Source organism: Bacillus cereus group sp. MYBK95-2 (assembly GCF_051915225.1).
In the GTDB taxonomy this organism is placed as follows: domain Bacteria; phylum Bacillota; class Bacilli; order Bacillales; family Bacillaceae_G; genus Bacillus_A; species Bacillus_A cereus.
Window position 1 is genome coordinate 1 of the sequence record NZ_JBQAEH010000017.1, and the last position, 56,349, is coordinate 56,349.

The window sequence follows — 56,349 nt, forward strand, 5'->3', positions numbered from 1 at the left end:
TTAATAATGGTTGTATCACACCTGTTGCAAATCCTACGCATAATCCAAAGATCACAAGACATACTACAATAATTAAAATCGCTCCTTTTTGTTCACCCACTTCTTTTCACCCCCCTTTAAAAATCGAATAAAAAAACATCCATAACGGATGCAAAAATACTAACAATTGGTGTATTACTTATTAGTCCTACACCTCTTTCAATCAACGATTAAATATCTTGCACAAATGTTTATTATCAATCACTAGATAAAAAATCATTAATTCAAAAAAGAATAAAACAAATGGTTTATTAAATTACTAAGATAGAGAGGATAAAAACCAAACCTAGTAAAACCATTAAAAGTAATAGTCCAAATCCCCCATATAAGTAGTCGCAAACTAGTGCGATCCAGAACCCAAGTGTCCTCTCTTATGGTTACACTTTTCGAAACATCTTTTACCTATACACGGTTCGTCATTGATAAGGGAGGTAGACGCTTCTCCACACACGTTTTGTTTCTGGTAATATCGTACCGCCAATCACGATTCCCTCCCTGTCAAGAATCTATCAAGATACTTTCACGAAACTTGCATAAAACTCCCATAAATATTTGCTTTCAAAAAAAGGCATAAAAAAAGACTAGGATTTATCATCCTAGTCTTTTTGAATAATTATTTTCTAAATAGATCTCTTAGTCTTCTTAAACCGCTTTGCAATGATCTTCTAAATGTTGGACTAACTCCAGCCGCAGCACCAACACCTACAGCTCCAGCTCCAGCAACTCCACCAGCTACTGCAATTGGTGATAATCCGCCTTGTTCCTCTTTAACTTCAGAATTTTTGTCTTTCTGCTTAGAGGCTTTATCTTTATCTTCTTTTTTATCTTCTTTTTTCTCTTCTGGTTTATTTTCTTCTTTTTTCTCTTCTGGTTTTACTTCTTCTGGTTTATTTTCTTCATTTTGCTTTACTTCTTCCGGTTTAACTTGTTCTTCGGAAGTATTTAATTTTTCTTTATCGCCTTTTTTATCTGCAATATCTTTAAGGGTAGTATTCACAGATAAAGCAACATCATCTTCTTTATTCTTCATTGGAACAACTACACCATTTTTCTCTACAAATTTAATTTCGCCTTTTGTAATACCGTTACTTTCCACTTCTTGCTTATTCTCTTCCTTTGGAAGCTCTACTTGTTGTTGATTTTCTTTTTTGCTTTCGACTACTACAAATTTTGCTTCTGGCATATCTTCATTTTTAGGAATAAAGAAGTTCGGCTTCGGTTCTGGCTTCGGCTCTGGTTTTGGTTCTGGCTTCGGCTCTGGCTTCGGTTCTGGCTTCGGCTCTGGCTTCGGTTCTGGCTTCGGCTCTGGCTTCGGCTCTGGCTTCGGTTCTGGCTTCGGCTCTGGCTTCGACTCTGGCTTCGGTTCTGGCTTCGGCTCTGGCTTCGGCTCTGGCTTCGGTTCTGGCTTCGGCTCTGGCTTCGGTTCTGGCTTCGGCTCTGGCTTCGGCTCTGGCTTCGGCTCTGGTTTTGGTTCTGGTTTTGGTTCTGGCTTCGGCTCTGGCTTCGGCTCTGGCTTCGGTTCTGGCTTCGGCTCTGGCTTCGGCTCTGGTTTTGGTTCTGGTTTTGGTTCTGGCTTCGGCTCTGGCTTCGGTTCTGGCTTCGGCTCTGGCTTCGGCTCTGGTTTTGGTTCTGGTTTTGGTTCTGGCTTCGGCTCTGGTTTTTCAGATTTAACCACTTTAATCTTCAATTTATAGTTACCTTTGAATGGATCAACAATTTCAATTTCTTGTCCATTAAATACTTCACCAGTAAAAGGTCCAACTAAAGTTACTTTGCCATCTGGAGCAACGTAGCCTTTAACATAGTAATTTAAATCTCCCTTTGGACGAGCAGGGTTTTGAAGTGAATTATTTGAAGAAATTACAATTTCATCATAACCTGGGCTATCTGGCGTATACCATGCCAATGCCTTTGTTGGGCTATAAATCATTGTTGTAGATAATGCAATACCAATTGTCATGATACCAGCAGCGGTTTTTTTAGCAGCAGTCTTTTTAAACATGTGTGTGTAATCTATTACTAAATACTCAAATTGTTGAGTTATCCTAATTTAGTAATAGTTTCCTCCCTATATATAGCACTAGGATAGCGCTCGATATTTTATAATTATTATTTAACCATATTAAAATATAACATTTTATGTAGTAGTTGACTATTCGAAATTCAAATTTTTAGTCGGGATCAATCAACTCTTCTCTTGCTAATCCAAGTGCATATGCTAAAGTCATTAATGCTCGATTTCTTGTCCTATGAAATTGAGATTCTGAAATATGAAATTGACTACAAAGCTGCACTACACTTTTATCTTTCTTAATATAGTAATGAATAACCAATTGCCTTTGGGTTAACTCCAAACGACTGATTTTACGTAATAGAGAAGTAGTAAACTCACATGCTTCAACATTTTTAAGAGCTGTACTTTCTGTAGAAGAATGAAACGTGTTGTTTACTGTAGTTGATTCATTCAAAGTGTATGATGCTGTGATCTTTGGTTGTTGTTTCTCTTCCAATGACCAAACATACAAATGATACTTTTTGAATTCTTTAAGAACAAGTTTAATAATTTTCTTTTCCTGTTTTTTAGTCGGTTCAACCAGCAATGCCAACCAAATCACCCCCTACAATTTCACTTAAAGTAAAATTCTTATGTTTAACATGTTTTGAAATTTATATATAAAAATTATTAATTCAATATTGGCAATTTTAGAAATAAGAAAAACCTATAGTACTTTTTTATCTTTTAGTGCAATTTTGTTTATAATATAAGAAGAATTACCTAGAAAAAATATAAATGGTTTTATATTTTTCGATCATTATCCTCTGTTACAGCAGTGAAATACTTTGGAAGAAATAATTTTTCAATGGGAACTCCATAAAATTCTGAGATCCGTTCAGCTCTAGAGAGTGTTGTACTTTTACTTCCAATCTCAATCTCTCTTAGAACGCCTAATGATAAATCTAATTCCTTTGATACTTCTGCTAGAGATAGATTTTTGGATTTGCGGATGTTTCGCATGGTAATTCGAGTAGAAATGTTATCCATTTTCTCACCCCCTGAGAACATTGTATAACTCTAAAAGATTAAAGTCAACTCTAAAAGATTAAAAATTACACTTTAAGTGAAAAAAGAAAGGCGTTTGATTATATGAACCAAGAAGTTTTAGGGAAAAACATAAGAAAATTAAGAGCAATTAAGGGCGTTAATCAAACTGAATTTGCTAAAGCAATGTCGGTTTCCGTTAGTGCTGTCTCCAGCTGGGAAAAGGGAGAAAAGAAGCCAAGATTAAATAAAATCTCTCAAATTGCTTCCTACTTCAATGTAACGGAGGCTTATTTACTTACACATAATATCCGTGACGAGGATCTAAGGAATGAAACCGAGGAAGAGCCTATTGAACGTTTAGCTCGTCTACTATATGACCGATTTATGAGCGTTCCAGATAAATATAAACCCGAGGTAGAACGTGAGTTAATTCGTTATGCTGATCTTTTAAAATTAGAAGCTAATTTAAAAAATGAAAATAATACAGATGATTAAGGGTTGGATATGAAAGGTAATTACGAGTCACTTAAGTTATCTAGATTTTCATATTTTTCTATGACATCTAGTAATTCTATAACTGTTTCCAATGTATCGGAGTTTGTATATTCCTTGCATTCTTTTACAATTTCTACAAAAAAGTTTTGTTCCATGAGAGTTCCTACTTTCTAAATACTTTTTAAATGTATATTAAGATTTTTTAATATCGTTTTTAAAAAAACATTTTAATCATGTTAACCATATATAACAACATAAATATAACATATTCTACCACGGGATAGAACGTTTGTTCTGTTTTTAAGCCCAAACAGGTTTCAAACAATTACCATTTGCGCACCAAAGGTTTAGTTTGAGAACGTTCTATCCAAATATATTCCATCCTTATTATTACTTCAAGTATAATGTTCGAAGATTCGAAAGGGTGGTGTATATGGCGACAGTAGGAGAGCGTTTAATGTATTTTCGCAAAAAACGGGGATTAACACAATATGAAATCGCAGGTTACCTTAATGTCGCTCGTCCAACATACACAAATTGGGAAGCAAATAGGACTGAACCCGATCTCTCAACTTTAATAAAAATTTCAGATTATCTTGGTATATCACTTGATACATTAGTTGGGAGAAAATGTGATACAGATGTACAACTTGAAGAAATAAAAGACAAAATTAGTAATTTACCATTAGAAAAACAAAAAATCGTTCTTGACTCATTGCTTGATTATACGGATTTAGTAAAAAAACATTTCATAGAATAACATGAATTGTTTTCCAGTGACAACCTTTATATTCCAGCTTCGTTCTATTTTACATGGTAAGATTTTCTTATTCCACATTTAATATTTTCCATATGTGTGAATATAAGTGATTTTTTTGATTGTACATAATTTTTTTTTTGCAGCAAAAGGCTTGAGGAATTTCTCCCTCAAGCCTTTTGTTTTTTAATAATAATCTATTTTTAGCGTATAAAAGCCATAAATCAGTAGAACTAACGTTCCTTTTATAATATAATTATTTATACGAATTTATTATTATTCTCTGAAAGTATACAACATACACTTTAAGTATATTGAAATTGTTGGAGAAACGTTATAGAATAAAAAGTAATTACAGAAAAAAGATAAAAATAGATAAAAATAGATAAAAACAGATAAAGAAACACATTTGTTTCATAAAAAAAATACAAAAAAATAAAACTCCACCCACAGTTTTTAATTGATCTAGGTCGGCAAACTTTGAATCAATTAAAAACTTCCGTTAGCAGAGTTTTAATCACAAAATTATTTATGACTAAATTATATCATAAGTTATAAAGGTTTGTGAATACAAAACTCTCTAATTCTCTTTTATTTAGGTGGAAAATTTAGGGAGGTTTTTTCATGTTCACAAACGATGATTTTAACATCAATGAACTGACAAATATAAAATTAGATACAACAAGTAACATACCATCAAAATTCCTCATGCGTGGAGTAAAAATGTTTGATGAAACACGCCATTATCTACTTAAAAATAATGAGCTGGGCGAATATGCGCTTCCTTCATCAGCTCTAGCAACCTATATTTACTTACATTTTTATGTAAATGATGTAGGTTTACTACCTCGTGATTTTAAATTATCTATTATTTCCAATGCTTCTGGTATTGCATATACGACTGTACACACAGGATTTCAAGCATTATTAAAATCTGGAATGGTTCAAGAAGTTCTAATTGACGGGAGAATTCCTGTTTATGAAATTTGCAACTATGCTAGATTAAACCGTACATATAAAGAAACAACTAAACAAGACATTGGAAAACTCTCTTATTTCCGAATTCCTAGCCATTTACTAGATTCTAAGGTTTTAAAACAATTAGTTTCTCATCGTGACTCAAAAGGTATTTTATTACTTTTAGACTTATGTAATACATTTACTAGAAAAATAGGTCTAGAGAATAAAGATCAAATTGAAAAATTCATTACACAACGCACAATGAGTTACCTAAAAGAAAAACTAGGACGTAATGCTAAAAAAGTACGTGAATACTTAAATGTTATTAGACCTATTTTCCCTTTTACAGCTTCAAATACAGAAGTGCGTAAACCTAATATGGGTAGGCTTACTCGTATCAAGGAGTATGTTGAACAAATTTTCATCACTAAATTTAACGTTCATATTTCTGCTGAATGTGTTGTTGAATCACAAAATAAGATTCTAAGACAACAAGAAGCACGTATGAGAAAAGAAGCAAAGGATCGCTTGAAGTCATTAAAGTTAGCATTGTCTATGAAAGAGGACAAGGACCTTATTGTTGCATTTAAAAATGAAATCTCAACAATTGCTCAATTTCTAAAACATACAAAAGATATTAAAACATTTATGACATATACAATGACATATGCGTTAGATGAGCTAGAGAATTTTGTGAAATCTGGTAACAAAGTAAGCGTTCTTGGAGCGTTTATGCGAGCTAAATTCCGAGAATCTATTCTTTCTTGGAAGAATAAATATGTTCCAGATGATTCTTATAGCGATATGAGGCATGATCTAGTACGGGCTCTACTAACTAATAATATTCCAGTACCAGATGCTTTAAAGGCATAAAATAAAAAATTAAAAACTAGTTCATTTCAGCCTTGTTCTTTATTTTTTAAAATAAAGCATAACAGGGCTATTAGTCATGGAAAACTATAAAGGCAACAAAAAAGAACACAAGAAAAAGGTAGTTTTAAACATCAACTCTCTTATTCTTGTGTTCTTTTTCTATTTTCTCTATTACGATTCAAGACTTGTGTATATGTGATAATACGATATACTACCTGTTGGTTTGTTAATTATTGAATAGTTTCCTTGTTAATTGTTAATTATTGAATAGTCTTCTTGTTTAATTGTTTATTCTACATTTAAATATTTTTAATAACTCTTTTACCCTTAGAGCCTCAAGGCTTTTACGCTATCTCCTTTTCCTCTTTATATTTATTTGAATTAGTTATTCTTTATTGTTTTAACCTTTATTTCTAAAAATGATAGTTTTACATTTATTTGTAATATGTACATAAAAATAAACTAGAAAAAAATAATCTATTATTCAATTAACATTTAGAAATCTTTTCTTATTAATGATTAATAAATTTAGCGATTCTTGACTACTTTTAGGGAAAATTAGGGAGGACAAAGGGTTCGGCCTACTATGTATATAAAAGATATATATAACTAATTTAGTTTGTAGAAAAACGGAGGTGTAACGCTTGGAATATGGTTATTTTGCTCAAGAAGTAGCAAAGCAATTAGAAATAAACGCAAATACACTTCGCAGATGGTCCATTGAATTAGAGAAAATGGATTACACATTTGAACGCAATGATCGTAACCAGCGGATATATTATCAGAAAGATATAGAGATACTCAGACAAATGAAAATATATCTAAAACAAAATTGGAAACTAGATGAAGCTGCTGCTACTGTTAGTAATGAAGACACTTCAGTTGCTAATACATTTAAAGAGAATAATTCAAATAACCCTCAGGATGCACAGAATAAGCCATATGAAGAGATGAACGCAACGGAAACGGATAGCGTTCAAGGATATGCTAACGCTGATATAACGCTTTTAGAAGCTGAACGTTCACAAGAAGAAAGTTTTATGATGAAAGAGCGGTTTGTACACATGTTTGAGCAACAGGATAAAATAGTTCAGCAAAACCAAACCATTATAGATTTATTAATACAGGAGCGATCCATAACAGAAGAAAAGGACCAAGAAATTAAATTGTTACAAAATAAGTTAGATAAAGCTATAACACTATTACAAGAAGATAAGAAAGAGATTCCAGTTCCAAAGAAATCCATGATTCAAAGATTATTTAATTTGTAAGAAATTATATGCTGCATATACTGAATTGATTACATGGTTTAGTAGAAGTATAGCAATCTTTCAAATCTATACTTCTACTATTTTTATATTTACGACTTAACTCATAAAATTGCATATAATTGTAGATTTTAATCCCTAAAAATTTTTATATACCAACATAATCCCTCTAAATTTAACAAATAAAAAATAGTAAGGATTTCATTCCTTACTATTTTTTATTGACATACATCACAATATATATAATGTATTCAACTTAAAGTAGAAAAAGTTTATCTTTTACACTTTTACACTTGTGTAAAAGTGTAAAAGTGTTATAATGAGTATATAAGTAATTAAACAAAGTACTAATTTACATATACATAGGTTGGAGGGTTCAGTTATGACAAGTCCAGTTTTGGTATTAATAAATTTATGGTATACCAGCAACCTTTTGAAGTTGTAGCTTAAAAAATAAAATATAAGATGATTCTATTATAGGGTCGTTTTGCAATTAAAGGGGTGGTTCAGAATGCATAAGTATTATAAAAGATACTTTCGTTCATTTGTACTTATTGGTGGTGGGATGTTTGGAATCTATATTTTCTATTTTAATAAGATCTCTGTATACATAGGGGATTTATCACAACCAATGGATTCCATTTTAAAAGCTATTATAGTCGCAACCTCTATTTGTTTAATTGTTTTCGGTATAAAAATATTTAGTATAAAGGAATAAATAGGTAGAGACTATCTTCTATTATTAGTAAAGTGTAAAAAAATAAAAGTGTAAAAGTGTAAAGAAAGGCGTTCAAATATGATTAATGAAGTAAGTCTCAGTTTGAGTAAATTTGAAATAGCATATGAAATACATAAAAGTTTAAAAGTATCAAGCGGATCATGTTTTGTTTATGCATCATCAAGAGAAATCGCTAAAATAAAAGTAAAGAATGAAATTAAGCGTAGGTTTAAAGGAGCAAAAAAAATAGTTATTTTCTAATATCAAATAGTGTAAAAGTGTAAAAGTAACAAAGTGTAAAATTATTTTAGGAGTGAGAACCAAGTGGTTGAAACAGAAAGACTACATCTTATAGAGTGGATTTTGTTAATTGATGAAATCCATTTGAATGCCCTCATGCAATTATCAGATGAAGAACTTGAAAAAAGATATACCTTATCAATGACGAAGGTTAGTGGCGAAATTAAAGATGATTATTAAATGTTTTTACACTTTTTTACTTGTGTAAAAGTGTAAAATTAAGTAGAATAACACAAAAGGAGAAATGAAAAATGACAGTAATTACAATTTCTAATTTCAAAGGTGGAGTTGGTAAAACAACTTTTGCAACTATTTTTGCATACTTATTACAAGAGCAAGGAAAAAAGGTGGGATTAATTGACTTCGATCCACAAGCCAATGCTACTGAAATTATGTTTAATACATTTAGTATGGATTCAAATGTAAAGACAAGCCTCTTTGAAGCAATTCAACAAGAGGATTTGCTAAAATGTGTTGTTAACGCAAATTCAGAGTTAGATATTTTCCCAAGTGATTTAGATTTAGTAGGATTCCCAGCACATTTATATGACTTAACTAATGATAAAGCAAAGAGATTTTATCTATTAAAATATCTAATTGATCAAATCAAAGAAAATTACGATTACATTATTATTGATGTTCCACCAACAATCAGTGAATTTACTAATAATGCGATTGTAGCTAGTGATTATGTGGCTCTTATTATGCAAACACATCAACAGTCCTTTGCATCATCTGTAAAATTTATTGAGTATTTAAAAGACCTTCTTGACTATAATGAGAATATTAAATTGGCTGGAGTTATTCCTTATTTGGTTACAAAAAAGGGAAAAGTCGATAATGAAGTGCTTGAAGACTCTAAGAAGATATTTAATGATCACTTATTTAATTCACAAATAATGAAACGTGAACGTATAAAATTGTTTAGTAAAAATGGAATTACTAATGAAGATATGCACGATAAAGCAGTATTAGAAATGTATCAAGATGTAGTTAACGAGTTATTAGAAAGGATTGAAAAAGAATGAGTTTTAAAGATATTGATACTAATGAGTTTAAATCTGGAAAATCAAACCCTTTAACAAAAGGTGAACAACAGTCAAAAGCAATATATGCTACACATACAACTAAGGTTTTAGAAGAAGATCATGCTCGTCTTAAAACATATGCTTTTAAAGACGATAAGAAGATGTTTGAAGTGGCACATGATGCACTTAAAATGTATGAAATGTTCCATAATGAGGGTAAAAAGTTAGGTCTTTCAACTAATGAAGCTGCTGCTAAGGCAATTGAATTGTTAAATAACAGTAAGTAATCTATGAGGTTTTTCTTTTTCGTAAAAAAACAACCCTACTTTGGCGGGTTGTTTTTTTACTTTATTATAAATTAAGCTCCTTTTTTAATTTATAGTAAGTACGATTTGCATATCTATCTATTTTTAATAATAGTATAGTCGCATTATCTTCTAGTAGATATCCTTTTGCTGTACCATTTTCTTCAAACGGAGCTTCGTTTGAAGAAAAAGAAAAACCTTGTGTAAAATGCTTAAGTTCTAAGTATTTATTTATAAAATGGCCGGAGAACTTTTCTTTGTCCTTAGTAATTTCTATGTAATTATTTACTGCTCGTATTTCATAGGTGTTTTTATCGTCTAGTTTCCATTTTCCCTGAAGAATATGAGCGATTGACTCTGTTTTTTCTAATTTTCTAGTCAATGCATTTTGATAAAATTGTTGAATTTTTTCACCTTCGGCTAATGCTTTATTTTTTAATTCCTCCTCTGCTTTTCTTTTTTTGTCTAGTGCTGTTGAAGCTTCATGCACATTTGGATGTATATTCTTTTTAGTATAAGCATCCTGAAGCAACATTTCTGCTTCTTCTACTAATCCTGCTCCCATATGTATATACGCTAAATTTGCTGAGGCTAATGTATTATTGAGCGCAATAGCTTTTTTATAACTTTCTGCTCCTTTTGATGTTAAGCCTAAAGCATTATATATGACTCCCAAATTATTTAGAGCAGGAGCGTTTTTATTATCCAATTCAAGTAGTCTTTCGTAATATATAGTGGAGACATCATTTAACCCTAGTTCGCCAAAAGCATACGCAATCGAAAATAAGGTATCCTTATGGTTGGGTTTAATTTCTAGCGCCTTTTCCAGCATATATGTGTATAAATACACATCGTTATCTTTTTTATAAAAATCAGCTAACATCTCATAGTAATTGAATTGATTTTCTGGATTTTTATCTTCTTTGAGAGCAGACATAAGAATATCGTATGCTTGGGTCTGTTTCTTTGTTATGAAGAAACAATCAGCAATTTGTTTTGTAAAAGAGCATATATGATATTCATCGGACCATTCTTTTGCTTTTAGTAGCCCTTTTTGATAATAGCTTGCGGATATTTCATAACTCTTAGTGTCTCTATAACAATTTCCTATGGCACTCATTATCTCTAAATATACTTTTTTATCAATTGTTTTTTCTTCTAGCTCTTTGAATTTTTGAGAAGTATCTTGACCTAAACGATAGAGGAGACAATGATATAATGCGTCTAGTTTTAATTTTTCATTAATATCTTTGGCCTCATAGAGTATTTCTTCTTGGGCTTTTTTCATTTCAGGAATATTTTTCTCTCGATAGGCTGTGAGTAATTTAGTTATTAAATTATCACTTTTCGATTCAACACCTTCATCTATTGCACTGCTAATTTCCTCGGCCGCATCTTGTTGTATTGGTTCTGTTTGGATGGGTTTTTCTTCTGTTGCTGAGTTTTTTGAATCGGTGTCACTATCAACTTTTCTTTCAATTTCAAATTCCTTATACTTTAATCTTAATAAGTTTAAAAAGAACGGGTTTAGTTGTTTTTTAAATAAAATTATAATTACCAGTATAATTATGAAGGCTACAAAAACAACTCCACCTAATGCTGCAATTATTTGTAATAATATTTCCAATATCTTCACCTAACCTTAACTTTATATTCTTCTATAAGAATACCAAAAATTTGATGTGTATACGTTATAATCCAAATAAAATTTATTAGTAGCGTTTGTCGGTCTTATAAAGTAATAAAAAATAACACAGCATTATTGTGTTATTTTTTATTGTTTAAAATAATTTTATTTTGCTTTCTTTTCTTTCCTGGTAAATTATATTTTTTTCTCGCTTCAATACCTATCTTTGCGATTTTTTTAGCTTCTTCTTTTGATAATCGCATAAAGATCCTCTCCCCTTCCGTATTCATTTCCATGTTTAACAGATTAGTAAAAATTTATACATATCCCTCTTCCCTATCACATATACATAAAATAAATCTAGGACACTAGGACACTGGTTAAAACTTAAAGTATGAAAGTGGAGGGCAAAATGAAAACAGAAGAAAAAAAGAGGAAGACAAGGTCAGATAAAAAAAAGGACATTAAGCCAACGGTTTCTATTAATCTTAAAGAAACAATTTCACGTATTTCCTATATAACTACTACTCCAGTAAAAGATGTGTCGGAGCATATTTGTTCAATTGGTTTATATTCTAAACAAGTAATGGATCTTTTATCAGAATACTTTAGAAGGGATTTAGTATTTGGAAATACATGCTATGTTGGGAACTTAGAAAGAACATCTTTACAACGCCAAAAGATAGACGGCCAGACAGATCGTATTACAATTCGTTTTACACAGGAAATGGCTGAAAAGATTAATAGTTTGGCTTATGCATTAGATGTAACACCTTCTAAGGCTACAGCAATATTGTTGGAAGTGAGTTTAAAAAACTCAACTATTACAAACAAGTATTTAAAAATGTATTTACAAGAACAGTTAGATCCTGGAAGGCTAAGGGAGCTAAAAAGGATTATAAAGTTTATTAATCAAAATAATCCATATGAAGAAGAGTTTTCTTGGACAGAATTTATGTCTTATATTTTTGAAGAGGTAAAAAGTAATACAAAGAATATCCCTGGAGCTATAAATGAATGGATAGATAAATATAAATAGATTTTTACACTTTTACACTTGTGTAAAAGTGTAAAAGTGATATAATGAATATATCATAATCTTAATAATTTGTTGGGAGAGTTATTATGGCAACGCAATATCATTTAGATAAAAAAATATATACAGATCAAGCAGAATGGAAAAAGGCTATTGCAAATGATTGGTTTAAAAAATACAACCAATACATGATTAAAGAATTTTTCTATCTTGGCCGGAAATTTGAATTTGAAGGGCATGTACATGAGGTATTAGACAATAATGCTGAAGTAAGTAAAATGAAGGGCTGGTTAAAATTAAAAGTTTCTGGGAATAAACCTTATGAAGTGTATATTCACCCTAAAAAAATATTACGAGATAAACCCGAATTGAAAAATGAGCTTGATAATAGCTTGGAAGGAAAGACTATCATTTCTAACATAAGTGAAAATCATGAACAAATGAAATTCTTCTTGTGAGTTTGATACATAGATACTTTTTACACTTTTACACTAGTTTTAAAGTGTAAAAGTGTAAAAATATCGTATATTTAAATTTTTTAAAAAATATTAATGGAGCTCCGCATTATATAATCCAAATGTTAATATGTTATGCTTGTTTATACTAAATAAAATGAGGTGAACTGAAATGGAAAAAAAACGTGGACAGCATTATGTCTGGAGATATTACCTAACCGCATGGACTGATAAATTAGAGCAATTAGTTTGTTTAAGAAATGTTAATTTATTTTCAACTAATCCAAAGAAAATTGCTAAGGAACGAGATTTTTATAGACTAAGAAATCTTAGCCAAGAAGAAATAGTCATTATTATAAATGGCTTTATTCATGGTAAGGGGACTGAAGTAAGTCAAATAAAGGATTTATTATGGCTTAATGATTGCATATCCCCATTTATAAAAAAAGAGGAATTAGAGCGTAAAGGGGCATGGAATAATGAAAAAGAAGAAGCATTTGATGTCCTTATAAATAACATGGCAGAGGATTTTCATAGTGATATAGAAGATGAAGCTCTGCCTTATTTAAATTATCTAAAAAATAGTAATATGGATTTTCTCAATAGTAAAGAAGATAAACTTAAATTTTTGTTTTTCATATGTTTACAGTATATGAGAACCAATATGTTGAAGAATAATATACAAAAATCTTTTAAGGCAGGTCAACAGCAAAAGAAAAATCAAAAACCTATTGATCCCAAATTAATTGATAATATATGGAGTGTACTTTATGTTATATTTGCTAGAAGATGTGCTGAGGGTATTAGCTCTAGGGATTTACACCGCTTCTTGATTTTGAAAAATAATAGTACTACCCCTTTTATCACTGGTGATCAGCCAGTAATAAATACACGTACAGACTACTCTGAATATACAGAAGCAAAAGAATTGGAATTATACTATCCACTCACTCCATCATTAGCTTTACTAATAACGCCATTCAGAAATGGTAACGAAGATCAGTCTATATTCGAAATTCAAGAAGATAAAGTGAAATTATATAACGATTTAATTTTTAAGGCATCTCATGAATTAGTATTTGCAAATGATGAGTCGGTTTTGCGAAGTTTTAAGAATAGCACTGTGCCCCCTTCAGAATAAGATTAATAGGAGAATTTTAATTTATTGATTTTGTTTTAGAATAAAGTAATAAAAAAAGTGGGGTATTGTAACACCCCACTTTTTTTACCATTCATCGCTGTTCGCCTTATAGGCAAATTGAACTCTTGTAGGTTTATCGTTACTTGTAAGCGATAATTCGTAAATACCAGATCTAACCCCTTGTTTAAAATTAGGATCATCATTGCTAATCCAGTCTGTTCTCTCTCCTGGATCAAGTACTAACTTTTTAATGTAATATTTACCACTAGAATGTTTAAGGTGAACAGTAACCTTAGATTCTCCTTTATTAACAAGCATCATTTTTACATGGCCATATCCAGGTGAAACATTAAACTGGTGAGTTACCTCGCTACTATCACCATTCATAAGAAGAATTGCTGGTTCTTGTTTATCTTTTACAGCCGCACTAACATCTGTTATAGGATACGTTAATGTAGTTGCCCCGATCCCAAATGCTACCCCTAGAGAAAGTAATGTTGAAAATATTTTTTTCTTCTTCATATCTAATTCCTCCTATTTGTAATTATTTGGTACAAACTAATTTTAAAACATATAAACATAATATGTATATATTAGGTAGTTATTTATCAACAATATACAGAATATTCAATCTTGGATATAGCGGAAACAGCTACAAATTTTACTTAAAGTAAAAAAAATCATCAAAAGCTATAACACTTTTACACTTTTACACTTGTGTAAAAGTGTAAAAGTGTTATAATAGAATTATAAGTTGATAAGGAGAGATTCATTATGATAAATATTGTTCCAGAAAAAGATATTGATATGTTAAAGGCATTAGCACATCCAGTTAGATTAGAAATAGTAGATGTACTTTTATCAAAAGGTGGTTGCAATGTTTCACAACTAGTTGAGGAAATTAATATTCCACAGTCAACAGTATCACAGCACTTAACAAAACTAAGAACAACAGGTATTGTAAGGTTCGATAAATTAGGACAGGAATCTTATTACCGAGTGGAAAACCCAAAAGCCAAAGCAATAGTTGAAGTTTTGTTAAAACATTAATAGAGAGGGGACTTATAAGTGAAAAAAATTAAATATGAAAAGCCTCACTGTCAATGTGGGGCTGACCTTAGATTTATAGGTGATTTATCAGTTATTGCATCAATTAATAGTAATGGTACTCCAAGTCGAGTCGGTTTATTTATCGGAAAGGATCATAGGGTTTTTCGCTTATGGTGTCCTTTATGCAATTGTGAATATCAAGGATCGGTAGATGAAACAGGTAGAATTATTATGGGAAAAGAATTAAAGTCAGAAATTAATTATAAGGTGATTTAAATATGAATAAATTGAAAATAAAAGCGAAAGATAAAAAAATAATTAAATTCTTGCTTAGAGTTCTAATGATAATCGCAATTGGTTTAGCGATAATGACGTTTGCTGATTGGGGAGCCAATTCACTTAAAGAAAGTAATAAAGAGTATGCTATAACGATAGAACAGAGTAGAGAAAACGTGAAGATGGCAGAAAAAATGGTTGAAAAAGAACTGAATACTAGTAGTAAGTATTTTCAAATGATAAATAGATCAGGTAACTATTTCTTGTTTGGGACATACCTAAATTCAAATACAGAGCCGTATTGGATAGATAAAGATTTAGAAGCTGAAGTACAACTGAATGGTGAGTGTTATATGGTATCTTTTGAAACCAAAAGAGTAGAATCAAAAAATGAAGAAATAGAAATGTATGAGCCAGTAAAAATCATTAAGCTTATTAAACAGTAACCTTAATATATAAACTGATAACGTTGATCAAAATAAAAGTGTAAAAAGAGAAAAGAATAAAAGTGTAAAAAAGTTAGGAGGAAAAAAGATGGTCTATATGTTAGAAAGATCTTATTCATGTATAAAAGTACTATTAGTAAGCATCATGTTAATAAAGTTTTCATTTGTTTTTCCTCAATTTAGTTTTAATATTTTTAAATTTATATTTTGCATAATTTGTTTATACTTTTTTCTAAATGCAATTTGGAAACTTATAAAGTGGGTTATTGCCCCTATTATTATTTGTTTCGGAATTATAGCGATAATGAATGGTAAAACAGGTGTTTTTCTGAGTGGTATTCTAGAATTTATGAAAAGCATGTTTATGTTTTAAGTGGAGGAAGAAATAATGTTTGCCTCAGTATTATGGATCTTAAGTATTTCTTGCATGTGCTTCTTTATTCTATATATATTTTTCAGTTTACTATATATAGTGCTGGCACTACCAGCTGCCTTAGAAAAGGTAATAGGAATTGTATTACCAGCAATTTTTACATGCATGATAATGTTGAGCATAGTAGAAAGAACTTTATAGAAGGAAATGACAGAACCAAGAATCCCCTATGGCTTGGTTTCTTTTTTTTATGTTATAATACGGTACACGATTTTGACTGAAAAGAGGTATATAAAATGACTTTTGACCAACTAACCGCAGAATACCGGTTATATATGAGGAGCATTGGACGTAAGGATTCTTCCATTACCCGTTACCTTTATGATATTAATTCATTTTTAAATTGGCTTCAAACTCAACAGAATGTCTCAAAATCACTTTTAAAAGAATTAGATAGTAATGATATTGAACAGTATTTATCCTCTCTTAAATCGTTAGAACGGTACAAGACTTCGACTTTGAAACAAAAATATATACACATTAAAAGCTGCTTAGACTATTTCAATGCCAAAATTGAAGTAAACAAAAATCCTTCATCTAATTTAAAAGAAAGTAACTTTGCTACTGATGAAGAAATACATAAGCTCTTATACATTATAAAAAGCTACGATGGGCTTTCAGAAAACCAAGCAACAGGGAGACCTTATATTATAAATAGAAATACGCTATTAGTACATTTCATGCTTTATTACGGACTTTCTGTTAATGATTTGGTAACTTTGACAATGAAGAATGTAAATTTAGGTACAGGTGTGATTACACCTGGTAAAGATTCATTGCTTCCTAGACAAATACAACTTTCAAAGGACGATCAAAAGCTGTTATTCGCTTATTACAAAGAGATTCCAGATATATTAAGACCTCAACAACATTCTGATCACTCCCTGTTTATTGCCTTTGATTTCGCACGTAAAGCATTTCGATGGGATTATGGTCTAGATGCACCAAAACCATTTACAAAGGTTGCTATACAGCGGATGCTTCAAAAAGAGAATAAAAGAGCTAATATACATGTTACCCCAACCACTTTAAGAAACCGTTTTGTATTAAATGCTCTTCGTGATGGAATAGATCCGCTTCAAATCAAATTAATGTTAGGTTTAAAAAGTCCCAAATCTCTATACCCTTACATCAATTTTTTTAATGAATTAGTAAGTAAAAATAAAATTTAAAACACGAAAAATATTTCTTGGCCAAAATTCCTGAATGGCCTAAATTACGAACTTTATCTAGTACAAATATCCAGGTAAAAATCTGCTAAATCCGAATAATAATATTGAATACTAGTATTCAATATTTAATTTCAGAAAGCGAAAAACTATAATATTTTTGAATACTAGTATTCAAAAATAAAAGGAGATTCTACTTATGATTACAATTGATAAAATTAATGCTGAATTATATAAAGCTTATAATATCTTTAATCATCATTTCTTTGAAGGAACATTACCTTCTGCAGCAATTACAATTCAAAGCTCTTATCATCATAAATTGGCAATGGGATGGTGCACTACAAAGGAAATATGGGGCGATAAAGAGGGCAATAATAAGTTATACGAGATTAATATTAGCGCAGAATACATAGATTATGAGTTCTATGAAACTATGGATACACTTCTCCATGAAATGGTTCACTTGTACAACAAAGTACATGATATTCAAGATACTTCAAGAAATAATACATATCATAATAAAAATTTTAAGGAAAGGGCTATTAAGAGTGGATTTATGTATGAAACTGATAAACCAGATCCAGTTTACGGTTGGTCCTTTGCAAAACTCAGTGATGAAACAAAAAAAATCATTTCAAAAATGTAGATTGATCAATCTATTTTTACTATTTCTCGAAAGGGGCGTGAACAATTTCAACGCATTCAAGAAATAAGTGACACTATTAACTCAATAGAAGCTGCATTAATTGATTCAAATAAAAATGATTCGATTGCTACATCACCAGCGACCCAGGAAAAAAAGAAAAGAAAATCCTATTACAGATGGATTTGTCCTAATTGTGATCTCATTGTTAGAACTACTAAATTAGGTGTAAATATTAAATGTGGTGATTGTAATGAAACACTTGAAGTAGATGAATAGTAGGATTTATTTTAAAAGTATAGTTTTATAGGATGATTCAAGTCGGAGAAGAGCACCTTAGGGGTGTCTTTTCTTTATTTAGAACTTTTGTTATAATTTATTTAATGATATTTTAACGATTTTTGTACGTACATATTATAAATGAAGAGATGATAGAAAATCTCTTTTACCTATCGCTACCGCAAGGTGCATGGTCACAATTAAATACTAATTTCTAATTTTAGAAGACCACCCATGTTTTGCGATACGGGTGGTTTTTTTATGTCTCTTTGTACTACAACAAATGAATGGTCGTATATCATAGTAACGTGATAGAAAGGAATGGGAGAAAAATGAGTAAAGATTGGATTAAAAGGGCCAAGAAAAATTTATTGAAAAAAAGTGTAGAAAAAGAGGATTTTCCAAAAGCGCGTAAGGAATGGCAATACAAAGGCTTAGAGGATAATGAATATTGTGAAGCCGAATGTGAATTATGCAATCATGAGGAAATACGCTATGAATATATAATAAGGAATAAATTGAATAATAATATAATGATTGTAGGTTCCAAGTGCATCCAGAAGTTCACAGATGATTTTAAAACAGATTTTTACGATACAGAGGGCAATCTTGTTAATGAGCAACGCTTAACAAAAGATAAAAAAGCATATTTGAAAGAAGTTTTACATAAAGCATTGGATAAACGATTAGCAACTTCAAACAGTGAGTTTTACAAGAACATTGCTAAAACAATTAAAAAAGATGGCAAATTAACACCTAATCAATTAAAATGCTTACACAATTTCTATCCAACACTTGATGATATGGGACAACGAGCTTTTAAAAGTATCGTTAAAGTACGTTTACGAAAAGAAAAGGAGCAAGAACAGCTAAAAAATCTTAGTTTAATTGATTTAGAATTTGTTGCGCAATTTATGACAAGTTCACAAAGAAAAACTCATGGTATTTCTAATTTCAAATAATACCTATAATGAGCAACCAGTTCCTTAAATTTATTGTTTTATTATAGGCCCAAAAAGAAATGAATAGTTGCCGTACCACTATTAAAGTATTGAAGGTTAATAATTTTGTAAGAAATAATGAAATAAGGTTTATTAAATAGGATTATTAAATTTACCATTTTTCATGGTATGCTAAAATCACTATATCGGAAGCTGATTGGGTTGCTAACCTTTCTTTGATAATTTACGAGAAAGGAGGGATACACATGGGAATGAAAGACTTGTTTGATTACTCATTGAGTCTATTGCACGATCCTATTCAGGAAGGCTTGAAGGTATACTTCATAGCACTTGCATATAGTTTGGTAGATAAAACAAATAAAAGAATCGTCCAAAATGCCTGCCAGCCTACGGACGATTCTAAACAGAAATAATATTTTAGTAACCAATCGAGCTTACGATAACAGTTACCAAGGGGGATGCGCCAACATCCCTCTTTTTATTATATACCAATGAGTAATACTACAGTACTACTACAGTAAATATAACAAACATGCACTTAAAAGTACAAATGGAATGTTATGGAGATGAAAGACCATGATTTTTCAAATAAAAGTGGTCAATTTGGATGTACATGACATGAAAAAATTGTGGGTTAGGGAATATAAATGCTGGGTAGAAAGTGAAGAGTATACTGTTCCTCTTTGAATATATTTTCTTACATATAATTTTTCCTTAAAACTTTTAAATAAAAAATAGTATTTTTATAATGACGTGTATAATTTAATAAAAGGGGGCTTAAAAATGGTAGATGATAAAAATTCTTTTCAACCTGGAATATACGCCATCATTAATAAAAAAATGAAAATGGTATATGTAGGCGAAACTGAAGAGGCTTTTCTTATCCGATGGATTGAGCATATTTCTAGAATACCTAGCTTTTTTGAAAATGCAGATAGAACAATTTTATATTTAGATCAAGATACAAAATATATTATTCTTAAGGAACTAAATAAAGATAAATTTACAACAAAAGATTTTTATAGATTCGAGCATGAAGCTATGGAATTTTATAAAAGTAAAGGCTGGAATGTCACTTCTAAAAGTCATTTCAAAGAAAGTATGAAGGATAATAATTACTTAAAAAAAGTTAATGAATACACAAGATATAAAAGGGTCATAAAACATATGATTAAATCATTAGGATTAATAAATACGAAAAATAATAATGTTGGCCTTCTTTATAGCAAGCTATATGAAAAAATAAATAAACATTTTGAAACCGATGTTTATAAAAGAAATAAAGGTGGCGTTTTAAACAATCTCACAAAAGAAGAACTTCAATTTATGATTTTAGATTTATACCCAAGATTTAGGGAAAAAATGTTAGCCCTATACCGAGTTGAATATGCAAAACAAGAAATTCAATTAAATTTATTTTAAATGTTAAATTTTAATTCTAATCAGTTGTAATTAAGAAACACATTTTAAAAAGTTCTTTCCATATTCGTTTGTAACAGTTCTTTTATAGTTATCTAATGTAATTATATTCAAACGTATTAAACGCTTATAAATGAGAGTGTAGTCCCCTTACAATTCACCCTTATCAAAAATAGTAAAAAACCACCCATTATCGCTAGAATCTCAGATAAATTAATTAACAATTTGTTTAATACTTGTTATAATAATTATTAGCAGCTAGTATATTTTTAAACAGTGTGTATAAACTAATAAAGACAGGATGCGTCAACATCCTGTCTAAGTAACTGCTACCGCAAGGTGGTCGGTTGCTAAATTAAATTATCTTTTTTTAGAACCGCCCTTTCGCTTGCAGGCATTTTTAGGGGCGGTTCTTTTACGTTTACTGCCGATCTTTTTGACAAGCTTATTTGCATAAGCTGTCACAAATACTGTAAAAAAGATTTTTACAGCATCTTGCAATAAATTGAGTAAAAAATCCATGTAAAGTCACCTCCTTTCTCCCTTGAATAAGAGAAAGGATAGCAACTCGACCGCCCTCACAATATACAATTACTTATTTAAGTTTACCATTTTCTCCCCTCCATCTTCTACTAAATTCTCTAATTTAATAAAGAAATAAAGAAACTCACCCTTAGAAATCCTCATATTAACTGATACTATAATAGACATCTTTTTTCAGTTATATCCATTAAAAAGAGACAGTATAGAATTAAAATAATTCTTACCATCTCTACTTAATTGTTATTATTTATTTACATACCAAGATTCAACTGGTGAGCTGTACCAAGAAGGATTAGTATATGACTTTTGTTTTTCATCCCATTGCAACTTAACATCTACCCAATGTCCTTTAGGATATACCGATAAAATACCTGGTTCATATTTTTCTACCCATCTAATTTTATTTATCAATTGATTTTGTTTCATTAAATGCGTATAAAAAACATCTTGGAACATTGCATGATAGATAGAAGTCGCAATATGTTCTATATCGTTTGTGATCGCTTCTACACTAGTCATGACAATTGTCGCAAGTATGCCTTCTTGTAGATCATCCTCTCTACCCACGTGCATTTCTACATCACAATGATATACTTTTACTTCGTTATCTTCATTAGGGACTAAATGATTCTTTAAATAAGGTATTTTAAACTTATAAATTCCTGAATGAAATCTAATTTCTTCTTCCGTGTTTGATCGATTTAACCAATTCATAAAATTGCTCCTTCCTATAATTCACAAAAATACTCATCTATATAATACTACTATAATATAACGATTTTTAATAATAATATAAATAATGTCCGTTAATACTTGTTTCATCCTTCTGTTTCATGGCTAAACAAGCCCCAATTCAATTACTTAGAGTATATAATTCAAATCTCATTTTTACACTTTTACACTTGTGTAAAAGTGTAAAAAAGTGTATTATCTTATTAAAGCTTCTTATACCTAATTTGAAAGGTGGTATTTTATGAATCATAAAGAAAAACAACAATCTACTAAAATAGGGGAATACAGTAGGGAAGAACTAGTAAAACTAAATGAAGACGTATTGTGTTATGCAAAAGCAATAAATGGCTTACCAACTGATCACAATGATTCTCTAAAGAAAAGAGGTTGGTTATTACCTTTTTTATTTGGATATGATAGTCTACTTTGGAAAAGATGGGATTATTGGTTTGATATTATTCACGCTGGAACAATAGAGCATTCTGGACCAATTCCACAAATTGAATGGATAACCTCTAATAATAAAGGCTTTGAAACAACTGTAAAGATGCTTCAAAATTGTTTAGATTACCATGAAGCGGGGATGAATACATTTATTCAGTGGTTACATTGGGGATTAGCGTTAACAACAAACTCACCAAAAATAACAGAAAAATTAAATCAGCACTATTATAAACACTTTAATATTTTCTTAATGCAAAAATACCCAAGTGATTATATGTCGATTATCTTATGTGAGCAAACAGGGAGAGGATATAAAGATGGTTTAGGATACTTTCCAACTCCTTTTCAGCTAAGTATTATGATGACCTATGTAGTATATAAAGACATTAATAACCCTTTAAAAAGAGAAGAATATAAACAAAAGACTGTAAATGATCCATGCGTTGGTTGTGGTTCAACCTTTCTTCCTGCTTCAAATTTTTCTCTAAAAGGATCTGCTCAAGATGTGAGTAAATCAGCTTTAGATTTACTTAAAATACAGTGTATGTTATATGCCCCCTGGTTTGCTTTTCATCCAGAACATATACAAGGCTTTGAGAATAAATCTTCAATAATAACGAAAAGCAACTAAAAATTATTTTTTAAATTTTAATTTTACACTTTTACATAAGTGTAAAAGTGTAAAATTGTTATGATGTATTTAACAAGACAATAACTATTGAAAAGAGGAATGAAAGATGGAAAACCAAGAGAAATTAGTTATTTTAAATGTAGATCAAAAGGCAGTTGCTTTAAAAGGATTAAAAGACTTGTTCTTTGCAGTACAACAAATGCATGAGTGGTTATCAAAAGATATTTTAACTGAAGAAATGAAAGGGACATTAATTTCTTTATCAGAGTGCCATATTTCAGATATAGCAAAAGCCACAAATTATGAATCTAATCTTGCTAAGGAAAGAGCAGAGCGTCACATAGATATTCGTAATGCCAATAAACGTATTCGAGAATTGGAACAACAGATGGCTAATATGAAGCCAATTGATGGATTAAAAGAGCAATTAGTAGGTTTAACTCGCAAGATTGATGATTGGTGGGATGAACTTGGATTCAATTACATTTCAGAAATGAGTTTTAGCAAATGGGGCGGATTAGATATAAAGTTTGGTTTTCAATTAGGTAGAGTTTCAATGTTATTAAGTAGTACACCTGTATCGGATAAAGAAGAAAATGCGGATAAAATACAACAACTTCGTGATAAAGGATTTGTTTTCATAGAGGAAGATAGAGAAGCACATTTGGCTGACAATGATATAAACAAGCAATTACTGGTACAACTTTTAGAAGAGAGATTTCCAAGAATACAAATTACAGGAATGGAAACCTGGAGCCGGAGAAGAAACAGAGAAGCGCACATTCGATATGTCACAGCCTATCTTGACGAATTACATGAAATTTAAACAAAATAGTTATTTAAAAGAGTTCAACCCCTAACGGTGCGTGCAAAGGGGCTGTGATTAACAAACTCTTACTAAAAACACACGAGATTGATGAAGAAAAATAACAATTTATCTATTGTATTATAACACTAAAATAATTTAAATTTCAACTTGATAAATTTTCGTATTTATTCACTTTATCAAAATACGTCTTGTCTGTTCAAAAGCCACTAAAACTTTAAAATACTAGAAACATATTTATAGAACTATATTTGATTGTTCATGTAAAATAAGAACGTACAGAATACCCTATTTTGTATGTGATCCTGCAAGGTAACTTGTGGGATTTTTTATTTTCTTATAATCGCATTATCCATAGTTAGAATTACCACATAAAACCCTTCTGTGAAAATATTACATTTAATGACACTCAAACCAACTGGTAACTTTTTATTTTGCTTCTGATGGAATCATAAATTTATTGGAATTTGATGTACGTCTCGGAAAAAATTTCTAATAATAACCTTTTGATAATAATCATTAAATATAGGGTAACCTTAACTTTTTTATATAGCAAATAGATATAGGTTACCAAAAAACACGAATAGCCCAGTATCAATTTAGGGCAACTGAACCAGGCAATTTTCACATATGTATTGTTTATAAAACAAATAACAATAATATCCCTATTGTGACATTTTTTCAAACACTTGATGTATATAGGCGCACCAGGCTATGTATGTGTTGATTATTCGTGACGATCTCCTGTTCCTTCTCGACTGAATACACTATGATCAGTAGTTTAACCAATCGAAATTTATGCATAAAAAAAGTTTCATTTAACCGCCTTATAATCATTCTCAATTTTCTATCTTTTTATACATCTAATTATAGATGCGGTAAGTTATGTGTAATTTGATAACACAAATACGTATTATTGTTTACAAATTCGCTTCTACCAATTCTTTTATAACTTGCAACTCTGCCTCTTGCTGGAATTCTTCTAACTTTGCAAAAATAGTTTCTTCCGTGAATTTTATTTCAGTGCCTTTCATTTCTTTCATCCACATTTGAAACACATTAATAGAACGATTCCGTGATTCTTCAAAAATATAATTTTTATTCTCTTCTAACAAATCATCAAACTCTCTTTCCCATTGCTCATCTAAAGATTTTTGAACCTTTCCAGGAGTTAGACCCAAATGTTTCAATAATCCAACAGCCTTATCTCCTAAAATTAAACGCTCTATTCCATTAACTATTTCTTTTATTTCAGGATCTTTATCCATTTGCTTATATTTAATATTGATAACATCATTATCTTTCACCAAAAAGAACGCCCCCTTCTTGATTAATAGTTCAACATACAAATGTAAATCTCCTATATTAGAATCCCTTTTCAAGATAAATTAAAAACGATCGACAAGAGAGTATTATATAATTTCTTCCTACAAATTCTGCACATTCATTACCAAAGGTACTCATTTCCAAAACATCCACCATGACTTCTTTTTCAAACTAGCTGCCGCTATTTCTTCCTGGGCTAATATAATAGTACGTTTTGCTTCTTGGATCTCTCTGACCATCTTCATAAGGTTATCGTCCCTTAGCTCTAACCTCCTTTCTATCCTTTCTTCACGTTCCTTCCGATCCTTCATATCTTCCATAATTAATTTATTTCTTTCTTTTATATCCTCTTCAATTAATTTGTTCTTTTGATCTATACGATTACCTAGTCTCTTTTCCATCTCTAATAAGTTTGCTTGTTGCACCTTATTAATCTCTTCTATCATAGCGCTATATTGTTGTTGGAATTGATATTGCATTTGATAAGGAACTGGATCTGCTCCCTGAGACTCCTCTTTCTTAATAGCGATTCCAAACTGCTTTGCAATCATTTTCGCAGCTTTTTCTAAAGTCATGCCATCTTGCTTACTCAATTCTACTAACTGTTCAATAAGTACAACATCAAACTCTGTATATTCTCTTCTCCCTCTACTATTCTTTCTTACATCATAACCTTCACGCTCAAGAACATCCGAATACTTTCTAAGTGTGCTGCCGCTTACCCCTAAACGACTATAAACCTCATTGCTGGTATATACTATTTCCGCTTCTGACATAGCGCTACGCCACCTCCTATAAGTGGAATTCCATATTGAAGGAATAATCCCTTTTAAAATCCATCGACGAAGCTCGCACGGTCTTTGCTGTATTTTGTCAGAATGGAAAGTAATAGATTATATTATATGTTACCTTTATAGGTAATATATAATAAGATTTATAAAAAGGACTCCTGATACACACAAGAGTCCTTTTTATAAAAAAAATTGAATAAAAGTAAATTATAAAATTACACATTTTTAATTTACTTTTGTTTGCTCTAGTCAAGGTAAATCATAGAATTTGTCACAGTGAATAAATTTTATATATTGTTCAATTATGCCTATTTGATTCAATTTATCTCTAAAATTTTCAATTTCATTCTCACCGTAATAATAAACATGCCATTCTGTATTTTGATTAACTCGCTTCTTAACTTTTCTAAAATATGGCAAATCCACTTCACCTAAAGAATGTCCAATTATAATTACTCTCTCAACAGCATCAAAATTCAATGAAGATAGTTGATTTATATAATTATTTACTTCTTTATATGTTTTAGAACAATAGTCAGTTAAAACCTTATATATTGGTGCCCTTTGTTCATCTAATTTATTTTGATAGTCATCATAATTTTCTTTAAAGTAATCTATTCTAGATGAATTTGAATGCCCTAACACTAATTCATCATCTGAATCTACTACACCGTGTATATGTAAAACACTCGATCTTGAAATATTGTAAATATCCTCCAAAGTAGTGGTGTAATTAAAGTTTATAAATATATCTTGATGGCTTTCATCGATTAAAGATGTCCTTCTATTTATATCGTCCAACTCTTGATCTACTACTTTAATCCATTCTTTTAAATAGCTAGTTAATTCTTCAATGTACTTAAATTTGTTTCCGAAGTAATAATTCAAAGTATCTTCTATACCAACATTTCCACTTTCTAGCCCCAAATCCGTACTTTGAAGCATTTGTTCAATCAATACATATTCATCAATATTAGCTAGATTAAATTCTAAATCATTCCATAGATAAGTTTGTAACCCTTTCCCCCCCAAATAATATTTATCTTCAAAATCCCTCAGGAAGTCTCCTTGATGTTCTTTTAAATAAGAACGAAAGTCCCAATACCTCGTATGTAAACCATGCCCTAAATCAAATCCATTCCCAATAATAAACAAATTCACTTATAACACCATCCCAATTAAAAATCTGTAATAAGATTACAATAAAACGTACAAATTACGCTTAAAAAAACCAACTAATTATACATCCGTCCCTAGCATTTTTTCAATGCTTGTTAACACTTCTTTTTTATCTACTACTAAAGGCAGCGAATACACAGCTGTATTTTCTAAATCTTCTCTTCTATATCGTATTAATGATTGTATCTTCATCTTTGGAATCCCTTGTTTCTCCAGGTAGCGATACACCGATACTTTATATCGAAACTTCAAATTAAGATCATCTATACCATCTAATAAATCTTTGAGACTATATAATTTCATAGGTAATTCGCTAACTGGAAACTCTTTAACAACTTTATTCATCAAATCTGTTTTCGAATATAGAAGACTTGTCTGCTGTAGCGCTATAGTTTCAAACATCTTTGTAGTAGTAGTTTTTTGTTCTTGTTTTTCGGCTAATCCCATCAATTTATCCCTGGATGCGATGCTTAACTCTTCAAAATAATACCGCTGCCGATCAACCAACAAAGCCGACTCTTTTAATAAAAATTGTTGAAACTTACTTCGTGAAAATAATTTACGTTTCGTAAACAGATCAACATATTTACTATCCTCACAATTTGTAAATAAAGCCTTATTTGCTACAGAGTTAATATATACATGATATATGTATGGCGCTATATTCTTTTGAACATAATCATAACTACACCTAAGATAATTAGCCATTTCATCAATTGTTATATTAAAATCATCTTCTATCAATTCTAAGTACGAAAATGCTATTTCTTCTAATGATAGCCCTTTACCTGGAATATTAATTAAAAACTCACTTTCCATTAATCCCCACTCCCCTAAATAGCCATATAATCTAGCATAGCATATCAAATTAATATTATGTTACGTATAAAGGTAACATATAAACACAATTTACAAATTCTTAAAAAGGGATACTGATTAAAGCACCGAAAATATATATTGAAAACCATGAAATTCTATTGAAAATGATCATGAAGATTCTTATAACAAAGGGGATAGAATAATGTATTTTGCAAATGAAGAACATGAACGGAATTACATTAGATTATTAGATACAAAAGGAATTGAGCCTGGTGATGATCCTGAATATGAAGCAGCTTTCTATATAACTGCACACCCTGAAATACACAAGTGTTTTGATTGGTCTTTATGCAGGATAGAATACTCTCCATTAGGTGAATTACTCTCTCCTGAAGAGGATATTAAAGGGGTAAATCCTGGCGCACTTACTGGAACAACCCTACCATTGGTTAAGGCTGGACAGTCATTATTTAATGGATATAAAGTAGATCTATCAGACTTACCTTTATATAATGAAGAATTTTTTCAAGTGTTTTTCCAGGCATGTAAAATAAGATGGCGTGTGAATTTATAAAATATAAAAACTCCATTTTTAGTTATTCTAAAATGGAGTTTTTATATTAATCGACCATATTTATATACAAAAAGTATATAAATTTATTGTAATGTAATATATTCTAGAACAAACCAAATTGCATCATTTTCATCATCATATCATGATCATACTGCGCCCGTTTTGAAGATACTAAATAATGATGCGCACTATTAATAACATCAGTAACTCGGAGAATTACCGCGGAATCTTGATCCTCCTTTAATAAACTATGAGGTAATAGTCTAGCTAAATCCTCTTCTTCAGAGAAAGTCCATTTATTTTCTTTCCAACAAACTAGCACAAAAATTGCATTCATTAATCTTAAAAGATATATTACTTCTACATTTTCATTCTCATATAAATCAGGTTCTTTCCCAAAAGGTTTACCAGCTAAAAAAATTTTCGGATTAGCTATTCCTGAAAAAGGCATACCCATCATAGCGCCTAATTTTACATACGAACCCAAGAACAAGCTATATTTACTTGTTGCTTCAGAATCTTCTCCTATAATATACTTCGCATTCTGCTTCAACCAATTAGAGCTTTTCCCCTGTCTCGTACCATTGTATAAGATTTTCATTATCCACTTACTTAACACAAGTTGATTATACTCAATACTTATTTCTTCTTTAGGCGAAATATCTTTAGAAAAATATTTAAGAATAAATGCATTTCCGTAATCATCTAATTTCGAAAGTGCCACGTTGTTACAACTCTCACATACATCTTTAACTACTTGTTTTTTTGGTGATAACGGTATTGCCTTTCCTCCTTCAAAAAAAACATGATCAAATTCGGGGAATTTAGAGATGAGACCATACGGATAAATATGTTCACCTGTTAATTTCCTAGAACTAGAATTACAATAAGCACAAACTTTCCCCATAGAATGCAACCCCTTTTTTTGTTGCAACCAATAATTAACATTGCAACTTCTCAATTAATTATAAACTTTTTTTTTATATTTAAAATCCCCCTTCATAAAAGAACGTAGGTTCGTGTATAATAAGAACAGACGTTCTTTTATGAAGGAGGAATCACAGTGTATGACTATTCAATCCTACCGAATAGAATCATCTTATGTGTGGATCTACGGAGTTTTTACGCTTCAGTTAGTTGCATCAAAATGGGATTAGATCCTATGCATACAAAATTGGCTGTAGTAGGTGATGTGAATAGAAATGGTTCAATCGTTCTGGCTGCAACCCCACCATTAAAAGCATTAGGTGTAAAGAAGATGGCAAGATTATACGAGATTCCTCGCAGAAAAGATATTCTTGTTGTAAATCCAATTATGAGTACTTATATTAAATGCTCCAATTACATAACAAAATTAGCTTTGCAATACGTTCCTATTGAGGATTTCCACCAATATTCCATTGATGAATTCTTCATGGATATTACGGACAGTATTCATTTATTTGCCCAAGATCCTTATAAATTCGCAATGAAATTCAAGCGTGAAATATACGATCATACACGAATTGAATGCACCATCGGAATTGCTCCTAACCCACTCATGAGTAAGGTTGCCCTAGACATTGAAGCTAAGAAGAACAAAGATGGAATTGCTTTTTGGCAGTACGAGGATATACCTACCAAACTATGGAGCATACGCCCCCTTAACAAATTTTGGGGCATATCATATAAAACAGAAGAAAAGTTAAATAGAAAGGGAATATACTCTATTGGAGATTTAGCCAATTATCCCCTTAAATACTTAAAACAGAGCTTTGGCAAGATTGGGGAAGAATTACACTTACATAGCCACGGAATCGACTTTAGTCGCATTTCAGAAAAATATGTTCCTGCCACAACTTCTGTTGGAAAAAGCCAAATTTTAATGCGTGACTACACAATAGAAGAATTTCCGATTATTCTATTGGAACATATAGAAGAAGTTTGTTATCGGCTTAGAAGACAAAATAAACTTGCCCAAACCGTTCATTTTTCTGTCGGTTATAGCAAGAGTTATACCGGTGGCATTAGAAAAACACATACTTTAAACCGCCCAACAAATTTAACAATGGATATATATAATATCTGTACATACTTTTTACATCAACAATATACTGGCGAACCCATTCGCAGTATAAACATATCCTTAACAAACCTAATTCAAGAAGGGGAAGAACAAATTTCTCTTTTTGATAATGTCACGAAACGAGAACAAGAAGTTAAGTTAACAAAAGTAATGGATGAAATACGAATAAAGTTTGGGAAGAACAGTATTTTACGAGGGATTTCCTACACGCATAGCGCTACAGCTAGACACCGAAATACACTAATAGGAGGACACAGATCATGAATAACGCTAATATGCCAAAAGGAAGAGGTATGGTGAAATGGTCTCCGTTCGCAGCAATGCCTGAACAGTTTGCTGGGATACGTGAAATCATCAAGGAGAAAAACAAAGTAACTCGGCCGATCTTAACAGATGAAGAAAAAGAACTAATTGAGAACATGTTATTATGTTCCTTATTATCTGAAGAAGAAATACTAATTACATATTATGAAGATGGTTATTTGCTCTCTAGCTATATGACTGTTATTGATATTGATCCACCAAATAGTGCTGTTATATGTACCGATGCTTTTTATAATAGGATGAAACTGCAATTTTATAATATAATAGATGCAAAATAGAATTTATTTACGTAAGCACATTCAAACTATTATAAAGGAGTGTACACAATGCAAGAGGCTCAAATAAGAAAGAGTGCAGCAGGAGCAATTATTCATAACGATATAAATGACTATCCCCATTTAAATATACCAATGATTATTAATGAAAAAGATGGAATGATTTATGAAGTTCTAGGTGCTGGTTTTCACACTAATGATGCTGTAGCAATAATAACAACGGATAATTTTGCTACAACCAGGGTAACTGCGCCGATTATAACAGTAAAAAACAATGATGGTAGTATTCAATTATATCGCTTACCTTTAGAACTAGAACATTGGGTACTTTCTTGTATGCGTGCTGCTTCAGTAGAAAAAAATCCGTTTCCGTGTAAAGTTGCTTTTGGGATCATTGACACTAAATTTTATGTAGAATTCAAATAATAAAAAAGGTAGAAAGACATTCCTTCTACCTTTTTTCACTCTTTACTTTACTAATAAATAAACAATCCTTCCAATTGATTAAGTAAACATAATTATCAACTATGCTCTTGTTCACATGAGACTTCTACCAAAAATGATTCAAGATCTTTCAATGAAATATTATTTTTTTCAACAATTGATTTAATCACATCAATCCCAATTTTCTTTGAAAATTTGGGATTATCTTCTTTGATAAAGCTATCAGATTCATTCTTATACAATTGTTTTAACCTAAGGATTAAGTAACCATATAAATACAATAACAAAAAAGTGGCTTTATCCATGCTATCCATTATTCTTAATTTTAATGAGGCATTACAACTTATTACAACAGTAGAATTTTCATTAACCATACAAGTAATATCTACATCTGTGTCTCTAACTCTAAGTGTTATCTTTTTTAGTTCTCCACCATTACTTATAAATGCTTTGGTCGCTATTAGTTCTGTTGTCTGATAAGATGCTCCTGTAAAAACATTGGCGTCATCAGTTACATTACCTACAAAACCACTAATATTTTCTAATTTCGTGTCATCATTTAAAATTCCATCACGTTCCGTATAAACATAAAATAACCAGTTAAACATATCAGGATCAAGAGAGTATTCAGTATTTGTGAGGGAAATATTGTGTTCACCAATCAGCGTTTTAAATCTACTAATGTTGTAATCATTTGACGTAATAATAAGTACATACACTTTATTTCCTTTTTCAAAAAACAATGACTCAACATCTAAATCATTTACTCTTTCAGCCTTTGGTAGGAAATCTCCAAAACTATCTTTTCGCTTTTTCTTTGAGTACTCTAAATTAGCGATTGCCTTCTGATAAAAAATAATTTCCTCTGTAGAATTATTTTCACCGTTAATTTTAGGTAATTTCATTTCTTCTAATTGGCCTATCTCTTTCCACGAATAAATGAAATTTTTTTCAGACTCACACATACGAGCAACCTGATCTACATCTTTTTTCACATGAGATAGTAACTCTCTATGTTGTCTTCTGAACACTTCATCCAAAGAAGATAAGCTATTAATATCATTTAGTAAAAAAATATTAGAATATATTTTTGCCATCTATTTACCTCCTTCACATTCAATATTCAACTCTTTCATATTAGAATCACATAATGCACTACTTATTTTACTTCCTACGACTGACGTGAGTTTAAAATCTATATGCGCAGTATCTCTTTTAACTCGCTTCGGAAGAATAACTATACTCTCGGTCATTATAAAAGGTTTCATAGAAAGTCCACCTAAACGGTAGTTTTCTAAAATACTAATACAAATTGCCTGTTTCTCATTGACTCTAGTACTCGCTTTTTCATTAAGCCATTCTTGGTCATTTACCAAAGTTACATCAATTATCTGCGGATTAAAGAAAATCTCTATCTGCAATCCTAACAGTTTTAATATAAACATTGAAATTTTACCAGCCGGGGAAATTTTTAGCTCAATATCAACTTGTTCTTCTACGTACTCTCCGCCTACTGGTTTAAATTTGATTAATTCTTTATTTCTATTATTGACTTTAAAGTTTATATCCACTGTCAAACGCTCAAAATATCTTTTAATACCCCATAATAAAGTTTTATAAAGCAAACCAAGTAATAATTGTATAACGCCAACAACAGCAGCAATTATAGCGCTCAATATAACCTTTTGTGTTGTAGGATCAGAATATCCATGTCGATTTAGAAAATCATATAAGATATTTGAATTATTTGAAGAAATAATAGCAGTAACAAATGTTATTACAAAAGTTACAATAATTTTTATACCTGATTTTATGAAATCATAGAAAGCTTTTTTCATGTGTCAATTACCTTTAGTCCAAAATTTAGAGTATCAATAAATTTTAGTAATTTGGAATACTCAGACTCCGTTAGCCCGTCGTCTATTCCAATTACTCCATTTTTCTGAAGAACTATTTTTCTTTTACTATCATTTGTAATAAATGTAATTTCTTTTATATTAAATCCGTATCTACAGACTACATCCTCAACGCTTTCCGAGGACAATTCATCATATTCCTCTAAATACAAACTATTATTGTCCTCAACAAATAAGCAGTCTGCCATTACCATATGAAAAAAATCAATATAGTTTAAAATAGCGAGGAACTTTTGATTTGTAACAAATAATTGTTGGATAGATCTGCTCTGGTACTCTCTGAATGTTACACTATTATTAAGCAACTGGTTAAATGAATCAGGATTATATTTTATTGCAAAAGAGTTTGGGTAATTCCCTTTTACATAATCATAATTTTGCATATCAAGTAAGTTGCAAAAAGATTCTTTCTTCATTTCCCTTTGTCTTAATATCTTGTAGAATTGCATACTATCCCTCCTCACCTTTTAATTTCCTATAATGATTATATACTGTAAACGTTTAGTGCATTTGGATTAAATGATCTAAAACCAAATTTTCCTTACTAATCTTAGTACCTTTAAATTTTTCACTTTTTTTGAGTTTATATACCCACTATATATCGTTCTTGATATAATTACCATTTTTTCTGTTTAAATAACCCAAAAACCCCTAAAAGCAGATCGTATTAAGCGCCTTTACATATTTAAACACATATACTTGTATATAATAATTCTATCATGAAATGATTCATAAAAATTGTAAATTTTCATTTTAGAATTTAAGAAAATAATGAAATCCTTTTCTAACCCTTTATTCATTTTATTATATTATAAGGAATTAATAATGTTATTAACATCCTGAGAAACAGCTAATATACGGATTCCTTTTTCGTCCCAAAAGGTACTCCTTTTGGAACGGTTGTTTTTTTGCAGGAAATCGATTTTCAAAAGGTAGGTAAAATAACTTTAGGGATGTACCATAAATAGAAGCACCTTTTGAAGCGCTTTTATTGTATAATGAGATTAGTATTTTAAAAATTGAATAATTATATTTTTTATTGCAGCTTCTAAAAACAAAATAGATTGGTTGGATTTAATATGAATATTAGAAAATTTGGTTATATAAGAATTAGTACAAAGGATCAAAACGAAGCACGTCAAATTGAATCAATAAAAAAATTCGTAACAGATGAACGTGATATATTTATAGATAAACAAAGCGGCAGAGATTTTAATCGGTATCAATATCAGCTTCTAAAAAGAATGTTAAGGGAAGAAGATATTTTGTACATACATTCTTTAGATCGTTTTGGAAGGAATAAGGAAGGGATTCTTCAAGAGTGGCAAGATATTACCCAAAACATTAAAGCACATATAGTCGTATTAGATATGCCGTTACTTGATACAACTAAATACAAAGATAGTTTAGGCACTCTTATTACTGATTTGGTATTACAAATTCTTTCCTGGCTTGCTGAAGAAGAACGAACACGAATTAAAATCCGTCAACGTGAAGGTATTGATATCGCTAAGAAGAAAGGAACGCATATGGGGAGACCCAGAATACAAATCACAGACGAATTTATCTCAGCGTATAAAGATTGGAAAAACGGAGAGATTACAGCGGTTGAAGCCATGAGAAGAACCAATATGAAAAGCACCACTTTTTACAGGATTGTGAAACGTTATGAAAACGGAGAACGTTAAATAGAAAGGAAAAAAATGAGTAATAATAACAATAAAAAAAACAAATACTTAAATTTTGAGGAGTTTGATCATTACTTACAACTAATTTCACATGAGAAATCATTATATAAGTTAGCATTCTTAATGATAACAAGTCTTTTTTCTACTTTTGCTTTATATATAGTAGACGCTAAAGTTAAACCTCTATTTGTAGATACAAATAAATATTTAATTGAAATCTTTGAAGGTGGACTCTTTTTATTAATCATTTTACTCCCCTTTATATACGTTTTTAGGAACGAACTGCACCTGATTTTTAAAAAGCCTAACTGGAAGCACTATAAGACATCATTTACATGGGCTTCTCTTGTTCTACTTGCTGTATTTGCTATATTATTAATCATATATTATTTTGTACCAATCAATTTAAAATCTAACAATGCTTTTAGTGGTGAAATATCAATTTTATTTATAAGGATTATTAGAATGATCCTGCAAATATTCGGTGAACATTTAATGTTTGTTTCTATGTTTATTGTTTTTTACAAACTTATCCGTATTTTTATTTTTAAGTCATCGACTCTAATTATTACAGCAATTATGTTAGCTAGTATCAGTTTTGGTTTATTACACCTACCAACTTACGGCTTTAATTTATTACACTGTGTTTTCTTAATTGGTATACCTGCAACAACCCATCTAATAATTTTTATAAAATATCAAAACATTTTAATGGGATATTTTATTCATTTAAATTATGATTTAATAATCCTAGCAATTTCAATACTTAGCATAATACAAAGGAATCCGGCATTATAATTATACACACTTTTCTCGAATAGTACTGTGCCATGAATTCCTAAGAAGATATATAGTAATATGGAAAATTAAATAAAAACATAAAAAAGACGATAGTGTTTCCACTATCGTCTTTCCTCATTATAACCATTAAAAATGACTACAATATACCCACTAATACTATACTATAATTTATTTAGATTTAGAACTAATCTAACAATGAAAAATCCATATTATCAATAATTTCTTCCAGAGTAATAGATGAACGTTCAGCAAACTGCTTTATGTTAGGCCACAACTCACATACAAATGAACTCGTTGCAATATCATCATTTACTTCTGGTTCCGTTATTAGCCCTTTCCTCCATAGAAGCTGTACATATCCCTTTACGTCATTTCTAGATAAACGCGTTATCATTGGAATCTCATCTAAGTATATCCACTCTTTTTCAGATTTCTCAAGCATTATTTTAAAAATGGCACGAGGTTCAGGTGATAAATTTCTGAGCTTATTAACTTCTTCTTTTAATTGATTTACACATTGCAAACGTTCTTCCTCATCCAACGACCACTCTAAAGTTTTTTCAAATCTTTTTAATGACCTACAATATGAATATGTTTGGTTCTTTGTTTTATCAGAGATAGAATTAAATAGCTTATTTTCTATATCTCCATATTTTTTTTCATGATCTTCCTTCATTTTCTTTAATCGTTCTACTGTGTATTCTTTTTCATCATTAGTTTCAATATGATGTTCATAACATAATAATAATAAATTACTTGCTTGCCTACGTTCTTCGTTTGTTTGACTAGAGTTAAATCTCTGGCCACCTGGCTTAGCCGCCTCAATATGACATATTTGTCCTACGACATTTCCTTTATCATTCAAAATTGTTTTCTCACAACCAGGAAATGCACATCTATTTCCTGACTTTAGGTATAATTCTCGTAGAGCATCTCTTGTGGTTTGTAACCTGTTTACTTTTTCCATTTAAATTCCCCTCCTTATATAATATAAATATTCTTATTTTCTATATTCTACAAATCAAATTATACCAAATATATGAAATTACGGGAGGTAACACAAATGATTAATACTAAGCACAAACAGAATTACATTAGAATCTATACATTGCGGGATAAAACAGAAAAATCTATCAAGGTCCAACCTTCACAAAGTTTTAAAGAGGAAATGCGTGTTCTTGGAATAACAGAATATGATATTTTCCAAGTTCAATTAGTAAAATCCTCAAATAATAATTAAATTTGATTCAAAACTTAACCCTTAACACTGCTTGTTATGCATCTCTTTTTTTACTTAAAGTAAAAAATAGAAGCGAAAGTTATCACTTTTACACTTTTACACTTGTGTAAAAGTGTAAAAGTGATATAATAAAGGTAGGCATAAGACTATATGCCAGCACAAATAAAAGGAGTGTAAAACCATGCAAACAATGTTAATTAGTACAGAGTTAGATCCGTTTTTCCAAAAATTCTTTAGTGAACATCCTGTAAAAAACGATGTAATTCTAATTAATTTCAACAAAAAAATTTTCGTTTTTGAAAGTGAAAACATCATATCAATGATGAAACAATTTGAACCTAAAGAACGTGAATATGCTAAACGTCTATTACAATTATATGCGGCTCAAAAACGTGATATTAATAGCTGTCTAGAGGAAATTGCATCCGATTATGTGAGACGATATTATGGAAACTAATTACCTTATAAATGATTTCCAAAACAAAAAAATAGAATGCGAGATCCTACCCTCACATTCTAGGTGTTGAAGTATATTGTAAAGGACAAGACTCCTCTTGTCCTTTAACCCATTGTATACAACTTATTATACTCTCAAAAAATAAAACTGTAAAATAGTCCAAAATATATTCTAAAATAAACAGTTAGGGAGGTCAGCTGTATGCTGCTCGATCTAAATAAAATGTTATTAGCTTCATTTATCCAAATAATCATTTTCTGTTTTATAATTAATATTTTATTATAAATAATACAGAAATAAATTTACTTTTGCCTACAATTTTAAAAACCAGATAACCAACATTAAAAAAAGTATCCAAATAACATCAACTACACCAAAATAGAAAGATCCCCATTCAAGGTAAATACAGTACCTTATATGGGGATCTTTCTTATTCTTAAAATCATTAAAATATATACCCCTCTTATATTCCATATACGAGGTTTTACGCCCTTTAAACCTTATGGTATTACAATCAACAATAAAAACCCTTAAAAATGATTTTGAAAGCTCATTTTTTCAATAATCCCTATAAAAACTTAAAAAAAGTGTTTACCCGCTACTAAAAACATTATCAGCCAAAAACATACTATCATTAGACATACAGTCCTACATTTTCCTAAAAAGAGACCAACCTTCGTTACTATATATTTCATGTTAGTTCGTTTCCTTATCCCTTAATTAGCAAATTCAACCCAACATTTTTCTTTATTAAAGCGCACTTCTTTGCTATATGGTGTTCCTGTATTAGCACTTTTTAATTTAACTTTAATTACTTGGCCAGATAAAAGCTTTGCCGCTTCATTTTTAGTAATATTTTTTTTACCTAATTTCTCCAAGCCATTTTTCCATAAAGATACTTTGCACCCCTCTTTATATCCACTACATGAGAATGACTTAGTATTTTCATAGATTGGCTTCCTGCATTTCGGACATTTTGCAATAACCTCTCTAGCTGTAGCTGCTTTTACTGCACCTTGAACATTCTTGATGTTTGCTCTAATTTCAGCAGCTATACGACCAATTAAACTCTCTAAATCATCATAAAATTCTTGCTCTGTTTTCTCATTTCGTTCTATTTTAGCTAAAGAAGTTTCAAATTCTGCTGTTAATTCCGCACTATATAAGCAGAATGAAGGTGGCATCATCATAATAACTGTTCTACCTAATTTTGTTGAGATTAGGTGCTTTCCTTTTTCTTCAATAAAATTACGTTTTTTTAATGTCTCAAGAATTTGTGCCCTCGTTGCTGGAGTACCTACACCTTCAGCAGCTTTTAATATTGCCTTACTTTCTTTACTTTCAACATACTTCCCAGCCTTCTCCATGTCTTCAAGTATCGTACCTTCACTATACCTAGCTGGTGGCTTAGTTTCTTTTTCTTTTAAAGCGTAATCTCCAATAATATCTAATGTAGTTGTTTGGAGCACACTTTCTTGAACCCCTTTATTTTCTAAAACTAACCAACCTTGTTCTCGCAACACTTTTTCGGTTGATTTAAATGTTTCTGAACCATCTTGAAAAGATGCTGTTACTTTCTCAAATACTGCTGGAGGGTAAAATGCACTTACAAAACGTAAGAAAATTTCATCATATAGCTTTTTTTCATCCGAAACTAGACTACTAGGTTTTTCAGAGGTAATAATAATAGCTTCATGATCCGATACTTTGCTTGGATCTATAAATGTTTGTTCAATTTCCCATCCATTATCAATAATGGATTTAACCCATTCATTTGACGAATGACACGCTAATAGTCCTGGTAACTCTTCATCATTTGCTAGATATTCACTACTGGTACGTGGATACGATACAAACTTTTTATCATATAATTTTTGTAATACATCTAATGTTTTTGATGCACTCCAGCCTACTTTTTTGTTCATATATACCTGTAGAGACGTTAAGCTAAAGAGCTTACGAGGTTTTTCCTTTACTTGTTCCGATTTAACTGAGTAACCTGTACGATTCCCCAACATATCTACTCTAGCTTGAGCATCCTCTTGTGTCAGCTGCTCGTCCTTTTCTAATACCATTTCAAATGATTTTGTTGAATCCTTTCCTAAATTCATTATCGGAGCAACAATGGTAAAATGTTTTACCTTTTTGAAGTTTTCGATTATATAATCCCTTTTTACAATCATAGCTAATGTAGGTGTTTGTACTCGCCCAAGTGATAAAACGGAAGGGCTGTTACTTAATTTCGTAAGCAGTTGTGTTGCATTTAAACCGATTAACATGTCACTCTCTTCACGGAGCTTACCAGCAAGAACTAGACCAGCATACTCACTATTATCTTTTGCCTCTTGAAAAGCTTTTTTTATACCACTCTCCGTTTGATCACGGACCCAAAGGCGCATTACTTTTTTATCTCCAATATTTCCTTTCTTAAAAATTTTAGAAAATATATGCTGTCCCTCTCTCCCAGCATCTGTTGAGCAATATATTACTTCTGCTTGTTTCATCAAATCTACAACAATCTTATACTGCTTTCTAACTCCTGCATCATCCTTTACTTGTAAAGGAATATCTCTTAAAAAGAATGGTAAATTTGATGGATCACCCTTCCAACCAAAATCAGGATTAATCTGATCTGGATTTACACATTCAACTAAATGGCCAAATGCATATGTATATATCCGCCCATCATTACCTTCATAATAACCATTCTTCCTTGTAGAACCACCACTTAATGCCTTTGCATAATCCTCCGCTTGTGATGGTTTTTCACAGACAAATAATTCTTTCATCGTTATTCACTCCTAATTACATATAAAATTTTTTTCAATTAGAGGTTTTAAAATAATATCCAATAAACGACCCAAAATACTACGACCCAAAAGGGGAAGACTAAGAAAAGAGCATTAATGCATCCTTCTATAAAAGCAAATGGTTTTTCTTCAATCCGCACTATATTTTTCATAAGAAATTCTCCCCCTTAAAACTAGTATCCATTCTTAAAATAAGAAAAAAGAGTCTGTTCTAGCTCCTCTTTAACAACAAAGATTCCAAAATTCAAATTCATATCGGAATCTTTGTTTTTCCATACTATTAGATTAACTTTTCATTTCCCATACTGCCGACCACATTACTGGCAAAAAACTCCCTTAAAACTCTCATTTTTATTTAGAAATAAAAATAGACCCTTACCTGTTAAAGTAAGAGTCTATTTTTAAATTAAAAAACAAATAAAATGGCCCAAGGATACTACAAACAATATATTTACATATAAATAACCTGATTAATGAATTTAAATTATTAATAAATTCCCAATGAATACTTTCTTATCAAAAACACTACCAGCAATATAACGTTTTTTTATAACCCAATTTAAAATAATCTTAAACCATTGCAAATAATGACGAAATTATAGATAATTGTAGCCATTAAAAATAGAAACACATATTTTATGGTGAACCATTCAAATTGTATGATATTAAATTTTTTACTAATAAGCATTAAACAAAGAATACTTCCAATAAATACATGTAAAAATATAAAAAAATAAAAGTTATCATTTTGTATATTTCTAAGCATGTCAATAAACTGTTGGGTAATTAATATCATTCCTTTTCCCCCTTATCCACGAAATTCAAATTATATTTCAATTAAATCCGTGTTTAAAAAGACATATCCCTAATATTATTTCTTTCTTATTATTCTATTCTCATAAAGCATAAGGAGCGCTACTATGATAACTGATATACTAAAGATAAAAATACAAACTGCTTGAATCATTTTATGGGTAGCTACAAATGACAACCCAAACAACCCGCCACTAACAACTAACATTCCTATAAAAATAGCTGTAATCCCCTCTATCTTCGAAATAGATTTATTCTTGAAATTAATCATGCTATCTTTCTCCTTTTCTAAAAACTATCTTTCATATTAGTAATTCTCATACCCTTTCTTGACAAAATTTAAGTTTGATACAACTCTATATAATAACGTTCTTGTTCTATTTCACACCTTTCCCAAAACACTTACTACATTGTGCTTTTTCTCCAGTATCACGAATTGAATAATTATAAATAGATTTAAATTTAATGTCAGGGACAGTTATAAAAACAAATCCTTTTCCGCTACACGCCTTACACTTTCTCACAGACATTATCATCACCACTTTCTACAAAATTCAAGTTTGATTAAGCTATTTACGCTTCTCCTTACTCATTACTCTTTTTTGTCTAGCTAAATATGATTCAGCCATTCCATTCAAAAAACATCTATAACAAATTTTCAATTCGAATTCTTTAGTTCCAGTGATCGCCAAAAAATCACACTCACAACTTTTACATTCACAACTTACCGTTTCATTTTTTTTATTATCCATCTGCCGCTCCCCTATTTCTTAATAAAATTCAAATTTAACAAAATCATCATGAATAACAACGTTTAGTGTACAAATAAATTAGTAAATAAATAAACTAGCCCATAACCCCCTATCCCAACTACAAAAATCCCAATACCTAATATTATTTTTAACAGTAGGCTTTGCATTGGTTTAATAACTATAGAAAAACAAATTGAAAATACCACAATGAAAATTAATAAGGTAACATATATTAGAAAAAAATCACTCATTAATATTTCCCCCACTTCTATAAGATAATGTTTAATTTCTTAACATTCTCTATCACACCCATTACAGATACAATTTCATTTTAGCCTGACGTTACACATGTTGCCGATCACATGGCTGTCAAAATACTCTCATAAAACTCCCATTTTTATTTATAAAAAAATAGTCCCTTACCTATGAAGGAAAGGGACTATTTCTATGAAAGTATATTATCTAATTTCAGTTCTTTTTCAATATCACATTTAGAGTTGTGAAAAGTACTTTTTTCATTATTGCAACCAAACATACAGTGATTTATGACATGTACACCGAAGTTATCATAACCATGTTTTAAGTAACGACTATCTTTTTCGCAAAGATCACATTCCCCAATTTCATCGTAATCTAACGGAATTCCTATATCTTCTTTTCCTTCACACATCTAATCACCCTGCTATTTTTAATTTATCTAGAAAACTCCAATTCTCGTTTTTCCCTTTCTAACTGGCCATGTTTTAAATCCTCTTTAACATCTAATTTTGAGTTTTCGTTATGGTATACAATTTCATTTAATAAAATACTTCTTTGATCATCTGTTAAGTACTGAATTCCATACTGTTCCTGGTCTTTCACTATTTGTTCCATTGGTCCAGAATAAAAATAATCCCCAATGTCATATCGCTGGGGATTAATAATAGAAACTTTATCTTCTTGTGGAACTAACACATTGTAACGAGTCTTGTAATAATTAAGTTCTTCCCTTCCTGCCTCTTTACCCAGCTGCACTTCTTTTTCTAATCTTGAAATTAATTCATTTGCCTGTCCAAAAGGCATAGCTGAATTACCGGAGAGCTGATGATGTTCAGACCACTTTACCAACATTAGAGGACGTTTGACATTATTTTGTGTAGTAGGCCAATCCTCTTCGTTGATCGCAAAGAATTTATCTTTATTCTTTCCATTAAAACGTTTAATTAGAAGATCATGTTTATCTTTAAACATTTCTGAAGCAAACTCATTTTTTATTGACCAGTTTACAAATTGCTTCTTCTCCATTTCCTCAATTCGAGCGCTGTCTATCCCCTCATAACGCACTAAGTATACTTTATTACCTGTTTGGTCATTTATACGCTCTGCTTCTATTTCTTTAGCTCTTACAAGCTCTTTCTCAATGATTTCAATAAATTCCACACTAGCTGCTCGAACTTCTTTTAATAGTTTTTCTTTATTATCTAATGTTTGGTCTTTCGTCCAGTTATAGATATATTGAAGACTCTTCTCTTCTTTATCTTCGCCACCCAAACCAAAATAAGCAGAAACGGCATAGGATACCATTTCTGCTTGAAATTCTGCTTCATGTGTTTCAATATTAAAGACTTTCATTCCAGAATGAAGCTTAGCATGAGCTAATTCATGTATAAGTGTTGTAGCATTTTGCACTTCTGAATTACGATGATTTAACTCTATAGCGTTCTCCATCGGATAAAATACGCCTTTCGCAGCTCCTAAATCAGTTCTACACGGTTGTATTTTAACACCAATATGATCTGCCACTTTCTCTAATCCCTTTTGAAATACCTCATAATTATCTACCTTTCCATCTAGCCACCTATTTGGAAAAATTTTAGGTAAATCACTAGCTGGGGCATTTGTTTGACTAATATCATAAACATGCCCTATAGAGTACTTTATATAATCTGGATAACTTTTAAACTCTTTACTTTTTATTTTCTTTTTTTCATCTGGTTTTGCTTCCTTTAAAAGCTTCCAATTTCCTTCTGCATCTTGAAAACGCCCTTTAACAGGGCATGGAGTTAGAATTTTAATACCTTTCTCACCTTTTTGGACCGAATAACCTTTATCCTTCCAAAATTTAAATGAACCTACGGCACTTGCCCCTCTAAACTGATTCTGAATCAAAGATACATTATTTGGTGAGTATTGATAAAATTGTGCCATAAATTGAAGGTATTCTTTTAGATTTTCTGGCGATAAAAAGTGTCCCTCTATAGCTTTATCCATATTCTCGGTTAAAGCCGCTACTTCTGCTTTCTGCTGCTCCGGTGTCTTTTTCTTATAAGTTGCCTTCGCCATTACTATTTCCCCTCTCCAAATGGATTATCCGCTCTTAGAAGGGCTATATTTTCTATTTCTCTTTCATGATGAATTATTTGTTCATGAAAACCTACTAATCTCTTCTTTTCAATATCTACTTCTAACATAATTGGTTCACCTGCTGTTAGTTGTTGTTCCAGGTGATCAAATGCAAAATCTCCAATTGGTATTGAAACTTTCTCACCGCTCGTGGAAAATACCATTTCTTTTGATGTAATTTCTTCTAACAAACAAAGTCTTCCCATTCTAATACCTCCGAATATTAATTTGCCACTTTTTCAGTGTGCCTGCATTGTGGAAATGACGAACAACCTAAAAACATTCGTCCAGCATGAGTCCTAGATACCAATACCTCTCCACATTTCGGACACTTTCTTGTTGCTGGTTCTACTGATTTTCTTATATCAGCTGGTTTCTGTTCTGGATTTACTTGTACAATAAATTCTTGTAAAGATGATCTATCCAGTAGTTTCACATCACATGCTCTTGCTAATTGTTTTGCTGATGATGTATATGTACTATTTGTGATTACCCATGCTTCATTAGCTTTATAGAAGGCTTTAGCTGCATAAATTTCTTGTATAGCTTTAATTCCTACTCTGTTCTTAAAACCATATCTTTTCGCTTGAATAACAACTCTATTTTCTCCTTCAAATATTAGATCTGCCCCAAAATCATGACTACCGTTCGTGACAGCTGCCTTATATCCCAGCTTTGTAAATATAGCCTCAAGAAAAAATTCAAATTGTCGTCCATCCATTTGATCAATGTCTCTGATCCCTGACTTTAAGAATATATTTTTCACTTTACGCTTTTGCATTACCTTATAAAGCATCCACAGCACAAATAATATGATGCTGCAAAAATACATATACGGTGAAACATCTATGAGAAGCAAATCTACCCCTCCTTTTTTAAAAGAAATAATAAAAAAAGACCAACTCTATCAGTTGCTCTAGACATAACGTGGTATTAAATTCCATTTATCTTTCCATAGCATTTTCTAACGTATTTTTGCGGAATAAGGAAAAAGCTTTATATTTATTAGGGTGTGGATTAGGTAGATCTTTAAACACCTTACTAATATCTTTTTGTAAATTATAAAACCTTTCATCTTCTTTTAACCAATCAACAGCTGTTTTTGGCTTTCCCCATTCTCTGGCAACCTGTTTAGGCTGCTTCATTGTTGCGATGCTATAAAAAAAAGAATCCATGTTTTCTTCATCTGTTAATTCAACAGCGTAGAAATGGATTCTTTTATTTGTATCTGATTTCCCTAATGGTTGTATTTTATTTATTTTAAGTACTTTATCTTCCATATGCTCATATTTGCATTCCCCTAGATCTGTAGTTAAAAAACTTAACTTTTCAGCGATAATTGCACGTTCAAAACATTTCATTGCCTCCATATGACCTGGTGATTCTTCGTTTAACACTTCTACAAAGTTCCTCTTTTTCAAAAGCTCTTTATAATTGTTAAGTACAGCAATTTTTGTATCTAAACCTACGCTAGTTAATGGCCTTGATATTTCATCATCATCAAAAAACTCAATTCTTTCAGTCTTGATTACTCCATATACAGGAACTTTTCCTTGAGCTGAACGTTTGTAATATGTAACACTTTCTGGAACTTTAATTTCATCTGCTCTCAACTTATAATTAGTTTGCTCTGTTCTTCCTCCATGCGAAGTTATTTGAAGAATTGGTAAAGCTAGCGTTCTGTTATTCCCAGCATTTATAATAAGGCCGAATCTTCTTTTTCCTGTCTGTTCCTCATTATCATTACTTAATGCTTTTGATTTAAAAGGATAAAACACCCTTACAATATCGCCTGAATTATATATTTCCATTTGATTCACCTATTCCTTTATCTGATATAAACAACATCATTTTCATCAAAATCATCTTCATCTTCATACATATCAATTAGTAAAAGTATTCTTCTATCCAAATCGTATCCAGTATATTTTTCTTCTGCCGCTAACTCTTTCATTGCTTGATCTAGATATTTTTGTTCGTAATCTTCAAGTTCCATTTCTTTAATAATTTGTTCTCTCTCTTTCCCTTTCCATTTATAACCCGATAAAAAATCAATTGATTTTTTGTTTTCCATGCTAAAACCCCCAATTTATTGATAAAATTATTATATCACCTTTACACTTTTACACAAGTGTAAAAGTGTAAATTTCCCCTTTTTACTCTTTAAATATCCCCATATAATCCGGATAAACAAAAAGCTAATGTTTCATGCCAGGATTCAATTCCACTACTAGGTAAATGCTTTCGAACTTCACACAAGATCTTTGCCAACTCGTGTATTGGATAAGCTTCTGAATGCAGTCTTGTCATAATCAAACGTTTATTACTACTGTCTAAATCAATAATTCCAGAAATTTTTATAATCAACTCTTTAGCATCATTGGTCTTAGATTGATCTAGGATTGTTACTGACTCGTATAATAGGCTATATGCCATTCCCTTAAACATTTCAATCTTATATTCCAAAGGATCTGTGATATGTTCTAAATCTTTATGATCAGGATGATATATAACCAGGTAATCTTTGAATACTCCCTGATAGTATATATACTGTATTTGTATTTCCTCTATCTTTGCTAAGAAGTTAAATTCACGAGTATTTATTGTATGACTTCTTACTCGTATTAACTCATTTTGCATTCTATACAAAATTTCATTCCACTTTACTATGTCTTCCTTTTCACCAAAACCAGAATAAAATTTTCGAGATAGATTACCTAATTCTTCTGTATTTTTCACGATTTTCTTCATTGTATTTCCATTTAAAAATAACCACGTTGTAATTTTATCTATTAAATTAGATAAATAATACAGAGAAACAACTACTATAAAAATTAGCGCTATAATTATTGGAATGTCCCAATGCATATCACTGGAAATCATGCTCTATATACCTTTTCCTTTCTACTTTTCTTCCGATTTTTCTTAAGTAACCGCCCCCCTTTAATAAAAAATGAGACAATCACATTTAAAACACACGCAACAGCTATCATGCATAACGCAAATAACCAATTATTCACTTATTCACCTCCTTTCAATCTATAATTAGATTCTATTCATCCTTACTTCCTTTATCAGCTTCTTTTCTTTCTAATACTTCTTGAATTAGCTTCCAAAAACGCTGCATTATAATTTTAAAGTCTATTTTTATACTCATTTTCATTCCAGGTGATAAATTTTGAATATGGTTATAATAGAACCTTGCAGGATGATCTTTAGATAAGGTACTCAACAGCTCTTCATAATCACTTAATTCTTTATACCTCAGAATTGCTTCTTCACTTAAAACCTCATAACTAACAGCCAATGATAATACAGACTTGTATAATTGCATTCTTGTAGTAGCAAAAAATGGATCACTATTTTGTAATTCTTCTCTTTCATAGAGCTCATATAATTCAATACCAAAATTAAATAATGTATGTTGTTCTGGATTTAATTTCATATTTCATTCTCCCTTAACTGTAAATTGATTCACAAAAAACTTTTAACATGTATGAAGATAAATAGCCAATATCCAACTCCTTTCGAAGCTTATCTACCAGATTTATAGCTCGCTAAGAGGTACAAAAATCTATAATATATACATCAACTTCATGATGAAGAAACTTCTTACATTCATCTTTAATAATCGCTAAACACTTTTCTTTTTTTAATCCTCCTGTACCGCTGCCTATGATCGGCATTGCAACGGAACTATATTTTTTCTTTATTACTAATTGCAATGCGTTATAAGTTGACTGTCTAATTGAATACTCTGTTGCTTTCCACAAAGCATTAATGCCAGCTACATGAATTAATGCTTTGCAACTTAAAAAGCCAGATGAAGTAATAACCGCCTCACCTAGCTTTAATAGACCTTCTTTTTTCAATTGTTTAAATGGTTCATGACCTGCCTTTTTCCTAATTGCTTTTGAAACACCAGCTTCATTTAACAAATAACGTGGTAAAAAGTTTCTATTCCATGCATTAACTATTACATCAACTTTACTATCATATCTTGTAATATCACCATTTTTAATGAAGATCCTCATGAATTATCGCCTTCCAATATTTATTTGCCTTGTAAACTTTTAAAGTGCTAATTTAAAAGTTTCTATTAGTATTTTATTACTTCTTGTATAAATACAGCATAGTTACTACCCCAACCAATCTGATCGGTGTATTTATTAAACTTTTTCGATTTAAACCATCCCTCATTTGGATTCGGCTTTAACGATTTCATAGAACACCATTCATAATAAAGATTTTTTACTGCATAATAACGTGCTTCTACTACCCCTTCAAAAAATGAATTATTGTTATATCCTCTTTCTTTTTCAACATCATAAAGTAGATAATAAACTTCATATCCATTCGCTTCACCTAATAATTCCCCTGTTTCTTTATCCTTTAAAAGAAATGTTTCTGATATACAAGCCCTTCTTTCATTAGGGAAACATTCATTGATTTTTTGTATTAGTTTTTCGCTAATTTCGCTTTGAAAAACCACCCACTTTTCTTTATTCAAAATCATATTCCACTCCAAAGGAGTGACCAGTAATATATTTTCTGTTTGAATCATATTCATTACTTTTTTCATTTTAGTTCCTCCTAATTTCCCATATAAAAAGGAGGCTTTCACATTAAAAGCCTCCTACTTAACTATATTTACTTAAAAGCGCATCAATATTTGTTGTTGAAATCACTATATAACTTTTATCTATTTGAGATTCTTTTAAAGAGTATAACGTCATAATGGTTTGTGCTAACTCTTCTTTTAAATGACTAACTTCTTTTTCTTTTAATTTAGCTGGGATATTATGAACATCATTACTAATAAAGTACATCCATGAAGCAAAATCTTTCCCAAGTAAAGTATCTTCTCCATAGGATAAATTTCTTATGTTAAGAATAGCATCCATAAGAACACTGTATCCTAATTCAAATAAAATCTCTTCTGAAAATGAATCTAACTTATTTTTTACTTCTGGATAATGGTTTAGTTTTTTTTCAATAGAATCATAATCACATGCTAAATAAACATCGTCCTTAACAATCTTATTTTTAAAGAAAGCTAACATTATATTCCCCCTTCTAATTTATTTAAAAGAAATTATTAGTTTAAACCTCATAATATAATTATATCTCTAAAAACAGGTACTTCCCTCTCACCATACTCCCAATAAACTCTCATTTTTATCTCTCGTATCCGTTTTCAATTTGTTCTTGTAATTGTTCATATTGTCGTTGGTTCTTCCATTTTTCATATTCATTATTCATATGATAGTTCATATCTTTTAAGCTTCTCATAATATTTGTACGTTGTTGAAAACCAGATCGTATACGTTTACCACGAGAAAAAATATTTTTTCTCTTTTGAAATTTAGCTTGTTGTTGTTCTTTTGCTACCTGCTTCATTTCTTTTAAGACTGCGTTCCCCAATCTAGTATATAAATCATTAACCTTTGTATCACCAAATTGACTATAACGTTTTTTATCTTCTTCACTTCCCCCATAAGCTTCTTTCATAATCTTCATTTCTTCTTCTAATTTCTCTTTTAATTCTTTAAACTCTTTCTTATGGTATTTCTCTATGTACATATCACTTAATTGATCTATTTTATCCCTTACATGGCTAATAGAATTATAGTTATACTGCCACTGTTTTTTATCTTCAGGTAGCTCTTTCATAATTTCGACAAACAACTTTTTCATTTTTCTTTTTTCAGAAAGCTGCACATCTTTTTTGCCTTTAACAATTTTATTTCGAATTAAATCATTAATTTTTTTGTACTCTTCGCTACGATCCATAATGCTATTTACTACTTTTGATTTCATTGCATCAATTGATTTTTGTTTTCTTTTTCCTCGATGCATTCCTTTAAATCTGCCTTTGGAGATTATCCTTCCGGCACTCGGTACAGGTTCGACCATTGCAACATGAACATGAATATTATCCGTATTATAATGAATGGCTGCTGACCAAATTGCTGTATCACGTAATCGTTCTTTTGTCGTCATAACGTCCATTGCTTTTCTTGTTATATCTTTTAATTTCTCTTCATCTAAAGTTTTGGTTTTTGAATCATAAATACCGTGTTTCTCTAGCCATTCATTGTTAAAACTAATTACATCCTGCCATAAAACACTTTTATTTTTTTGTGCCTTTTTAAAGGCTTCTTTTAATCTATTCTTACCATCTAATGAAACTACGTCTTCCTCTTTTGTAAAAAGCGAAGACGTTTTTTCCTCATTCCCCATATAATCTTGATAGGAACTAAATTCATTTCTTTCTTTTTCAATAGCATCTTTTCTTCCGATATAATCAATATAATCCCCGAATTCTTTATCTAGATTTTTACTAAAATCATTTTTGGAATATACGAATTGACTTTTAATTACTACACCAGGCGTATTCATATATTACCTCCCTAATTTGAATCACTTATGCCTTTTTGTCTTTCTAACTTTTTCATCCGAGCATTTGAAATTTGGTCTTTAACAAACTCTTCTGCTTGTACCATGCCTTTAGACATAAACTGATTTGTTGTAGCCAATCGTTCAAATTTATTCACTGTAAAATAGTGATTTGCAAATTGTAATAACATCCTTGTATGTTTATCAGCTAAATTTGTACCAGCTCTAATTCTTCCTAAATCTTCATGAACAACTTCTTTAACTGCTCCTTTAATTTGTTCTAATAAATCATGATTTTGGTTTTGATGTTCAGCAATAATTCTTTCTAGTGCATGACTAGGCTTGATTCCTTTTTCTTCTGCATAATCTTTTATATATGCCACCGTATTTTCGTTTAAATAATAAGTCTTATCCATCTTTTTCTTAGACATATTTAAGCCCCTTTCAATATTTTTATTTATTCATTCTCCAATTCAATCTCTTCAATAACTCGCAACATACGATTCATTGTTTGTGTGTTTTGTTTTATTAGGATCATACTTTGTTTTTGTAATTCTATATGTTTATCTTGTAAGTCTTTCATATCTTGAAGTACTGCAAGATTACTAATGTACCTATGCAAAAATTCTTGTCTAGAAATTTTTTTTGCCTTTGCTAGTTCGTCAATTCGTTTTACTATACTAGGATCAAGATCACGGATTAACACGTTCATATGGGAAACCTCCAAATTAGTGATTTTAATTGCAAGAGCATAAGGGTTTTTTGCTATCACCGAAGGTGACAGGTTAGGCAGAGCCTAACAAAAACGTGATATCATGAGAAAGAGAAATTCAATGTAGTTTCAGTGTGGTTTCAATGTATTTTCAATGTACTATCCAATGTAGTTTCAATGTAATTTTTCCAATCTATTTTTGAACCACAAAAATCTTTATAATAGCAAAAAAATTATCTGATAACTTTTTAATACAATCAAAAAATTATCAGATAATTATATTCGTAATGTTTATACTTCTATCTTACTTCTAAAATCTTTTAATTTCATTCTGCTAGATTAAACTTTTTACGCTGATCTTCTAATTTCTTCTGAAGATTTTTCTCTTTTGCTTCTAGCTCTTTTATTTTGCTTTCTAGCTCTAATTTTCTCTTTTTATATTGTTCTATTTGAAGCTTTCTTTTTTGAATTTCTGATTCACTTTTTTCTTTTTCCTCTTCAGTTTGATATGCCTTATTTGCTTCAATCCTTTCAATCTCATTTACAATTTTATCTGATAATTCATCTTGTAATGGGATTGTTTTCTTTACATTTTTTATTTCTATCTTTACAGATTGTAACTCTTCTTCCGTTTCATCTTGAGCATACTCATTAGCATTTTTTCTTAATAGTTCTTTGTTTGTTTTTATCTTTCGATAATCCCCTGTTAAAACAATTTTCTTCTCTTTTAGATTATTATTTTCTTCTTTTTGAATTGTTCCACCTTCGATAGTTGTACTACTTTCAAATGAATCAATCTCTGCTTTTTCATTTACAAATAAACCTATGACCTTATATTCTTTTGGCACTTCACTAATTTGGATAACATACATATCCCCTTGATTAAACACAACTTTCGTTGGTAGTTCTTTAGCATTTCCTTTTTGTTTAGCTATAAAAGATAATTTTGTACTTACATACGTTCCACTTTTTTCTCCTGTTTTAAGGTGAACTTGCATTATGTCTTTATCTGGGTTGTATTCCCACTTTTTTAGATAAACAGTAGTATAATTCAACCCAGGTAACGGACGATTAAATTCAGTTTGAACAATAGGATCGTCATTAAACATAAACTCTTTTGATGTTAAACAAACGGTTAAAATGACAACAATTCCTATCATAATAGCATAGTAAATTTTATTTTGATTACTTCCAACTCTATATGCAGACAAGCGAAAGCCTCCTTTTATTTAGTGATTGGCAGATTGGCTTGGTGGAAATGGCAATAGCTGTCTTGGATCAAAAGAAGTTCCTTGCTTATAATCATTTCCTCTCCTAGCTTCAAAATGCAGATGTGTTCCAGTTGAGTCTCCTGTATTTCCTTGTATCCCAATCTGTTGTCCTTTTTTTACCTCTTGTCCAGTTGATACATTTAATCCATCCATGTGCGCATAACGTGTAAACACTCCATTAGGATGTTGAATTGTAACCATGTTTCCATACGAACTAGATAAACGAGCATCCACAACTTTTCCATCCCCCACAGCACTAACCGGTGCTCCACGATACGCCACTAAGTCTATCCCTGCATGAAGTGTTCCCCAACGACCGCCATAATCACTTGTAACAACATAATTGATTCCCACAAAGGGAAATTGAAAGTCTCCTTTCATATTTTCATCAACTTTAATTTCTCCTGATCCTCCACCTTCTACAACCTCACATTGCATTGCTCCACCTAATTCTTGAGCAATTTTTGTAACAGTAGGAATCCAATATTTATTAAGCCCACCTGGATCATTGTCTGCCCCTACTGGTGCATATTTTCCACCTATTTGATCAATAGTTGTTAGTCCTTGTGAGATATAAAGTCTATTTAAGTTCCCTGCCATATATACAAGCCCTTCCTCCAAACTTGAGAAAGTCTGTAGGGTTTGCCAGTTCGTTTTTGGGTCCATTAATCCTCCAGGATTATTTTTATTAACAACTGCATTTGACTTCCCGTATCCCGTTTCATGAAGTGCAATTGCTGCTAATAGGACTGGATCAATCTTTGCTGATTCAGCTGCTTTCATAAATCCGTCTGCATGATTAGCAAACGCTCCAGATTGATTTATTTTGGCATCAAACTTCGTACGATCAACCTGTCCTGTTAATTTACAACCAGCCCCTATAATTAATCCAGAACCTCCTCCACTTCCGCTGGAGGACTTATGAGAACTAGATATTGATATTGCTGATATAGCCCCAATAAAAAGGACTCCTAGTATTAAAACACCAGGAATCCCAAGCCATAAAAAAATCTTTTTAATTATTATTTTTTTAATATCCATTCACTATAGACCACCTTCAAAGAGGATTATTTCATCTTCGGAGGCTTCTACTGTCATTGTTAAGTTCTGTACACCTTTAATGGCTAAAACGCATTCTCCCTGCTGTAATAATGGAATTTGTCTTAGCTCACTTTCAGATAACTGACCTTGGAAAATATACCTTAATGTATCTAATGAGTTGGCATCTTGTTGTAAAACAAACTTATACTGCGTTAATTCGAATAGTGTTTTAATCTTATTTGCTACTTCACTGTCATCTTTTTTTGTATCCGAAACATAATCTCGAATTGATTGTGAAGCAAAAAGAAGCCCACCAAAATACTTACGAGCTTCACGTGCAAATTCCAATATAAAGTCTACTGCAATTGGGTTACTAGTATTAATCGTTAAATGCGATTCATCTAAAATAACTAATAAACGTCTAATAAGATCAAAGTCAAAACCTTCTTTATAAACAGCTTTACGTTGTGGTTCACCAATTTGAATTAGGTGATCCCAAATTAGACTAAATGCATTATACATCTGAGCATTGAAAACTTTTTTCTCTAAACTACGTAATGATTTTACAGAGAAGAATACAACTTGTTCATTTGTTAAATCTTCTAAAGTTGTATGCCCGTTAAATAAATGACCATACCCATTTACAATATCATCGAGTGCTAATTCAATCTTCTCTAGACGAGCCGATCTAGAAAGAGATAATGTTGGGTTAATAATTCTTTCTTCTACATTCGAATACAGCTCTTTCTTAACGTATTCAAGTAATTGTGAGAAGATAGGATACTCTTCATTTTTTAGATTAGTTATACCTGTTGTTTTTATTTTCTCTAAGAACCCCAATGATTCATAGAATTCTCTAAGTACTTTTTTATATTCCTGAATATCTGCATCTGTAACTTGTGGAGATAACAGGCAATAGAAAGTAGCTGCCTTAGAAAGATGTTGTAAGAAAGAATGATTTTCTATTTCTGCCTTTGTTTTTTTATCTTCATCGTCTATCCTTGAACGATAAATTTGCAACGGGTTAATTAAACCTTGTGTACCATCAAGTGCTACCATTTGCCCGTTTACTTCTTTAATTAACGTCTCAAATTCTCCTGTTACATCAAATCCCCTAATAAAGTTATTTCTAATTTTATTATCTAAAAACAACTTTTTAAGAAGTGTACTTTTCCCTGAACCCATTTCTCCAATAAGTACACCGTTATAGTATCTACGTTGCTTATCTTTATGAAACAAATCAAATAACACGCTACCACCAGTAAATGTAGTCCCTAAATAAGATCCTCTTGGATCACGTAATTGTGCATAATGAAAGGGAAGGCCAGCAGCTAATGTAAGCCCAGGCATTCCCTTTCCTTCTCTCTTATTAGCGTATGTAATTTGTTCTTCATACGGGCTAAACAAAGCTTTCCACTCATGCTCTTGTTCATTTAAAAGTACAGTCCCCTTGAAGCTTTGTGCCTCTAGTTCCGTTAAAACATCCCCAACACTCTTTTCTAATTCCAAAATCGTTTTTCCATGAACGTATAAACGAATTTGAGCTAACTTAATGACTTCTCCCAATTGTGATATTTGATGATATAGTTTGGTTAACTCATCATGTTTTTGAACTGCATCCAATTGAGCAATCCCTTGTTTTTCATTACTAAAGCGCATTTTTTGTTCTAACATGGACTTATTAATATTCGTCACCGACTCACTTCTCTCCATTGTAGAACCATCTGTAGCCACTATAACATTCTTCATTGTAGCTATTGTTTTCATCCACTTCGCATCTACGTTTTTAGGATAGTCCACTATGTGAATAATAGCTTCATAGCCATCTCCTTTTTTTATATAGTTATCACCAAACTTTATGCCACCTCTCGGCTGAATTTTTGCAATAAATTCTAGATCATATTTCTGTTTCTTCTCAGATTTATTTTCCCTTTGCTTCTTTTTTTCTAACATAGGAATGATATTAGCTAATTCAAACGCCATGATTAGTCCTCCTTACAATTTAGAATTTTGGTTATTTAATACACACAGCACATCTATTTTCTTTTCTTTTGTGATTCTTACTAGTGGAAAAGAATTTTTAAAATGGTTCTCTGCCATTCTACGTCTTTCTGATAATTGTTCTTTATTACTACCATAGATAAATAGGAAAAACTCCCTATCAGTTCTCTTTTCTTCTAAAAAGTTCAATTCAAATAATTTACGATCAATATATTTGTGATTAATAGGATCTTGCGTTTCTTCTCTTTTTTTCCTCCAATACTCTTGTTGGATAGATGTATTAGAAGGAAAATTTAAAGATACTTCTTTATAATCATACGCATAACTCCGCATGAACCTAACTCTTTGGTAGATCATAAGCATTTCGT

At 30.8% G+C, this 56,349-nt stretch carries 69 protein-coding genes (1 of these 69 only partly in view); 30 read left to right on the top strand and 39 right to left on the bottom strand.

From position 1 onward, the window contains the following. Positions 1-652: 652 nt before the first annotated feature. The 3 genes from ACTFN4_RS28905 to ACTFN4_RS28915 all read right to left on the bottom strand — a co-directional run bounded on the left by ACTFN4_RS28905 (position 653) and on the right by ACTFN4_RS28915 (position 3,082). Positions 653-2,041, bottom strand: coding sequence for a hypothetical protein (locus ACTFN4_RS28905; protein WP_439963189.1), 1,389 nt, complete (start codon positions 2,039-2,041; stop codon positions 653-655). 169 nt (positions 2,042-2,210) lie between these two features. After that, the gene (locus tag ACTFN4_RS28910; RefSeq protein WP_001196774.1) at positions 2,211-2,645 is read right to left on the bottom strand and encodes an ArpU family phage packaging/lysis transcriptional regulator; all 435 of its coding nucleotides are present in this window, start codon (positions 2,643-2,645) and stop codon (positions 2,211-2,213) included. Between the two features lie 191 nt (positions 2,646-2,836). Continuing rightward, positions 2,837-3,082, bottom strand: a complete 246-nt coding sequence (locus ACTFN4_RS28915; RefSeq protein ID WP_000368831.1) for a helix-turn-helix domain-containing protein — start codon at positions 3,080-3,082, stop codon at positions 2,837-2,839. A gap of 102 nt (positions 3,083-3,184) precedes the next feature. Here ACTFN4_RS28915 and ACTFN4_RS28920 point away from each other — a divergent pair, with 102 nt between their 5' ends. The 9 genes from ACTFN4_RS28920 (at position 3,185) to ACTFN4_RS28960 (ending at position 9,768) form a co-directional block, all read left to right on the top strand. Continuing rightward, positions 3,185-3,577 (top strand): helix-turn-helix domain-containing protein, encoded by a 393-nt coding sequence (locus ACTFN4_RS28920; RefSeq protein WP_001071172.1) that lies wholly within the window; start codon positions 3,185-3,187, stop codon positions 3,575-3,577. Positions 3,578-4,010: 433 nt separating this feature from the next. Continuing rightward, positions 4,011-4,337, top strand: a complete 327-nt coding sequence (locus tag ACTFN4_RS28925; protein WP_000246688.1) for a helix-turn-helix domain-containing protein — start codon at positions 4,011-4,013, stop codon at positions 4,335-4,337. 621 nt (positions 4,338-4,958) lie between these two features. Beyond that, positions 4,959-6,167: a hypothetical protein gene (locus ACTFN4_RS28930; RefSeq protein WP_098769916.1), complete on the top strand. Its 1,209-nt coding sequence runs from the start codon at positions 4,959-4,961 to the stop codon at positions 6,165-6,167. A 644-nt stretch (positions 6,168-6,811) separates the two neighbouring features. Continuing rightward, complete coding sequence (locus tag ACTFN4_RS28935) at positions 6,812-7,438, top strand: MerR family transcriptional regulator (RefSeq protein ID WP_439963190.1); 627 nt, start codon at positions 6,812-6,814, stop codon at positions 7,436-7,438. 508 nt (positions 7,439-7,946) lie between these two features. Beyond that, positions 7,947-8,153 (top strand): hypothetical protein, encoded by a 207-nt coding sequence (locus ACTFN4_RS28940; protein ID WP_439963192.1) that lies wholly within the window; start codon positions 7,947-7,949, stop codon positions 8,151-8,153. 78 nt (positions 8,154-8,231) lie between these two features. Beyond that, a complete protein-coding gene (locus ACTFN4_RS28945; RefSeq protein ID WP_439963193.1) occupies positions 8,232-8,414 on the top strand; it encodes a hypothetical protein in 183 nt (60 codons plus the stop codon). Positions 8,415-8,477: 63 nt separating this feature from the next. Beyond that, complete coding sequence (locus tag ACTFN4_RS28950) at positions 8,478-8,633, top strand: BH0509 family protein (RefSeq protein ID WP_439963194.1); 156 nt, start codon at positions 8,478-8,480, stop codon at positions 8,631-8,633. A gap of 71 nt (positions 8,634-8,704) precedes the next feature. Then, positions 8,705-9,481: a ParA family protein gene (locus tag ACTFN4_RS28955; RefSeq protein ID WP_439963195.1), complete on the top strand. Its 777-nt coding sequence runs from the start codon at positions 8,705-8,707 to the stop codon at positions 9,479-9,481. Then, complete coding sequence (locus ACTFN4_RS28960) at positions 9,478-9,768, top strand: hypothetical protein (RefSeq protein ID WP_439963196.1); 291 nt, start codon at positions 9,478-9,480, stop codon at positions 9,766-9,768. Before ACTFN4_RS28955 ends, ACTFN4_RS28960 begins: the two co-directional genes overlap by 4 nt. Positions 9,769-9,832: 64 nt before the next feature. Here the strand turns inward: ACTFN4_RS28960 and ACTFN4_RS28965 are convergent, their stop codons facing one another. Continuing rightward, positions 9,833-11,413 (bottom strand): hypothetical protein, encoded by a 1,581-nt coding sequence (locus tag ACTFN4_RS28965; RefSeq protein WP_439963197.1) that lies wholly within the window; start codon positions 11,411-11,413, stop codon positions 9,833-9,835. A 140-nt stretch (positions 11,414-11,553) separates the two neighbouring features. Further along, entirely contained in the window at positions 11,554-11,676 is a 123-nt protein-coding gene (locus ACTFN4_RS28970; RefSeq protein ID WP_439963198.1) for a hypothetical protein, read from the bottom strand. Between the two features lie 149 nt (positions 11,677-11,825). On the opposite strand from ACTFN4_RS28970, the gene ACTFN4_RS28975 reads away from it, so the two are divergent. The 3 genes from ACTFN4_RS28975 to ACTFN4_RS28985 all read left to right on the top strand — a co-directional run bounded on the left by ACTFN4_RS28975 (position 11,826) and on the right by ACTFN4_RS28985 (position 14,045). Further along, positions 11,826-12,452: a hypothetical protein gene (locus ACTFN4_RS28975; protein WP_439963199.1), complete on the top strand. Its 627-nt coding sequence runs from the start codon at positions 11,826-11,828 to the stop codon at positions 12,450-12,452. Positions 12,453-12,538: 86 nt separating this feature from the next. Beyond that, entirely contained in the window at positions 12,539-12,907 is a 369-nt protein-coding gene (locus ACTFN4_RS28980) for a hypothetical protein (protein ID WP_439963200.1), read from the top strand. 169 nt (positions 12,908-13,076) lie between these two features. Next, entirely contained in the window at positions 13,077-14,045 is a 969-nt protein-coding gene (locus ACTFN4_RS28985; protein ID WP_439963201.1) for a DUF4238 domain-containing protein, read from the top strand. Positions 14,046-14,129: 84 nt separating this feature from the next. Here ACTFN4_RS28985 and ACTFN4_RS28990 read toward each other — a convergent pair whose 3' ends face one another. Next, positions 14,130-14,567 carry a hypothetical protein gene (locus ACTFN4_RS28990; RefSeq protein WP_439963202.1) on the bottom strand — a complete coding sequence of 146 codons (438 nt, stop codon included), beginning with the start codon at positions 14,565-14,567 and terminating at the stop codon, positions 14,130-14,132. Positions 14,568-14,819: 252 nt separating this feature from the next. Between ACTFN4_RS28990 and ACTFN4_RS28995 the strand changes: the two genes are divergently transcribed. From ACTFN4_RS28995 to ACTFN4_RS29030, 8 genes are all read left to right on the top strand, one after another. Then, entirely contained in the window at positions 14,820-15,095 is a 276-nt protein-coding gene (locus ACTFN4_RS28995) for an ArsR/SmtB family transcription factor (protein ID WP_086390125.1), read from the top strand. Positions 15,096-15,113: 18 nt separating this feature from the next. After that, complete coding sequence (locus ACTFN4_RS29000) at positions 15,114-15,371, top strand: hypothetical protein (protein WP_439963204.1); 258 nt, start codon at positions 15,114-15,116, stop codon at positions 15,369-15,371. A 2-nt stretch (positions 15,372-15,373) separates the two neighbouring features. Next, the gene (locus ACTFN4_RS29005; protein WP_439963205.1) at positions 15,374-15,817 is read left to right on the top strand and encodes a hypothetical protein; all 444 of its coding nucleotides are present in this window, start codon (positions 15,374-15,376) and stop codon (positions 15,815-15,817) included. A 669-nt stretch (positions 15,818-16,486) separates the two neighbouring features. Further along, a complete protein-coding gene (locus ACTFN4_RS29010) occupies positions 16,487-17,422 on the top strand; it encodes a tyrosine-type recombinase/integrase (protein ID WP_439963206.1) in 936 nt (311 codons plus the stop codon). 196 nt (positions 17,423-17,618) lie between these two features. Beyond that, a complete protein-coding gene (locus ACTFN4_RS29015; protein WP_439963207.1) occupies positions 17,619-18,068 on the top strand; it encodes a SprT-like domain-containing protein in 450 nt (149 codons plus the stop codon). A gap of 608 nt (positions 18,069-18,676) precedes the next feature. After that, positions 18,677-19,306: a hypothetical protein gene (locus ACTFN4_RS29020; RefSeq protein WP_439963208.1), complete on the top strand. Its 630-nt coding sequence runs from the start codon at positions 18,677-18,679 to the stop codon at positions 19,304-19,306. A gap of 245 nt (positions 19,307-19,551) precedes the next feature. Further along, entirely contained in the window at positions 19,552-19,719 is a 168-nt protein-coding gene (locus ACTFN4_RS29025) for a hypothetical protein (protein ID WP_439963209.1), read from the top strand. A 370-nt stretch (positions 19,720-20,089) separates the two neighbouring features. Beyond that, positions 20,090-20,728 (top strand): hypothetical protein, encoded by a 639-nt coding sequence (locus tag ACTFN4_RS29030; protein WP_439963210.1) that lies wholly within the window; start codon positions 20,090-20,092, stop codon positions 20,726-20,728. Positions 20,729-21,085: 357 nt separating this feature from the next. On the opposite strand, the gene ACTFN4_RS29035 is transcribed toward ACTFN4_RS29030, so the two are convergent. Together ACTFN4_RS29035 and ACTFN4_RS29040 are read right to left on the bottom strand one after the other, a co-directional pair. Next, positions 21,086-21,247, bottom strand: coding sequence for a hypothetical protein (locus tag ACTFN4_RS29035; protein ID WP_162841993.1), 162 nt, complete (start codon positions 21,245-21,247; stop codon positions 21,086-21,088). Positions 21,248-21,511: 264 nt separating this feature from the next. After that, positions 21,512-21,982, bottom strand: coding sequence for a hypothetical protein (locus ACTFN4_RS29040; RefSeq protein WP_439963211.1), 471 nt, complete (start codon positions 21,980-21,982; stop codon positions 21,512-21,514). A 259-nt stretch (positions 21,983-22,241) separates the two neighbouring features. Here ACTFN4_RS29040 and ACTFN4_RS29045 point away from each other — a divergent pair, with 259 nt between their 5' ends. After that, complete coding sequence (locus ACTFN4_RS29045; protein WP_439963212.1) at positions 22,242-23,075, top strand: hypothetical protein; 834 nt, start codon at positions 22,242-22,244, stop codon at positions 23,073-23,075. A 106-nt stretch (positions 23,076-23,181) separates the two neighbouring features. Then, entirely contained in the window at positions 23,182-23,901 is a 720-nt protein-coding gene (locus ACTFN4_RS29050) for a hypothetical protein (RefSeq protein ID WP_439963213.1), read from the top strand. A 920-nt stretch (positions 23,902-24,821) separates the two neighbouring features. Here the strand turns inward: ACTFN4_RS29050 and ACTFN4_RS29055 are convergent. The 4 genes from ACTFN4_RS29055 to ACTFN4_RS29070 all read right to left on the bottom strand — a co-directional run bounded on the left by ACTFN4_RS29055 (position 24,822) and on the right by ACTFN4_RS29070 (position 28,016). Continuing rightward, positions 24,822-25,208, bottom strand: a complete 387-nt coding sequence (locus ACTFN4_RS29055; protein ID WP_439963251.1) for a hypothetical protein — start codon at positions 25,206-25,208, stop codon at positions 24,822-24,824. Between the two features lie 153 nt (positions 25,209-25,361). Then, positions 25,362-26,003, bottom strand: coding sequence for a DUF3967 domain-containing protein (locus tag ACTFN4_RS29060; RefSeq protein ID WP_439963214.1), 642 nt, complete (start codon positions 26,001-26,003; stop codon positions 25,362-25,364). 264 nt (positions 26,004-26,267) lie between these two features. Beyond that, a complete protein-coding gene (locus ACTFN4_RS29065; RefSeq protein WP_439963215.1) occupies positions 26,268-27,179 on the bottom strand; it encodes a bacteriophage abortive infection AbiH family protein in 912 nt (303 codons plus the stop codon). 78 nt (positions 27,180-27,257) lie between these two features. Next, complete coding sequence (locus ACTFN4_RS29070) at positions 27,258-28,016, bottom strand: hypothetical protein (RefSeq protein ID WP_098399285.1); 759 nt, start codon at positions 28,014-28,016, stop codon at positions 27,258-27,260. Between the two features lie 202 nt (positions 28,017-28,218). Between ACTFN4_RS29070 and ACTFN4_RS29075 the strand changes: the two genes are divergently transcribed. Beyond that, a complete protein-coding gene (locus ACTFN4_RS29075) occupies positions 28,219-28,590 on the top strand; it encodes a hypothetical protein (RefSeq protein ID WP_098399284.1) in 372 nt (123 codons plus the stop codon). 103 nt (positions 28,591-28,693) lie between these two features. Here the strand turns inward: ACTFN4_RS29075 and ACTFN4_RS29080 are convergent, their stop codons facing one another. Next, positions 28,694-29,497 (bottom strand): hypothetical protein, encoded by an 804-nt coding sequence (locus ACTFN4_RS29080; protein WP_439963216.1) that lies wholly within the window; start codon positions 29,495-29,497, stop codon positions 28,694-28,696. Positions 29,498-29,653: 156 nt separating this feature from the next. Between ACTFN4_RS29080 and ACTFN4_RS29085 the strand changes: the two genes are divergently transcribed. Genes ACTFN4_RS29085 through ACTFN4_RS29095 form a run of 3 tightly spaced genes read left to right on the top strand, consistent with a single transcriptional unit; the run spans position 29,654 to position 31,680 of the window. Then, a complete protein-coding gene (locus ACTFN4_RS29085) occupies positions 29,654-30,919 on the top strand; it encodes a Y-family DNA polymerase (RefSeq protein WP_439963217.1) in 1,266 nt (421 codons plus the stop codon). Continuing rightward, positions 30,916-31,257, top strand: a complete 342-nt coding sequence (locus ACTFN4_RS29090) for a YolD-like family protein (protein WP_410993574.1) — start codon at positions 30,916-30,918, stop codon at positions 31,255-31,257. Before ACTFN4_RS29085 ends, ACTFN4_RS29090 begins: the two co-directional genes overlap by 4 nt. Positions 31,258-31,305: 48 nt before the next feature. Beyond that, positions 31,306-31,680, top strand: coding sequence for a hypothetical protein (locus ACTFN4_RS29095; RefSeq protein WP_439963218.1), 375 nt, complete (start codon positions 31,306-31,308; stop codon positions 31,678-31,680). Between the two features lie 95 nt (positions 31,681-31,775). Here ACTFN4_RS29095 and ACTFN4_RS29100 read toward each other — a convergent pair whose 3' ends face one another. Genes ACTFN4_RS29100 through ACTFN4_RS29110 form a run of 3 tightly spaced genes read right to left on the bottom strand, consistent with a single transcriptional unit; the run spans position 31,776 to position 34,063 of the window. Further along, the gene (locus ACTFN4_RS29100) at positions 31,776-32,795 is read right to left on the bottom strand and encodes a hypothetical protein (protein ID WP_439963219.1); all 1,020 of its coding nucleotides are present in this window, start codon (positions 32,793-32,795) and stop codon (positions 31,776-31,778) included. Then, positions 32,796-33,536 (bottom strand): hypothetical protein, encoded by a 741-nt coding sequence (locus tag ACTFN4_RS29105; protein WP_410993577.1) that lies wholly within the window; start codon positions 33,534-33,536, stop codon positions 32,796-32,798. Then, positions 33,533-34,063, bottom strand: coding sequence for a hypothetical protein (locus tag ACTFN4_RS29110; RefSeq protein WP_410993578.1), 531 nt, complete (start codon positions 34,061-34,063; stop codon positions 33,533-33,535). Before ACTFN4_RS29110 ends, ACTFN4_RS29105 begins: the two co-directional genes overlap by 4 nt. Positions 34,064-34,693: 630 nt before the next feature. Here ACTFN4_RS29110 and ACTFN4_RS29115 point away from each other — a divergent pair. Together ACTFN4_RS29115 and ACTFN4_RS29120 are read left to right on the top strand one after the other, a co-directional pair. Then, the gene (locus ACTFN4_RS29115; RefSeq protein ID WP_439963220.1) at positions 34,694-35,302 is read left to right on the top strand and encodes a recombinase family protein; all 609 of its coding nucleotides are present in this window, start codon (positions 34,694-34,696) and stop codon (positions 35,300-35,302) included. Between the two features lie 15 nt (positions 35,303-35,317). Beyond that, entirely contained in the window at positions 35,318-36,100 is a 783-nt protein-coding gene (locus ACTFN4_RS29120; RefSeq protein ID WP_439963222.1) for a hypothetical protein, read from the top strand. Positions 36,101-36,287: 187 nt separating this feature from the next. Here the strand turns inward: ACTFN4_RS29120 and ACTFN4_RS29125 are convergent, their stop codons facing one another. Then, positions 36,288-37,070 carry a hypothetical protein gene (locus tag ACTFN4_RS29125; RefSeq protein WP_439963224.1) on the bottom strand — a complete coding sequence of 261 codons (783 nt, stop codon included), beginning with the start codon at positions 37,068-37,070 and terminating at the stop codon, positions 36,288-36,290. A 96-nt stretch (positions 37,071-37,166) separates the two neighbouring features. Here ACTFN4_RS29125 and ACTFN4_RS29130 point away from each other — a divergent pair, with 96 nt between their 5' ends. Further along, a complete protein-coding gene (locus tag ACTFN4_RS29130; protein WP_439963225.1) occupies positions 37,167-37,343 on the top strand; it encodes a hypothetical protein in 177 nt (58 codons plus the stop codon). 181 nt (positions 37,344-37,524) lie between these two features. Next, a complete protein-coding gene (locus ACTFN4_RS29135) occupies positions 37,525-37,800 on the top strand; it encodes a hypothetical protein (RefSeq protein ID WP_439963227.1) in 276 nt (91 codons plus the stop codon). Between the two features lie 716 nt (positions 37,801-38,516). Here the strand turns inward: ACTFN4_RS29135 and ACTFN4_RS29140 are convergent. The 22 genes from ACTFN4_RS29140 to ACTFN4_RS29245 all read right to left on the bottom strand — a co-directional run. Then, positions 38,517-40,589 carry a DNA topoisomerase gene (locus tag ACTFN4_RS29140; protein WP_439963228.1) on the bottom strand — a complete coding sequence of 691 codons (2,073 nt, stop codon included), beginning with the start codon at positions 40,587-40,589 and terminating at the stop codon, positions 38,517-38,519. 892 nt (positions 40,590-41,481) lie between these two features. Beyond that, positions 41,482-41,694 carry a hypothetical protein gene (locus ACTFN4_RS29145; protein ID WP_439963229.1) on the bottom strand — a complete coding sequence of 71 codons (213 nt, stop codon included), beginning with the start codon at positions 41,692-41,694 and terminating at the stop codon, positions 41,482-41,484. A 106-nt stretch (positions 41,695-41,800) separates the two neighbouring features. Next, the gene (locus tag ACTFN4_RS29150) at positions 41,801-41,953 is read right to left on the bottom strand and encodes a hypothetical protein (RefSeq protein ID WP_439963230.1); all 153 of its coding nucleotides are present in this window, start codon (positions 41,951-41,953) and stop codon (positions 41,801-41,803) included. A gap of 39 nt (positions 41,954-41,992) precedes the next feature. Then, complete coding sequence (locus tag ACTFN4_RS29155; RefSeq protein WP_439963231.1) at positions 41,993-42,175, bottom strand: hypothetical protein; 183 nt, start codon at positions 42,173-42,175, stop codon at positions 41,993-41,995. A gap of 445 nt (positions 42,176-42,620) precedes the next feature. After that, entirely contained in the window at positions 42,621-42,845 is a 225-nt protein-coding gene (locus ACTFN4_RS29160; protein ID WP_439963232.1) for a hypothetical protein, read from the bottom strand. Between the two features lie 23 nt (positions 42,846-42,868). Continuing rightward, positions 42,869-44,497: an LPD25 domain-containing protein gene (locus ACTFN4_RS29165; RefSeq protein ID WP_439963233.1), complete on the bottom strand. Its 1,629-nt coding sequence runs from the start codon at positions 44,495-44,497 to the stop codon at positions 42,869-42,871. Positions 44,498-44,499: 2 nt separating this feature from the next. Further along, positions 44,500-44,763: a hypothetical protein gene (locus ACTFN4_RS29170; protein WP_439963234.1), complete on the bottom strand. Its 264-nt coding sequence runs from the start codon at positions 44,761-44,763 to the stop codon at positions 44,500-44,502. A 17-nt stretch (positions 44,764-44,780) separates the two neighbouring features. Further along, complete coding sequence (locus tag ACTFN4_RS29175) at positions 44,781-45,389, bottom strand: restriction endonuclease (protein ID WP_439963252.1); 609 nt, start codon at positions 45,387-45,389, stop codon at positions 44,781-44,783. A 112-nt stretch (positions 45,390-45,501) separates the two neighbouring features. Next, positions 45,502-46,368, bottom strand: coding sequence for a hypothetical protein (locus ACTFN4_RS29180; RefSeq protein ID WP_439963236.1), 867 nt, complete (start codon positions 46,366-46,368; stop codon positions 45,502-45,504). Between the two features lie 17 nt (positions 46,369-46,385). Then, positions 46,386-46,631 (bottom strand): hypothetical protein, encoded by a 246-nt coding sequence (locus ACTFN4_RS29185; RefSeq protein ID WP_439963237.1) that lies wholly within the window; start codon positions 46,629-46,631, stop codon positions 46,386-46,388. Positions 46,632-46,720: 89 nt separating this feature from the next. Further along, positions 46,721-47,440, bottom strand: a complete 720-nt coding sequence (locus tag ACTFN4_RS29190) for a hypothetical protein (protein ID WP_439963239.1) — start codon at positions 47,438-47,440, stop codon at positions 46,721-46,723. Positions 47,441-47,609: 169 nt separating this feature from the next. Next, positions 47,610-48,002 (bottom strand): hypothetical protein, encoded by a 393-nt coding sequence (locus ACTFN4_RS29195; RefSeq protein WP_439963240.1) that lies wholly within the window; start codon positions 48,000-48,002, stop codon positions 47,610-47,612. A 112-nt stretch (positions 48,003-48,114) separates the two neighbouring features. Continuing rightward, on the bottom strand, positions 48,115-48,591 hold the full coding sequence (locus ACTFN4_RS29200; RefSeq protein WP_439963241.1) for a macro domain-containing protein: 477 nt from the start codon (positions 48,589-48,591) through the stop codon (positions 48,115-48,117). Between the two features lie 65 nt (positions 48,592-48,656). Then, complete coding sequence (locus ACTFN4_RS29205) at positions 48,657-49,139, bottom strand: hypothetical protein (RefSeq protein ID WP_439963243.1); 483 nt, start codon at positions 49,137-49,139, stop codon at positions 48,657-48,659. Positions 49,140-49,197: 58 nt separating this feature from the next. Next, a complete protein-coding gene (locus ACTFN4_RS29210; protein ID WP_439963244.1) occupies positions 49,198-49,620 on the bottom strand; it encodes a hypothetical protein in 423 nt (140 codons plus the stop codon). 115 nt (positions 49,621-49,735) lie between these two features. Next, positions 49,736-50,959, bottom strand: coding sequence for a MobP2 family relaxase (mobP2, locus tag ACTFN4_RS29215; protein WP_439963245.1), 1,224 nt, complete (start codon positions 50,957-50,959; stop codon positions 49,736-49,738). Between the two features lie 11 nt (positions 50,960-50,970). Next, positions 50,971-51,387: a hypothetical protein gene (locus tag ACTFN4_RS29220; RefSeq protein ID WP_439963246.1), complete on the bottom strand. Its 417-nt coding sequence runs from the start codon at positions 51,385-51,387 to the stop codon at positions 50,971-50,973. Positions 51,388-51,413: 26 nt separating this feature from the next. Further along, complete coding sequence (locus ACTFN4_RS29225; RefSeq protein ID WP_327939441.1) at positions 51,414-51,668, bottom strand: ribbon-helix-helix protein, CopG family; 255 nt, start codon at positions 51,666-51,668, stop codon at positions 51,414-51,416. 326 nt (positions 51,669-51,994) lie between these two features. Then, the gene (locus ACTFN4_RS29230; RefSeq protein ID WP_439963247.1) at positions 51,995-52,879 is read right to left on the bottom strand and encodes a hypothetical protein; all 885 of its coding nucleotides are present in this window, start codon (positions 52,877-52,879) and stop codon (positions 51,995-51,997) included. Positions 52,880-52,897: 18 nt separating this feature from the next. Beyond that, positions 52,898-53,980, bottom strand: coding sequence for a peptidoglycan DD-metalloendopeptidase family protein (locus tag ACTFN4_RS29235; protein ID WP_439963248.1), 1,083 nt, complete (start codon positions 53,978-53,980; stop codon positions 52,898-52,900). A gap of 3 nt (positions 53,981-53,983) precedes the next feature. Beyond that, a complete protein-coding gene (locus tag ACTFN4_RS29240; protein ID WP_439963249.1) occupies positions 53,984-55,963 on the bottom strand; it encodes a VirB4 family type IV secretion system protein in 1,980 nt (659 codons plus the stop codon). A gap of 12 nt (positions 55,964-55,975) precedes the next feature. Further along, on the bottom strand, positions 55,976-56,349 hold the 3' portion of the coding sequence (locus ACTFN4_RS29245) for a hypothetical protein (RefSeq protein ID WP_439963250.1). 307 nt of this gene lie beyond the right edge of the window; 374 of the gene's 681 nt are visible here — the last part of the coding sequence; its start codon lies off the right edge, out of view — the gene reads right to left on this strand; the stop codon is at positions 55,976-55,978.

What these genes read in the sequence shown, in the direction of transcription:
- ACTFN4_RS28905 (WP_439963189.1), bottom strand. Translation starts at nt 2,041, where the DNA reads ATGTTTAAAAAGACTGCTGCTAAAAAAACCGCTGCTGGTATCATGACA.
- ACTFN4_RS28915 (WP_000368831.1), bottom strand. Translation starts at nt 3,082, where the DNA reads ATGGATAACATTTCTACTCGAATTACCATGCGAAACATCCGCAAATCC.
- ACTFN4_RS28920 (WP_001071172.1), top strand. Translation starts at nt 3,185, where the DNA reads ATGAACCAAGAAGTTTTAGGGAAAAACATAAGAAAATTAAGAGCAATT.
- ACTFN4_RS28925 (WP_000246688.1), top strand. Translation starts at nt 4,011, where the DNA reads ATGGCGACAGTAGGAGAGCGTTTAATGTATTTTCGCAAAAAACGGGGA.
- ACTFN4_RS28930 (WP_098769916.1), top strand. Translation starts at nt 4,959, where the DNA reads ATGTTCACAAACGATGATTTTAACATCAATGAACTGACAAATATAAAA.
- ACTFN4_RS28940 (WP_439963192.1), top strand. Translation starts at nt 7,947, where the DNA reads ATGCATAAGTATTATAAAAGATACTTTCGTTCATTTGTACTTATTGGT.
- ACTFN4_RS28945 (WP_439963193.1), top strand. Translation starts at nt 8,232, where the DNA reads ATGATTAATGAAGTAAGTCTCAGTTTGAGTAAATTTGAAATAGCATAT.
- ACTFN4_RS28955 (WP_439963195.1), top strand. Translation starts at nt 8,705, where the DNA reads ATGACAGTAATTACAATTTCTAATTTCAAAGGTGGAGTTGGTAAAACA.
- ACTFN4_RS28960 (WP_439963196.1), top strand. Translation starts at nt 9,478, where the DNA reads ATGAGTTTTAAAGATATTGATACTAATGAGTTTAAATCTGGAAAATCA.
- ACTFN4_RS28970 (WP_439963198.1), bottom strand. Translation starts at nt 11,676, where the DNA reads ATGCGATTATCAAAAGAAGAAGCTAAAAAAATCGCAAAGATAGGTATT.
- ACTFN4_RS28975 (WP_439963199.1), top strand. Translation starts at nt 11,826, where the DNA reads ATGAAAACAGAAGAAAAAAAGAGGAAGACAAGGTCAGATAAAAAAAAG.
- ACTFN4_RS28980 (WP_439963200.1), top strand. Translation starts at nt 12,539, where the DNA reads ATGGCAACGCAATATCATTTAGATAAAAAAATATATACAGATCAAGCA.
- ACTFN4_RS28985 (WP_439963201.1), top strand. Translation starts at nt 13,077, where the DNA reads ATGGAAAAAAAACGTGGACAGCATTATGTCTGGAGATATTACCTAACC.
- ACTFN4_RS28990 (WP_439963202.1), bottom strand. Translation starts at nt 14,567, where the DNA reads ATGAAGAAGAAAAAAATATTTTCAACATTACTTTCTCTAGGGGTAGCA.
- ACTFN4_RS28995 (WP_086390125.1), top strand. Translation starts at nt 14,820, where the DNA reads ATGATAAATATTGTTCCAGAAAAAGATATTGATATGTTAAAGGCATTA.
- ACTFN4_RS29005 (WP_439963205.1), top strand. Translation starts at nt 15,374, where the DNA reads ATGAATAAATTGAAAATAAAAGCGAAAGATAAAAAAATAATTAAATTC.
- ACTFN4_RS29010 (WP_439963206.1), top strand. Translation starts at nt 16,487, where the DNA reads ATGACTTTTGACCAACTAACCGCAGAATACCGGTTATATATGAGGAGC.
- ACTFN4_RS29015 (WP_439963207.1), top strand. Translation starts at nt 17,619, where the DNA reads ATGATTACAATTGATAAAATTAATGCTGAATTATATAAAGCTTATAAT.
- ACTFN4_RS29020 (WP_439963208.1), top strand. Translation starts at nt 18,677, where the DNA reads ATGAGTAAAGATTGGATTAAAAGGGCCAAGAAAAATTTATTGAAAAAA.
- ACTFN4_RS29025 (WP_439963209.1), top strand. Translation starts at nt 19,552, where the DNA reads ATGGGAATGAAAGACTTGTTTGATTACTCATTGAGTCTATTGCACGAT.
- ACTFN4_RS29030 (WP_439963210.1), top strand. Translation starts at nt 20,090, where the DNA reads ATGGTAGATGATAAAAATTCTTTTCAACCTGGAATATACGCCATCATT.
- ACTFN4_RS29035 (WP_162841993.1), bottom strand. Translation starts at nt 21,247, where the DNA reads ATGGATTTTTTACTCAATTTATTGCAAGATGCTGTAAAAATCTTTTTT.
- ACTFN4_RS29040 (WP_439963211.1), bottom strand. Translation starts at nt 21,982, where the DNA reads ATGAATTGGTTAAATCGATCAAACACGGAAGAAGAAATTAGATTTCAT.
- ACTFN4_RS29045 (WP_439963212.1), top strand. Translation starts at nt 22,242, where the DNA reads ATGAATCATAAAGAAAAACAACAATCTACTAAAATAGGGGAATACAGT.
- ACTFN4_RS29050 (WP_439963213.1), top strand. Translation starts at nt 23,182, where the DNA reads ATGGAAAACCAAGAGAAATTAGTTATTTTAAATGTAGATCAAAAGGCA.
- ACTFN4_RS29060 (WP_439963214.1), bottom strand. Translation starts at nt 26,003, where the DNA reads ATGTCAGAAGCGGAAATAGTATATACCAGCAATGAGGTTTATAGTCGT.
- ACTFN4_RS29070 (WP_098399285.1), bottom strand. Translation starts at nt 28,016, where the DNA reads ATGGAAAGTGAGTTTTTAATTAATATTCCAGGTAAAGGGCTATCATTA.
- ACTFN4_RS29075 (WP_098399284.1), top strand. Translation starts at nt 28,219, where the DNA reads ATGTATTTTGCAAATGAAGAACATGAACGGAATTACATTAGATTATTA.
- ACTFN4_RS29080 (WP_439963216.1), bottom strand. Translation starts at nt 29,497, where the DNA reads ATGGGGAAAGTTTGTGCTTATTGTAATTCTAGTTCTAGGAAATTAACA.
- ACTFN4_RS29090 (WP_410993574.1), top strand. Translation starts at nt 30,916, where the DNA reads ATGAATAACGCTAATATGCCAAAAGGAAGAGGTATGGTGAAATGGTCT.
- ACTFN4_RS29095 (WP_439963218.1), top strand. Translation starts at nt 31,306, where the DNA reads ATGCAAGAGGCTCAAATAAGAAAGAGTGCAGCAGGAGCAATTATTCAT.
- ACTFN4_RS29100 (WP_439963219.1), bottom strand. Translation starts at nt 32,795, where the DNA reads ATGGCAAAAATATATTCTAATATTTTTTTACTAAATGATATTAATAGC.
- ACTFN4_RS29105 (WP_410993577.1), bottom strand. Translation starts at nt 33,536, where the DNA reads ATGAAAAAAGCTTTCTATGATTTCATAAAATCAGGTATAAAAATTATT.
- ACTFN4_RS29110 (WP_410993578.1), bottom strand. Translation starts at nt 34,063, where the DNA reads ATGCAATTCTACAAGATATTAAGACAAAGGGAAATGAAGAAAGAATCT.
- ACTFN4_RS29115 (WP_439963220.1), top strand. Translation starts at nt 34,694, where the DNA reads ATGAATATTAGAAAATTTGGTTATATAAGAATTAGTACAAAGGATCAA.
- ACTFN4_RS29120 (WP_439963222.1), top strand. Translation starts at nt 35,318, where the DNA reads ATGAGTAATAATAACAATAAAAAAAACAAATACTTAAATTTTGAGGAG.
- ACTFN4_RS29125 (WP_439963224.1), bottom strand. Translation starts at nt 37,070, where the DNA reads ATGGAAAAAGTAAACAGGTTACAAACCACAAGAGATGCTCTACGAGAA.
- ACTFN4_RS29130 (WP_439963225.1), top strand. Translation starts at nt 37,167, where the DNA reads ATGATTAATACTAAGCACAAACAGAATTACATTAGAATCTATACATTG.
- ACTFN4_RS29135 (WP_439963227.1), top strand. Translation starts at nt 37,525, where the DNA reads ATGCAAACAATGTTAATTAGTACAGAGTTAGATCCGTTTTTCCAAAAA.
- ACTFN4_RS29140 (WP_439963228.1), bottom strand. Translation starts at nt 40,589, where the DNA reads ATGAAAGAATTATTTGTCTGTGAAAAACCATCACAAGCGGAGGATTAT.
- ACTFN4_RS29145 (WP_439963229.1), bottom strand. Translation starts at nt 41,694, where the DNA reads ATGATTAATTTCAAGAATAAATCTATTTCGAAGATAGAGGGGATTACA.
- ACTFN4_RS29150 (WP_439963230.1), bottom strand. Translation starts at nt 41,953, where the DNA reads ATGTCTGTGAGAAAGTGTAAGGCGTGTAGCGGAAAAGGATTTGTTTTT.
- ACTFN4_RS29155 (WP_439963231.1), bottom strand. Translation starts at nt 42,175, where the DNA reads ATGGATAATAAAAAAAATGAAACGGTAAGTTGTGAATGTAAAAGTTGT.
- ACTFN4_RS29160 (WP_439963232.1), bottom strand. Translation starts at nt 42,845, where the DNA reads ATGTGTGAAGGAAAAGAAGATATAGGAATTCCGTTAGATTACGATGAA.
- ACTFN4_RS29165 (WP_439963233.1), bottom strand. Translation starts at nt 44,497, where the DNA reads ATGGCGAAGGCAACTTATAAGAAAAAGACACCGGAGCAGCAGAAAGCA.
- ACTFN4_RS29170 (WP_439963234.1), bottom strand. Translation starts at nt 44,763, where the DNA reads ATGGGAAGACTTTGTTTGTTAGAAGAAATTACATCAAAAGAAATGGTA.
- ACTFN4_RS29175 (WP_439963252.1), bottom strand. Translation starts at nt 45,389, where the DNA reads ATGTATTTTTGCAGCATCATATTATTTGTGCTGTGGATGCTTTATAAG.
- ACTFN4_RS29180 (WP_439963236.1), bottom strand. Translation starts at nt 46,368, where the DNA reads ATGGAAATATATAATTCAGGCGATATTGTAAGGGTGTTTTATCCTTTT.
- ACTFN4_RS29185 (WP_439963237.1), bottom strand. Translation starts at nt 46,631, where the DNA reads ATGGAAAACAAAAAATCAATTGATTTTTTATCGGGTTATAAATGGAAA.
- ACTFN4_RS29190 (WP_439963239.1), bottom strand. Translation starts at nt 47,440, where the DNA reads ATGATTTCCAGTGATATGCATTGGGACATTCCAATAATTATAGCGCTA.
- ACTFN4_RS29195 (WP_439963240.1), bottom strand. Translation starts at nt 48,002, where the DNA reads ATGAAATTAAATCCAGAACAACATACATTATTTAATTTTGGTATTGAA.
- ACTFN4_RS29200 (WP_439963241.1), bottom strand. Translation starts at nt 48,591, where the DNA reads ATGAGGATCTTCATTAAAAATGGTGATATTACAAGATATGATAGTAAA.
- ACTFN4_RS29205 (WP_439963243.1), bottom strand. Translation starts at nt 49,139, where the DNA reads ATGAAAAAAGTAATGAATATGATTCAAACAGAAAATATATTACTGGTC.
- ACTFN4_RS29210 (WP_439963244.1), bottom strand. Translation starts at nt 49,620, where the DNA reads ATGTTAGCTTTCTTTAAAAATAAGATTGTTAAGGACGATGTTTATTTA.
- mobP2 (WP_439963245.1), bottom strand. Translation starts at nt 50,959, where the DNA reads ATGAATACGCCTGGTGTAGTAATTAAAAGTCAATTCGTATATTCCAAA.
- ACTFN4_RS29220 (WP_439963246.1), bottom strand. Translation starts at nt 51,387, where the DNA reads ATGTCTAAGAAAAAGATGGATAAGACTTATTATTTAAACGAAAATACG.
- ACTFN4_RS29225 (WP_327939441.1), bottom strand. Translation starts at nt 51,668, where the DNA reads ATGAACGTGTTAATCCGTGATCTTGATCCTAGTATAGTAAAACGAATT.
- ACTFN4_RS29235 (WP_439963248.1), bottom strand. Translation starts at nt 53,980, where the DNA reads ATGGATATTAAAAAAATAATAATTAAAAAGATTTTTTTATGGCTTGGG.
- ACTFN4_RS29240 (WP_439963249.1), bottom strand. Translation starts at nt 55,963, where the DNA reads ATGGCGTTTGAATTAGCTAATATCATTCCTATGTTAGAAAAAAAGAAG.